31 protein-coding genes and 1 tRNA gene are annotated in these 56,633 nt (G+C 36.6%); 8 read left to right on the top strand and 24 right to left on the bottom strand.

Annotation, left to right across the window (positions count from 1 at the left end):
* The 14 genes from ACYVFA_RS24115 to ACYVFA_RS24050 all read right to left on the bottom strand — a co-directional run.
* Nucleotides 1–7,386, bottom strand: a 7,386-nt coding sequence (locus ACYVFA_RS24115) for an Ig-like domain-containing protein (RefSeq protein WP_460474422.1), incomplete at its 3' end; no start/stop codon positions are given.
* 102 nt (nucleotides 7,387–7,488) lie between these two features.
* Complete coding sequence (locus tag ACYVFA_RS24110) at nucleotides 7,489–7,827, bottom strand: LytR/AlgR family response regulator transcription factor (RefSeq protein WP_460474421.1); 339 nt, start codon at nucleotides 7,825–7,827, stop codon at nucleotides 7,489–7,491.
* A 190-nt stretch (nucleotides 7,828–8,017) separates the two neighbouring features.
* Nucleotides 8,018–10,795 (bottom strand): ATP-binding protein, encoded by a 2,778-nt coding sequence (locus tag ACYVFA_RS24105; RefSeq protein ID WP_460474420.1) that lies wholly within the window; start codon nucleotides 10,793–10,795, stop codon nucleotides 8,018–8,020.
* A 57-nt stretch (nucleotides 10,796–10,852) separates the two neighbouring features.
* On the bottom strand, nucleotides 10,853–11,014 hold the full coding sequence (locus ACYVFA_RS24100; RefSeq protein ID WP_460474688.1) for a DUF4372 domain-containing protein: 162 nt from the start codon (nucleotides 11,012–11,014) through the stop codon (nucleotides 10,853–10,855).
* 348 nt (nucleotides 11,015–11,362) lie between these two features.
* Nucleotides 11,363–11,436 (bottom strand) — tRNA-Asp (locus tag ACYVFA_RS24095).
* A gap of 1,033 nt (nucleotides 11,437–12,469) precedes the next feature.
* The gene (locus ACYVFA_RS24090) at nucleotides 12,470–13,408 is read right to left on the bottom strand and encodes a HipA domain-containing protein (RefSeq protein ID WP_460474419.1); all 939 of its coding nucleotides are present in this window, start codon (nucleotides 13,406–13,408) and stop codon (nucleotides 12,470–12,472) included.
* Nucleotides 13,405–13,737 (bottom strand): HipA N-terminal domain-containing protein, encoded by a 333-nt coding sequence (locus ACYVFA_RS24085; RefSeq protein ID WP_460474418.1) that lies wholly within the window; start codon nucleotides 13,735–13,737, stop codon nucleotides 13,405–13,407. Before ACYVFA_RS24085 ends, ACYVFA_RS24090 begins: the two co-directional genes overlap by 4 nt.
* Nucleotides 13,730–13,939: a helix-turn-helix transcriptional regulator gene (locus ACYVFA_RS24080; RefSeq protein WP_460474417.1), complete on the bottom strand. Its 210-nt coding sequence runs from the start codon at nucleotides 13,937–13,939 to the stop codon at nucleotides 13,730–13,732. The genes ACYVFA_RS24085 and ACYVFA_RS24080 overlap by 8 nt, the downstream gene beginning before the upstream one ends.
* A 474-nt stretch (nucleotides 13,940–14,413) precedes the next feature.
* A complete protein-coding gene (locus tag ACYVFA_RS24075; RefSeq protein ID WP_460474416.1) occupies nucleotides 14,414–15,760 on the bottom strand; it encodes a transposase in 1,347 nt (448 codons plus the stop codon).
* A 200-nt stretch (nucleotides 15,761–15,960) separates the two neighbouring features.
* On the bottom strand, nucleotides 15,961–16,275 hold the full coding sequence (locus tag ACYVFA_RS24070; RefSeq protein ID WP_460474687.1) for a transposase: 315 nt from the start codon (nucleotides 16,273–16,275) through the stop codon (nucleotides 15,961–15,963).
* A gap of 208 nt (nucleotides 16,276–16,483) precedes the next feature.
* Entirely contained in the window at nucleotides 16,484–16,855 is a 372-nt protein-coding gene (locus ACYVFA_RS24065; protein ID WP_460474415.1) for an IS110 family transposase, read from the bottom strand.
* 420 nt (nucleotides 16,856–17,275) lie between these two features.
* The gene (locus ACYVFA_RS24060) at nucleotides 17,276–17,512 is read right to left on the bottom strand and encodes a transposase (RefSeq protein WP_460474686.1); all 237 of its coding nucleotides are present in this window, start codon (nucleotides 17,510–17,512) and stop codon (nucleotides 17,276–17,278) included.
* 82 nt (nucleotides 17,513–17,594) lie between these two features.
* Nucleotides 17,595–17,783 carry a transposase gene (locus ACYVFA_RS24055; protein WP_460474414.1) on the bottom strand — a complete coding sequence of 63 codons (189 nt, stop codon included), beginning with the start codon at nucleotides 17,781–17,783 and terminating at the stop codon, nucleotides 17,595–17,597.
* Nucleotides 17,784–17,809: 26 nt separating this feature from the next.
* Nucleotides 17,810–18,364, bottom strand: coding sequence for an IS110 family transposase (locus ACYVFA_RS24050; RefSeq protein WP_460474413.1), 555 nt, complete (start codon nucleotides 18,362–18,364; stop codon nucleotides 17,810–17,812).
* A gap of 404 nt (nucleotides 18,365–18,768) precedes the next feature.
* Between ACYVFA_RS24050 and ACYVFA_RS24045 the strand changes: the two genes are divergently transcribed.
* From ACYVFA_RS24045 to ACYVFA_RS24025, 5 genes are all read left to right on the top strand, one after another.
* A complete protein-coding gene (locus ACYVFA_RS24045; RefSeq protein ID WP_460474412.1) occupies nucleotides 18,769–25,176 on the top strand; it encodes a SpvB/TcaC N-terminal domain-containing protein in 6,408 nt (2,135 codons plus the stop codon).
* A gap of 5 nt (nucleotides 25,177–25,181) precedes the next feature.
* The gene (locus ACYVFA_RS24040; RefSeq protein ID WP_460474411.1) at nucleotides 25,182–25,997 is read left to right on the top strand and encodes a hypothetical protein; all 816 of its coding nucleotides are present in this window, start codon (nucleotides 25,182–25,184) and stop codon (nucleotides 25,995–25,997) included.
* 9 nt (nucleotides 25,998–26,006) lie between these two features.
* Nucleotides 26,007–27,989 (top strand): hypothetical protein, encoded by a 1,983-nt coding sequence (locus tag ACYVFA_RS24035; protein WP_460474410.1) that lies wholly within the window; start codon nucleotides 26,007–26,009, stop codon nucleotides 27,987–27,989.
* 9 nt (nucleotides 27,990–27,998) lie between these two features.
* The gene (locus ACYVFA_RS24030) at nucleotides 27,999–29,714 is read left to right on the top strand and encodes an autotransporter outer membrane beta-barrel domain-containing protein (RefSeq protein ID WP_460474409.1); all 1,716 of its coding nucleotides are present in this window, start codon (nucleotides 27,999–28,001) and stop codon (nucleotides 29,712–29,714) included.
* 179 nt (nucleotides 29,715–29,893) lie between these two features.
* Complete coding sequence (locus ACYVFA_RS24025; RefSeq protein ID WP_460474408.1) at nucleotides 29,894–30,655, top strand: IS5 family transposase; 762 nt, start codon at nucleotides 29,894–29,896, stop codon at nucleotides 30,653–30,655.
* Nucleotides 30,656–32,188: 1,533 nt separating this feature from the next.
* Here ACYVFA_RS24025 and ACYVFA_RS24020 read toward each other — a convergent pair.
* The 8 genes from ACYVFA_RS24020 to ACYVFA_RS23985 form a co-directional block, all read right to left on the bottom strand.
* Nucleotides 32,189–35,410, bottom strand: coding sequence for an SNF2-related protein (locus tag ACYVFA_RS24020; protein ID WP_460474407.1), 3,222 nt, complete (start codon nucleotides 35,408–35,410; stop codon nucleotides 32,189–32,191).
* Nucleotides 35,411–35,568: 158 nt separating this feature from the next.
* Nucleotides 35,569–37,416 (bottom strand): DEAD/DEAH box helicase, encoded by a 1,848-nt coding sequence (locus ACYVFA_RS24015; RefSeq protein WP_460474406.1) that lies wholly within the window; start codon nucleotides 37,414–37,416, stop codon nucleotides 35,569–35,571.
* The gene (locus tag ACYVFA_RS24010) at nucleotides 37,409–39,415 is read right to left on the bottom strand and encodes an ATP-dependent nuclease (protein ID WP_460474405.1); all 2,007 of its coding nucleotides are present in this window, start codon (nucleotides 39,413–39,415) and stop codon (nucleotides 37,409–37,411) included. Before ACYVFA_RS24010 ends, ACYVFA_RS24015 begins: the two co-directional genes overlap by 8 nt.
* A 14-nt stretch (nucleotides 39,416–39,429) precedes the next feature.
* Nucleotides 39,430–43,164, bottom strand: coding sequence for an AAA family ATPase (locus tag ACYVFA_RS24005; protein ID WP_460474404.1), 3,735 nt, complete (start codon nucleotides 43,162–43,164; stop codon nucleotides 39,430–39,432).
* Between the two features lie 2 nt (nucleotides 43,165–43,166).
* Complete coding sequence (locus ACYVFA_RS24000) at nucleotides 43,167–44,414, bottom strand: exonuclease SbcCD subunit D (RefSeq protein ID WP_460474403.1); 1,248 nt, start codon at nucleotides 44,412–44,414, stop codon at nucleotides 43,167–43,169.
* Between the two features lie 510 nt (nucleotides 44,415–44,924).
* On the bottom strand, nucleotides 44,925–47,051 hold the full coding sequence (locus tag ACYVFA_RS23995) for a DEAD/DEAH box helicase (RefSeq protein ID WP_460474402.1): 2,127 nt from the start codon (nucleotides 47,049–47,051) through the stop codon (nucleotides 44,925–44,927).
* Nucleotides 47,051–48,364: an ATP-binding protein gene (locus ACYVFA_RS23990; RefSeq protein ID WP_460474401.1), complete on the bottom strand. Its 1,314-nt coding sequence runs from the start codon at nucleotides 48,362–48,364 to the stop codon at nucleotides 47,051–47,053. Before ACYVFA_RS23990 ends, ACYVFA_RS23995 begins: the two co-directional genes overlap by 1 nt.
* The gene (locus ACYVFA_RS23985) at nucleotides 48,361–50,340 is read right to left on the bottom strand and encodes a tellurite resistance TerB C-terminal domain-containing protein (protein ID WP_460474400.1); all 1,980 of its coding nucleotides are present in this window, start codon (nucleotides 50,338–50,340) and stop codon (nucleotides 48,361–48,363) included. Before ACYVFA_RS23985 ends, ACYVFA_RS23990 begins: the two co-directional genes overlap by 4 nt.
* 554 nt (nucleotides 50,341–50,894) lie before the next feature.
* On the opposite strand from ACYVFA_RS23985, the gene ACYVFA_RS23980 reads away from it, so the two are divergent.
* Entirely contained in the window at nucleotides 50,895–51,833 is a 939-nt protein-coding gene (locus ACYVFA_RS23980; RefSeq protein WP_460474399.1) for a tyrosine-type recombinase/integrase, read from the top strand.
* Between the two features lie 38 nt (nucleotides 51,834–51,871).
* Nucleotides 51,872–52,900, top strand: coding sequence for a D-alanine--D-alanine ligase family protein (locus tag ACYVFA_RS23975; RefSeq protein ID WP_460474398.1), 1,029 nt, complete (start codon nucleotides 51,872–51,874; stop codon nucleotides 52,898–52,900).
* Here the strand turns inward: ACYVFA_RS23975 and ACYVFA_RS23970 are convergent.
* Nucleotides 52,842–55,289: a hypothetical protein gene (locus ACYVFA_RS23970; RefSeq protein WP_460474397.1), complete on the bottom strand. Its 2,448-nt coding sequence runs from the start codon at nucleotides 55,287–55,289 to the stop codon at nucleotides 52,842–52,844. The two genes, ACYVFA_RS23975 and ACYVFA_RS23970, sit on opposite strands and share 59 nt — an antisense overlap.
* A 373-nt stretch (nucleotides 55,290–55,662) precedes the next feature.
* Here ACYVFA_RS23970 and ACYVFA_RS23965 point away from each other — a divergent pair, with 373 nt between their 5' ends.
* Complete coding sequence (locus tag ACYVFA_RS23965) at nucleotides 55,663–55,803, top strand: hypothetical protein (protein ID WP_460474396.1); 141 nt, start codon at nucleotides 55,663–55,665, stop codon at nucleotides 55,801–55,803.
* A gap of 449 nt (nucleotides 55,804–56,252) precedes the next feature.
* Here ACYVFA_RS23965 and ACYVFA_RS23960 read toward each other — a convergent pair.
* Nucleotides 56,253–56,633: HipA domain-containing protein (locus ACYVFA_RS23960; RefSeq protein WP_460474395.1), on the bottom strand; the 381-nt coding region annotated here is incomplete at its 5' end.

The raw sequence follows: 56,633 nt of genomic DNA, 5'->3' as shown, positions 1-56,633 counted from the left end.
TGAAAGTGTTAAGCTACTTCCTGACGAACCACTAGACCAGTTGATAGTTCCTGCACAACCACTGGCTGTCAGAGTTAAAGTGCCTGGCGCACAAACTATTTTTGGATTCGGTGCAGTGATTGTTGGCGCAGACGGCTGACTAGCAATCTGCAAACCTGTGACAGCAGTACTGGCCACGCTTATACAAGAACCAACCGTACAAGTAGCTGAAATGGAGTAAGTGCCTACAGATGAAAGCGTCAGGCTTGAACCTGATGAACCATTAGACCAGTTGATAGTTCCTGCACAACCGCTGGCTGTTAGAGTTAAAGTGCCAAGCGCACAAACTACTTTTGGATTAGGAGCATTTATAGTCGGTGCAGAAGGATTGTTATTAATTGTCACGCTTGTGGTAGTGGTTACGGCAGCACATCCTCCGCTTGCCGAAATGTTATAAGTAACTGTATAAGTACCTGCCGTACTACTGCCTGGGGTAATCTGCCCAGAAGCAGGGTTAATAGTCAACCCAACCGGAGCAGAGGTAAAGGTTCCTCCATTTATGCCTGTTAAAGTGACATTTGAGGCATTCGCAGATTTGCAATAGGGCGTGCCTGAGTAACTAATAGTCGCACTTGGGTTATTGGTAATAGTCACGCTTGTGGTAGCTATTGCAGCAGCACATCCTCCGCTTGCCGCAATGGTATAGGTAACAGTATAAGTACCTGCTGTACTACTGCCTGGGGTAATTTGTCCTGATGAAGCATTCAGACTCAAACCTGCCGGAGCAGAGGTAAATGTGCCTCCACTAGCGCCTGTTAAAGTGACATTTGAGGCACTCGCAGATTTGCAATAGGGTGTGCCTGAATAACTAATAGTCGCACTTGGGTTATTGGTAATTGTCACGCTCGTGGTAGCGGTTAAGGCAGCACATCCTCCGTTGGCCGCAATGGTATAGGTAACAGTATAAGTACCTGCTGTACTACTGCCTGGGGTAATCTGTCCTGATGAAGCATTCAGACTCAAACCTGCCGGAGCAGAGGTAAATGCGCCACCACTTGTACCTGTTAAGGTTACATTTGAGGCACTCGCTGATTTGCAATAGGGCGTGCCTGAGTAACTAATAGTCGCACTTGGGTTATTGGTAATAGTCACGCTTGTGGTAGCTGTTACGGCAGCACATCCTCCGCTTGCCGCAATGGTATAGGTAACTGTATAAGTACCTGCTGTACTACTGCCTGGGGTAATCTGTCCTGATGAAGCATTTAGACTCAAACCTGCCGGAGCAGAGGTAAATGTGCCTCCACTTGTGCCTGTTAAGGTTACATTTGAGGCACTCGCTGATTTGCAATAGGGCGTGCCTGAGTAATTGATGCTTGCAGTAGTGTTACAATAAGTAAAGGGTACTATATAAGAACAAGCCGCACCACTTGGGGTTATTTTGGCATACAATGTCTGGCTACCATTTGGCAAGCCTGTGGGTATAAAGGTATTAGGCGCAGTAAATGTACCCGCTGAGATGGTGGCAGTAGCATCGGTAAAAATACCATTGACAGTACCACCATAAGTACCCCCATAGGTAAAAATAGGAGTTGACGCATTATTGACAATAATTGAGGTATTAGTAGTATTGTTCAAAGTGCCGGTATTATTTAATGAACCATATTTCAACACACCATTATTAGTAAGAACGGCAGCATTATTGAAAATTCCACCAAACTCTATATAGCCATTATTAGTTATTGTTATCCCACTTTGCGCTGAAAAACCTCCTGTCATTTTTAATGTTGCACAGGCATAGTTATTAATGATTGTACCGGATGAGGAAACTGTCATCTGTCCTGTCATACTAACTAAACCATAATTATTCATTTGTCCGTTATTAAAAGAAATACCGCTACTGATTCCAGAGCCATTAATGACTGCCCCTGTTTCGTTAGTGAATGTGGTACTCTGAGTAGATATACCTGTATTGGCATTTATAGTCAGGGTTGCCCCTGTTTTATTAGTAAAAATTGCGTTTGTATAGGTACGCATACCATTGTTTTTAGGCGCAGTAAGAGAAATTATACCATAATTATTTACAGTAGCGTTTGTCCCTAAAATCAGTGCTCCAACACCAAGTGAGCTTTCGTCGGTATAACTTGCATTTAAGGTGCCATTATTTATAAAAGTAGCACTATTTTCAATTGAGACACAAAAATCCGTATCTGTTGAGACCGTTAGCGTAGCACCGTTATTAATAGTGATACTTGCCCCTGCACCATTAACGGTTACTTTTTTTGCCAGGGCTGTTCCTGAAACTATCACCGGGTCGTTGGTTACATCATTAATTATCACAGGGTTGGTAGCTGTAGGTACTCCATTGGGCGACCAGTTGCAGGCATTCGCCCAATCGGTGCTTGCTGTGCCTGTCCAGGTCATGGTTTCTGTGGCAGTAGCTACCTGGCTGCAAGAGGTGGTATAAGTTACCGAAACTGTTGTACTTGGCGCACTCACACAAGTATTAGTGTCTGTACATCTGGCAAAAAATGTTTTATTTGAAGATATGGCAGGAGTATTGTTAGGTAACGCTACGGTACTATTGGCGGTATCATACCAGGTGATGGTAGACGGAGAATTACATCCACTTGCCGTTAATGTTGTGTTGCCGGAAACTATAATGGTTGCAGGCGTGGCCATTGGGCTTGTGGGGACTCCTGGATTACTATTAATAGTCACGCTTGTGGTAGCGGTTACGGCAGCACATCCTACCCTAGAAGCAATGGTATAGGTAACAGTATAAGAACCTGCTGTACTACTGCCTGGGGTAATCTGTCCTGATGAAGCATTGAGACTCAACCCTGCCGGAGCAGAGGTAAAGGTTCCTCCACTTGTACCTGTTAAGGTTACATTTGAGGCACTCACAGATTTGCAATAGGGTGTGCCTGAATAACTAATAGTCGCACTTGGGTTATTGGTAATAGTCACACTTGTGGTAGCTATTGCAGCAGCACATCCTCCGCTTGCCGCAATGGTATAAGTAACTTTATAAGCACCTGCTGTACTACTGCTTGGGGTAATCTGACCAGATGAAGGATTAATAGCCAACCCTGCCGGAGCAGAGGTAAATGTGCCCCCACTAGCGCCTGTTAAAGTGACATTTGAGGCACTCGCAGATTTGCAATAGGGCGTGCCTGAATAACTGATGCTTGCAGTAGTGTTACAATAAGTAAAGGGCACTATATAAGAACAAGCTGCACCACTTTGGGTTATTTTGGCATACAATGTCTGGCTACCATTTGGCAAGCCTGTGGGTATAAAGGTATTAGGCGCAGTAAATGTACCTGCCGAGGTTGTGGCAGTAGCATCGGTAAAAATACCATTGACAGTACCATCATAAGTACCCCCATAGGTAAAAATAGGTTTTGGCGAATTATTGACAATAATTGAGGCATTAGTAGTATTGTTTAAAGTGCCGGCATTACTTAATGAACCATATTTCAATACACCATTATTAGTAAAATTGGTATAATTTTCCCAACCTCCATCAATTTCCATATACCCATTATTGGTTACTATTGTACCTGTTGAAGAAATAAAAGGCTCTGTAATTTTTACTGTTGCGCAGGCGTAGTTATTAAAGATTGTACCTGTATATGCAATGTCTAATGCCCCTGTTAGACTAATTAAACCATAATTATTCATTTGTCCGCTATAAAATGCAATTGCGGCAATGGTGGCAGAAGCATTAATGATGGCCCCAGGTTCGTTAGTGAATATTCCGGTACTCTCATTAATAATACCCACAATTGCATTTATAGTCAGGGTTGCTCCGGTTTTATTATTGAAAATTGCGTTTGAACGCGTACGCAGACCATAGTTATTAGGCGCAGAAAGAGAAATTGTACCATAATTATGTACAGTAGTGTTATCATCTATAGTCAGTACTGCAAAACTACCTGGATTTAAGTTGGTATAACTTGCATTTAAGATGCCATTATTTGTCAAAGTAGCTCCGTTATCAACTGCGACAGGGTAACCCGTATCTGTTGAAATCGTTAGTGTAGCTCCGTTATTAATAGTGAGACTTGCCCCTGCTCCATTAATACGTACAGTTTTTGCCAGGACAGTTCCTGAAACTATCACCGGGTCGTTGGTTACATCATTAATTATCACAGGGTTGGTAGCTGTAGGCACTCCAATGGGAGACCAGTTGCAGGCATTTGCCCAATCGGTGCTTGCTGTGCCTGTCCAGGTCATGGTTTCGGTGGCGGTGGCTACCTGGCTGCAAGAGGTAGTATAAGTTACCGAAACAGTTGTACTGGGCGCACTCACACAAGTATTAGTGTCTGTACATCTGGCAAAAAATGTTTTATTTGAAGATATGGCAGGAGTATTGTTAGGTAATGCTACGGTACTATTGGCGGTATCAAACCAGGTGATGGTAGACGGAGAATTACATCCACTTGCCGTTAATGTTGTGGTGCCGGAAACTATAATGGTTGCAGGCGTGGCCATTGGGCTTGTGGGGGGCAATGGATTGTTATTGACTGTTACCAAACCAGTACTTACTCTACTACTTTCACAACTCTCACTTTTACAACTCGCATAATAAGTGGTATTGATAGTCGGGCTTTTACTCAAAGGCGAGCCTGTGCCTATCGAAGTTCCTCCCGTCGCCTGATTATACCAGGTGATTGTAAGTCCACTTCCACAAGTATTGGCTGATAAAGAGACAGGATTACCTGAACAAATAGTTGTCAGGCTTGCTGCGACGGAAGTAGGCTTTAGATTATTAAATGTGAATGGTACAATGAAAGTGCATGTACCATCACTTACCTGGGCATATAAGGTTTGTGAACCCGTTGGAATAGAGTTGTTAGCCGTAAATATATTCCCTGCTGAAGTATAATTTCCTGCTGAAATACTGGCTGCATCGTCTGTAAAAATACCACTAACGGTATAATTGTTAGAACTGCCCAAGGTAAATATTGGACAAGCATTGGTAATGACCATTCTATTATTAGTAATGCTTGCAACTATATTTGCTTTCAGCACCCCATTATTAGTAAAGGTACCTGTATTGTTAAAATTATAGGTATGGGGCATTTGAAAGAGCCCTGCATTGGTAGTTGTACCATTATTGAGATAACTACCCGTTGCCATGATAATCTTACCACAGGCATTATTTGTGACGCTTGAATTGATTGGGTTAATCATTCCCTCTCCTGCAGTAATATTGATTGTCCCATCATTTGTTAAGGTGCTTCCATTATTGAAACTAAAAAACTGACCTGAGCCTGAACAAGTAATGGTTCCATGATTCGTTATATATAAGATGCCGGAACTAAATGAAGAAGCAAAGCCCGATGGAGAAGTTAAATTGATAACCCCTGTGCTTTCATTCAGTATTGTAGTTGTACCCCCAGTAAATAATCCCGAACTAGTATTATTCAAATTTATTGTACCTCTATTGGTAATTGAGGTTGATGACGAGCCAGCACAGCTTATTCCTGTTCCTGTTGTATTCGTAGTGATAGAACCCTCATTAATAATTGCACCACCATTCAAAGTAATAGATGAGCCTTCCACTCCTCCTACGGTTAAAACACCACCAGTATTGACCGTAAGTATAGCACCTGCATTGATATACAATCGGCTGCCAATTGTTGATACTACTCCTGAAATGACAGGCTGATTGGATTGTATACCAATATAAACATTGCCACTCGTATTATCAGGCACCCAGGCAGGATTCCAGTTGCAGGCCGTATTCCAATCGGTACTTATGGCCCCTGTCCAGGTAATACTCACATTGCCGGGTGATAAACTTAATGGTGTGCAATAAGTAACGGAAACTGTTGTACTGGGCGTACTCACACAAGTATTAGTGTCTGTACATCTGGCAAAAAATGTTTTATTTGAGGATATAGTTGGGGTATTGTTAGGTAACGCTGTGGCACTATTGGCGGTATCATACCAGGTGATGCTAGACGGTGAATCACAACCACTTGCCGTTAGTGTTGTGATGCCGGAAACTACAATGGTTGCAGGCGTGGCAATTGGGCTTGTGGGTGCTCCCGGATTACTATTTACTGTTACTAAGCCAGTACTTGCTCTACTACTTTCACAACTTCCATCTTTACAACTCGCATAATAAGTAGTATTTACCGTCGGGCTTTGGCTCAAGGGTGAGCCCGTGCCTATGGCTGTCCCGCCTGTTGCCTGATTATACCAGGTGAGCGTACCACTGGCACAAGCATTGGCTGTCAGGCTGACGCTATTGCCTGTACAAATACTGGCATTATTGACAGAAACAGAGGTTGGATCAGCAGGTGCTAAACACTCCAGCACATATTTGGCCACATTACTGCCATTCCGATAGATAATACTTGCTCTATTATTAATAGCTGTCAATGATATACTACTGGTAACATTCTGGTTATCTACGACCACAGAGGTGTTCCATACATCACCATTAGCATCCTGTGCTTTTGCATACATTAAAACTCTGAATGTATTATCTAAAAATGCAATGGCTGGTACATTATCTACTATAGCTAAGGAAGAAAACAAACCAATATTCCTACCAGGCACCGCATAAACTGTTTGGGATGTTCCCCAGCTGCTGCCATTGACATCATTTGCACGGATATACCTTACCTCAAAATCATTAGCAGTATTATTGTCACTTACATAAGTAATTGCCGGACGGTCGTTAACAATTGCAAGTGAGTTGTAAGCTCCTACAATTCCTGAAGATTGGATGGTTTGCACACTCCCCCAGTTAGTACCAGTGGCATTTGTAGCTCTGATATACAATAAATCTTGAACACTCCCATTATAGCATGAAATAGCCGGATTACCATTTATTTCTTTTAAACTAATATAACTAGCTGCCCTTATGGTCACTACTGCTATTGGGATATTAAAAGAACTTCCTTGGGCATCAGTTCCTATTGAAAATTTTAAAGAATCAAGCCCAGAACGATATGCAACTCCAGGCTTACCATTAATTATTGATAAAGTGGGGTACACTCCAGTACTTCTATTGGGGCTAACCCTAACTGCTGTATTCCATGATACACCATTTATATCGATGGCTCTTTTAAACTTAATTACACCACCTACAGAATAAACTACTGCAGGGTTTCCATCAATTATTTCTAATTCAAATGTATCATCCGCATCGGTGTCAGTTTCTAAAGTGACCGGAACACCCCAGGAACTGCCTGCAGCATCATTAGCCCTTACATACATTAAATCAAAATTAGCATTCCGATAAACAAAAGCAGGCTTCCCGTTCACTATCTGATGAGAATTTTTAATACTAAAACCAGCATCAGTTACTACACTAACAGGCGTACTGAAGGTCTGGGCAAAGAGGCTCGGAGAAACGAAGAGTAAGAAGATTAAGAGTTTTTTCATGGTAGCTGTTCTATTATTTTTTCTTGGGTTATTATTTATGATGGTAGTCTGAAAAAGAGGAGGAAATACCTCGTCAGTTATTCCCCCCAGCTTTTTGTCTTTCTACCACGAAAGGTCTTTTGATGTCTTGTTCAGTGTTTTTTGCACCCCTCTTACTCTTCTTCGGGAGGCGGTAAATTCCTGCCCGTCCTGAAGCCGGAAAATCAATTTATTGTTTTCAAGGCGACAAGTGGAGATATAGGAAAGATTGAGGATATGGCTTCGGTTTACCCGGAGAAAAGTTTTGGTGTCCAGTCGTTCGAGGATTGACCCAAGTGTAAGGGTGGCTACTATCCTGACTTGTGCGGTGGTGTAAATACAGGTGTAATTACTTTCGCTTTCAAGATATACTATCTGGTCGGTTGCAATTTGCTGACGGCGGGTAAGGTAAAGTTGATTCATTGGCTTCGTGGTAAATTAAGATTTATACAAAACTCGCTTACGAAACCCTGTTTTATTTAACCTAAAAACGACTTTTCTTGACACTTTTCGGCCAATAAAAAAGCCCCGGAGTACGGGGCTTTTAATCATTTTTTTGTGTATTTTATTAACACTGAATGAACTTTCTTTTGATTTTTTTTGAGAAAGTCAATTATTTCCCATATTCTGAAGGTGCCTGCCCGAACTCTTCCTGAAAGGATCTGGTAAAATAAGATAAGTTTTCAAACCCCACCTGATAAGCTATATTTGAAACCGTATCAGCGCGATTGGTTAATAGATTAGCCGCTTTTTGCAAGCGGTATTTGCGTACAAACTGTGTGGTGGTCTGGTTGGTGAGGGCCTTTATTTTGCGGCGTAATACTACCGGAGTCATAGCCATTTCCTGTGCAAACTGTTCGATGTTAAAAGTACTGTCCGAAAGGTTTTTCTCAATTATCTCTTTAGCTTTCACAATAAATTTTTCGTCGATTGACGCCACTTTTATTTCTGTTGGCTTCATGTCTACAATAGCCTTATCAAACTTTTGTCTCAACAAGGCTCTTTGTGTAACCAGATTTTTTACTCTGGCCTGTAGCTCCTCCTTATTGAATGGCTTAGTCAGGTAATCATCTGCTCCTAAATCAAGCCCCTCAATCCGGTTTTCGATATTAGCTTTAGCTGTGAGCATGACTACTGGAATATGACTGGTTTTTTCGTCAGTTTTCAATAATTTGCAAAGCTCCAAGCCATCCAACCGTGGCATCATCCAGTCAGATACTACAATATCGGGTACAAATGTCAGGGCTTTTTCGATACCTTCTTGTCCGTCGGCGGCCTCAATAATCTGGTAATCATTTTCAAAGACACTCCTGATATACTGGCGTAGGTCTGCATTATCTTCTACTATCAGCAATATATTTTCTTCCTCTGCCAGCAATGTATCTTCTGTATTAAATGATTGGGTAACAGGTACTAAATAAGAGAAATCGGGCATTTCACTTTTGATTTCTCCGGGGATTGTATTTACTATCTCAGTTTGCCATGTATGTTTATCAATAGGCAGTTTTATTGTAAAAGTGGTGCCTTGCCCTTGTGTACTTTCCACATTAATAGTGCCTTTGTGGAGTTCAACCATTTCTTTTACCAGAGCCAGACCTATACCAGTACCCTCATAGCCTCGTTGTTCGGTACCGTCTACCTGAAAAAACCGGTCAAAAATTTGTCCGACTTTTTTAGAAGCAATACCAATACCATTGTCTTTTACCACAATTGTTACGGCACTAAACTCATCTGTATAGTTGACTGATACCATTATTTTGCCTTGATTCTGGGTGAATTTAAATGCATTTGACAAAAGATTAATCAAAATCTTTTCAATTTTATCGGCATCGTAATACGCAATGGCTTGTTTTCGGTTCTGTATAATCTCAAACTGTATTCCCCGGCTCTCGGCCAGAGAGCTAAACGAACTAGCCAACACCTGAATAAACTTTGCCAGGTCATTTTGCCTGATACTGACCTGCATTTGTCCCGAATCGAGCTTACTTAAATCGAGCAACTGATTGATGAGTGTGAGCAACCGAAGGGCATTGCGTTTCATGGGGTCAAACACCGTTTCAGCAGGATACTTCTTAACCAACCCATCAAGCGGACTAAGAATGAGTGTCAATGGTGTACGAAACTCATGTGAAATATTGGTAAAAAAGGTAGTTTTTATGGTATCCAATTCTTTCAGCCGTTCGTTTTGCACCACATTAAACTTGATTCGTTTCTCAGCATTTATAAAAATTTGCCCTAGAAATATGGCAAAAAGAAAAATTTCGGCAACAAAAAGGAAAATAGTAAAGGAAAATATGGGTTTGAATTCAAGTAAACCGAATAATCTTAGATTAATTAGCAGATTACTGAATACCCCTAAAATAACAGGAAGGGAATAATAAACCTTAACCGTGATTCGTGCCAGTAAAGCATAAATGTAGAGCAATAGAATAAAAGCTCCGGAAAAAACGATGCCGTAATGTCCGGCTTTCAGCCAATACCATTTATAATCAAACCAGACAAGTATGTCAATCAGAATAGTAAAACCGATAGTGGCATAAATAATATAAGGAACCCATTTAGGTAGCCTTTTCAAATCAAGCACGGCTAAAATAAGAATACCTGAGCCAATCGGGAAGGAATTATAACCAAGAAAATTGATTCTTTGAGCAATGTCAGGATCAGAGGAAACGATTGGCCCGACTACGCTCATCATACTCAAAAAAGCGATTGTGCGGATAACTATTTGTAAAGAGTACACCCTGAACACAAAATCTTTGATAATAAATAAGCCCAATATGAGTACCAGGAATAAACGAAAGATAATGAGGCCATTGAAAAAGCTATTTCTAGAAAAAGTATCAATTTTGGATTCAGTATACGAATCGGCCGAATGTAGCACTAAAGCGCCATATAACCCACGTTGATTTTTTAGTTTTAAGAAAATAGTTTTGGTAGCATGAGGGGCTAATTCAAATGGAAGGGTAATTTCTTCCTGTACAAATTTATTTTTTTTCTGGCTTGTCAATAATTTCTTTTGCGTATGCTTAAAGTTTCTGCCTGATGTATCTGAAACATAATAATCAAGTTGCTCAGTTAGCGGATTATCCCATTTCAATACCCATTTTCTATTGTCTTTGTCTTTATTTTTAATCTGTATTCTTATCCAGTAAGCATTATCAGAGTAAGGAAAAAGGAAGTATTTCTGTGGGTTTTTAACAAACTTCTTTGAGGCAATTTGCTCAAAAGGAATGGCAGCAGTTGAGTCTCCGAATATCTCCAATTGGCTGGTGATATTCATCGGCACTGTTGACTTTGACGATAATAAAATTTCTTGTGAATAGGCTTGTTTTAATAAAAATAGTAGTAAGATACCAGATATTTTCAGGGTCTTTAGTATAAATTGCATCATGTTAATACGGAACAATCGGGTGTTTGCTAGGCAAAAAGTTATCAATATAAAATTAGGCTAAAAAAATAGCATTGCAAAATTACTCCTTGACACTCCCTTCCCAAATCCTAAATGATAGGATTTGTTTTCATGAGCATCAATAATGGAAATCAAATCACGAAAACTATATCTTGAAGTGATTTGTCCAATAAAAAAGAAATTGAATCTACTACGGAATATACTAGCAAACGTATACTTAACTCAAAAGTAAGAGTGAGTGTAATAGATAAGTTTTTGGCCTTATGAGCTTACCAGATAACATGATAAGAGTTATTCAAAAAAATGCACTGCGCATTTTTGAAACAAGAACATCTTCTAATAAACAACTACTATTTGAGAAACAAAAGGAACCGGAAGCCGAGGATTAAAAATTGTTTGCCATCGAAGAAAAATGAATTACGAATAAAATCTCTTATGGGACCTACGAAAGATGGTTCTAAGATTGGTGCCGAATCGCGCTTCGCGTGTTCGATCATTTACCTCACTATAAAACAAAAAGCGCTGATAATCAGCGCTTTGTATTAATTGCGGTCCGGACGGGACTCGAACCCGCGACCCCCTGCGTGACAGGCAGGTATTCTAACCAACTGAACTACCGAACCGAATGAATAAATTTTGGCTTCTGGTATTCTAACCAAGCGATACATCGCACCGTTGAACTCCCACACCGTATTTTAATTTTTGTTTTCCCTTACTCTGAAACCTTATTTCCTTCATCGTTTGGGACTCCAAATTTATAGACACAAAAAAAACACTCAAACTGAGTGCTTTTTTGCGGGCTAAACGGGGGTATAATCGAACCTTTGATACCTATTCTGGTTTTCCTTGATGGATTTACTCAAATATAAATATTGTTTATTCATAACAAATGCTCATTATTTGTAGGTACTAATCAACAAAATAACGCGATAAAAAAATTGCTTCACGGATTTCAACTGATTATGGAGAGATTCGGAGAAAATATCAAGTTGGCGCATTAGCGCTGGAATCTGACCTTCATTCAGGTCTCTGAAATGACCGGTTTTTAGCATTCTTCCTAGTATCTTATAGAAAAGGGAATCCCAATGTTTCTCTTGGTATTTACTTTAATTTGCTATGAGTATTAGGCTTACAAGATGATTTCTTAAAATTGACCTCAGACGACAAATTTGGCAGAAAATTACAGGATCTAAGACTGATACCAAAGAAAGATAATGGTAGGTAGAACTTTTATATTGGAAAAACATGGATGCACCAAAAGCATTGGAATCTTGTCGGCACAGCAAGCCAAAGGAAGAAAAGCTTTTAGTTTTTCATATGCCGAAAATAGGTTTCAAAGGTGTTAGGGCCGGAGGAAGAAATCCAACACCCTCAGATCACTCTTGATCTTAGTAATCACACCTGGTAGAATGAAGTATACAAAGGATAGCATCAATTCAAAAGACATTAATAAAAGAAATTTTTATCAGCATACACACCTCTCAGAGTAGTGGGCAAAAGTATTCTCTAAAATTATAAGAATGTATAATTGTTCCTAAAACTATACCCTATCGGGTTTAGTAAACAGTGAAAATCAAGTATTTACACCCCTTAGGGTATAGACTTGTAATCACCTCCTTTCCTATTTCTTTAAGAAGCTAAGTATCCCTAACTGTTCTAATGTCTTAATAACTCCATTGTGTTTTTGATGAGATCAATATAGGTTGGCTTTTGCTCATTACTTAGAAAACTTGCTTCAACGGTTTGCAATAGCTCTTCTTCCTTTTTAAACAGATTACTTAAAACCTTGTCAACAGACTTCTCATTCAATTGCAATGTTTTTGCCAGATTTAAGAAATCACTTTTTTTCAACTTATTCTTTTTTCCGTTAACCGTAAGGGCGACTTGTTCAGTGTCTTCCGGCATTGCCAGCTTGGTCGACACCAAATCATAGGCAGGGCTAAAGTATACATCTCCATCACGCTCACGAACCAATGAGAAATTTTTGAGGTGCATATCAGCATTGCCCGTTATAAAGCAAAATAGAGTCAGTTCAAAAAATGAAAGCGAATCCAGACCTGAATTGGTAGAAAACTTGCGAATTGCTTTCCCCACCTTTTCCATTGAACTTCGGTACTTGTGTTCGGTCAATGTTTCTGTTAGCTGACAAAAGTCCTCTACATGTATTTTCTGACCTTTACTTCTATCAAACCGCTTGGTTATATATGCCAATTCACCGGATTGAAGCCTTATTAATGAATGTGCCGCTGTTTTAATACCACAAATGCCTGCCAATTTCATGGTCAGGTCTTCATTCTCTGGTAACGATTCGAAAACATCTGATGGAGGCTTTAAAATATAACTGCCCCATAATCCGACAATGGTTAGCCTGCTATGCTTGGTATCTATTTTTTCAATTTCTAATGATAGCTTAGGTTGCACTCCTGTCACAGTAACACTTTTAGCAATAATTTGCTTTGCTATGGCTTTTAAATCAGCTTTAGCCAAAGACAGAACAGGAGGTTTATCTGATCCAAAAAAGGTTCTGGAACATTTGATATGAAAATCATTGGTTTCCTCTTCAAGCCTCTGATAACAGTATAAGCACTTTTTCATATCGCTTCTATTGTTTGTGGGATGATGCTTACAGCGCCGATGCAATCGCGACAGGTACTTAGCAATAATCCCATACGGTCACGGGGGTTAACTTTCCAATTCTCAACAGCAATTTCCATTAACCATCCTTCTGGAATCAATCCATCGAAAAAAGGAAATAATACTTGTTCATGAAATGCTTTTTCCTGTAAAGGCAAAGTCAGACTGACGGCCTGAGCTTTTTCCTGCTTAAGATAATCACTATCATATTGAAAATGATACCCGTCTTCATCTTCAAAAATAATGCCTGCAAGTTGTTTATAAAAAAGCACGTTTCCAGCTCTATTCATCACTCACCTCCTTTCTGATTACTCCGGCTTCACTGCCAAACATGTCTAGTACCTGATTTACCTTATCGAGCCTGAGGGTGGTTTTCCCTTGTTCTAACTCGCGCAGGAAACGGAGACCCACTCCTGCTTTCTGAGCTAATTCTTCCTGCGTTAATTTTACGCTTTTGCGTTTTTGTTTAACAAATTCACTGATTGGATTCATAATCTTCATACCTTATCGAGTATAAATATAAATATTTCTAAATAAATATACCTGTTAGGGTATAAGTTTTTTTTTAAATGCCCCTATAACCTTGCTCTGATTGTTTTTTTGTAGCTGGGCAAGATAGCAATTAAAGATACTACTATTTTAGACTTTCTTTGATGGTTTAAAAAATTGGCTGACTTACATCGGTTATATCTGGATTCTGGTAAGATTATTTCAATCGGATTCAATACTACAAGAATTCGATATATGAAATCGATTGATAATTTTTGCAAAATTAATTAGGCCATCCTTGATAATTGATTCCAAAAGAGACGACATATAGAAAATCCAGCCTTTTATAGACTGGTTTTTTATTTTAAGGAACCTCAGTCTTTGTTTTGTACAACATTTAGAGCAGAATTGGGGGATTTTGGGGTCATCAGATTTGTATAGACAGTTTTCTCCCATGAAAGCCTTTTATGATAGGTTTCAAGCTGCTAACTTGAGTTCTTTCGGTGTTCTTTTGGTCATTCTGACCGCATTGGCGGTGAAAATTCCGAAGAACAGCCACACATTTTGTGTTTCTGGTGAACGGGCTCTTATCCTTTTTAGCCCATAATGTTCCTTTTCCGTTCCAAATGAGCCTTCTAATCGCGTACTTCTTTCCTTATTTAGCATAGCCTTCATTGTCTTAGTGTTTTTGTCTTTAAAGGCTTTTTCTTTTGATACAAAGTTAGTTTGAAGCTTTTTAGAACTGCAAAAACGGCGGTTAGCATTGGTAGGATAGATTCTATCGGCAGCTATATGTGTGCATTCTCCAAAGATAATCTTATGTTTAAAGAAGGAAGCTTTAAGTCTTGTACTTTCATTAAAAGCATTGTAGCTATGATGTTCAACAATATTAATACCGTCCACTTGCATCATGTGGGCTTTAATACCGAACTCGACCGGTTTATTCTCTTTTCCTCTAACAATAGGTCTTATGTGCGGTTGAGATAAACTTACAATTCTATCCTTGACTTTTGTGGTATTGGTTTCAATCAGATAAAGTTGCTGTAAATAGACTTTCTTTACTGTCTTCAGTTTTTGTGTTATTGGCGCTGAGAGGTGAATACCTTTGGTTTGGTTCAAAAGTTTCTGATAGGCACTTATCCCTTTTCCTAATAGATACAACAGCGCTTTTCTTCTCTTTTTGGTGTCTTTAATACTAACTTTTCGTCTTTTAGAGAAAACAGATTGCTTGTTCTTATGTTCCTTGAATTTTGAACGAGGCATTTTGATTCCTGATAGCTTGCATAAGACTGGTATTTGCTCCTCCCAAAGAAAGCAGCAGGACTCCCACAGCAGTTTGACGTCAGTAGGAAAGCGCATATGCACCTCATAACACGTAGCGTCTATAAGCATAACATTCGTATTGTACATTTTCCCTTTCCAGGCATTAATCAGCGTTTGTTGAACTTTCTGCATATCACAATGTCTGGACAGATAAGTACGAATACGGCTTACAAATGCATTATCTCTGATAACTTCACCCACTTTCAAACGGCATCCGCAGAACATCTGATATGCCCAGTTAGTCTGGAAGGCAGCTAAGAGCTTTTCATCGCTTAAACCTGTGTAGTGCTTTAAAAACATCAAACCGAAATATCCTTGTCGAGGAAGGTAAGAAGGAGCTCCTGCCGGGTTTTTCTTAATAGGAAGCAGGCTCTCCAATTCTTGCCACGGAATTACATCGTAAATCCAGCCAAGTTCTGTAGAATTCTTGAAAAGCGGTACGCCGCCCGAATGATACTCAGGAAATATTGGGTTATCAAAAGAAATTAATGTAGTTTGCATCGTATTTTATGGCGTCAGATACCTTAAAATACACCAAAAACCCCGAAACTCCAAGAAATTGGCAGTTTTCGGGGTTCTTTTATTTCGTAATATATTGACAACTAATCTATTAAGGCTATTGAGTATTCCCTAATCATATACGAATCGCAGCGATTGTTATGGTTCATCCAAGCAATAAGGTATCTATTTTTTATGTCTTTTCAAGCTACTTTTTTTATTGTTTGACTGGACTTTGCAAAGTTATCCACAAAAGGAGCTTGGCTTTTGATTACTGCCACTGCCCTTAAAACTAACTTGTTTTTTATAGCATTTAATACACTTAAGGAGTGTTTGCCTTCTAACGTTTTTCTGTCGTAATATTGTTTCATTTCCGGATTACAATGAATGACAGACATAGCTCCCATGTGCAATATTTTCTTAAGCTCTTTATTGGCCATTTTATGTACTTTTTCTCGTTTCTTAATGCTTATGCCACTTGAGTGTCCAAAGGGGGCTACACCAGCATAAGATGCCAGTTGTTTACCTGAAATATTTCCTGCAAAGTTATTGGTACTGTTTTCTGGTTAATATCTTTTAATTCTTTCAAATACGTTTGATTTGCATTTTTCTGACTTATTAACCTTTTTCTTGAAGTCTGAAGGTCTTTCAATTACATCAGTTTTGGATTCAATGGCTGACTCATTTTAAGTTCATCTGACTCTTTAAAGGCATATTTGCATAGTCTTATGGCATCAATTTCATCCGCATCGGCGGTCCGAATTCTTGCCTCTGGCGATACCAAAACTCCATTTGATGTGAGCAGCATTGCCAATATGTAGTTGCAATCGGACCGCCGACGCGGTTAATCTTGTTACAAAATGCCCAAAGTAAACGATGATAAATACCTGTATTTTCGATGACAAGTACTGTGTTTTTATCAAAACTTACTTTATTACTTTTGAGCCATTTTTGAAAAGACTTTAAGCCAGGTTTGGTATTCTCAAATTGAGCCGATTCTATTGCTTGCTTCTGATGATTAACAACTGTCATCAGAGCCGCATCAAAAAAAGGCTTCGATACATCTATGCCGATAAAATGCCTAACATTGGTTTGCATACTTTTTATGATAAATTTGTGATAAACTAACCAATTTTAACCCATCGACCCAGTCCTTAATAATGAGTAGTTAACTCTAATTGTTATATGGTCACTAAGGGAAAAATATCGGTGGCGGATTGAATCGAAGCATAGGTAATTAACCTTGGTGTTCGGATAATGTGTCGCCACCGAATGGTTAGTTCTTAATGTAAATGTCTTACTTATCCACATTTCAACAAAAGAAAAATCGGACCGCCGAAGCGGTAGCAAAAAGAAAACAATACAGTAATAACAGTTTTATTATAAATAACTAAAGTACAAATCTAAAGGGCGCTCCGATTCTAAACCAATAATATTATTTTGAACCCAGTCGTAGAATACCTTTTTATAAGCATCATCAACGAGTATTTTTCGCTTCGGCGATCCGATTCATTCTTTCTAATAATCTAAACAATGTTCTATCAACAGATGAGCCTTTGTTCCATCATGTATATCAGCTGCCTGCACAACCACTCCCCAAACTAAGCCAAGCGTATCAACAATAAGATGCCTTTTTCGACCATTAACAAGCTTATTGCCATCAATACCCTTATCTTGATTTACAAATGGAGCTGACTTAATTGACTGACTATCAATACATAATAAACTGGGTGTCGCTTCTTTGTTTTGACGTATCCTTTCTTTTGAATTTAGACTACTATTAAGTGTCTCTAAAGTTCCATTTACTTTCCACCTACGAAAGTAATACAGGGCTGGCTTACCAGTAGATAATTTGCCAGCTTAATTTAGAATGATTTAGATTTCTCCATTGAGTCCCTATCCGAAGAATTTCTAATATCCCATTTACTATATCTCTTAAATTATGTTTCCGTTTTCTATTATCCTTTAAAATTTCTTTGATAACTTGCCATTGGGCATCAGTCAATTCTTCGAATTGGGTTTGCATTAAATTTGGGTTTGGTCACTTTAAATTTAAGCAACTGATGCCCTTTCTTCAAAATTTAAACATGCTTTAAATCTCTCTGGTACGGCTATCGAAAACTGATGCAATAAAGATTTGAGCCGAATCTTTTGTCGTGATAATTCTTTCGATAAACGATAACGCTGACGTAGTAAACTCCTGTCTGCTTCTAATGTCCTACTTGGGATGTCTATACCTCTTATTTGGCCTCCTCTTAATGACTTGGCTAATTTATTACTATCTGACTTATCACACTTCTGTTGGCGTTCCTTGTGTGTTGTTAGTACATCAGAGGCATGAATAACCATACAATCTACACCTAAACTACGCAATTGTCGACAGGCTTCAAAGCCGCTAAATCCTGATTCATAGACAGCCTTATAGTTCGCTCTAGGAAACATCCGACTTAAATATGAACTTAGTTGATGGGCATTAGGTGCCTGACTAAAACTCTTATGATATACATCTCCACAGAGTATTGTCACTTGCCAACTCTTTAGATGGCAATCGATCCCTACATAGATCGTTTGCCGTTCAAAACTTTTTATGTTAATTTGTCTTTGCATAAGCCGCTTTTTTTATTTGTTGATTGGTACCTACAAATTTAAAAAATTGGCTTGTGCTTTTCTTAAACAAACATAACACCTCTACGATAACCCCATTGGTCAAATTGTACACCTACACGTGCTGTTGGCACTGCCGTCGGGCGTTGCGAAACAAAATTAACAGCACCACCAACTGCCTCTGGTCCGTAGATAGAAGAAACCGGCCCTTTTACTACTTCAATAGAACTTAGGTAAATATTGGTTTTTAGTCAAAAATCAAAAGTTGTTTTAGGATAAGAGCTGCCTGTTAGGTAGCTCTTTATTTCTAAAAAAGTACCTTATAATAAAAGTTTCTAAAAAAACAGTATATGTAATAAAAGAAGATTTATCTTGTCTTTTCATTAAGCCTAATATCTTATATAGATATGAAAAGACATATACTAGCTCTTCTATTTTATACATTAACAATCAGTAAACTATTTTCCCAGTCATCAGTTCCTGGCGATAATTTTGGTTATACTCAGGGGGCTTTTGCTGTATCAGATGCTGGCTCTGCCACTTATCATATCCCATTCGTTATTCCTGCCGGGACAGCCGGTTTGCAGCCGAAATTAGGACTTAGTTATAATAGTCAGGGAGGCAATAGTTTCGTAGGGTTAGGATGGTCTTTAAGTGGACTTTCAAGTATTACCCGAAGTTCTAAAACGCGTGCACAAGATGAGACAGCGGACATAAATCAGCAAACGAAAGCCGTTTCTGTAGGAATAAATTATAATAAGTCTGACCGTTTTAGTTTAGATGGAGAAAGATTGGTACTGGCTCCGGAATCTATCAATACTGCTATTCCGTTTGATGATAATTACGGTAATGATCAGACAATTTATTATACAGAGCAAAATAGTTTTAGCAAAATAGTTCTTTTTGAAAATGCCACCACGCTAAGCCCACAATATTTTAAAGTTTATACCAAATCAGGTTTAATATTTGAATACGGCAATACAATCGATAGCCGGTTAGTTGATCCAACAAAAAATGCAGCCTATCAATGGCTTGTGAATAGAATAGAAGATAGAAATGGCAATTACATGACCTTTTCTTATACACAAAATGCCAGTACAGGAGAGGTTTACCCTGATAAGATAGAATATACCGGTAATACTGCCGGTAGCCTGATTCCTTACAATAAGGTGCAGTTTATCTGGGAAAACCGTCCGGATAAATCTACCGTTTATGGTATTCGTTATCAACAAAAAAACACTTACCAGAAACGATTAAAGTCAGTTCAGGTCTTATATCAGTCAACTTTAGTACGAGAATACAAGTTATCCTATATTTTCGATCAATATTCTTTACTATCTCAAATACAGGAATGCGACGGAAGTAATTCTCAGGTATGTTTAGAGCCAACCATATTCGATTGGAGTAATCTGCAACAAGGCGTAAGTGCAGCTACAGAAGTAACAGGCGTACCTGCTACAACCCCTGAAAAAAGATTGTTTGGTGATTTCAATGGGGATGGTCTGACTGATATTGCCATCTGGGATGTTCCGGCAAATAGTATTAATTTCTCTCTGCAATTTTATATCAATAATGGTAACGGAGGATTTGCTCATTCGCCCTCAAGCGGTAGCACGACTGCATTAAGTAATGGTGGCGATTTTAGAGTTCAGGTAGGAGAAATCAATGGAGACAATATCAATGATATTATTCTTACCTGGAATCCTTCTCCGGCAGGAGAAAACTATTTATTTTTTATTTCTAATCCCCCTGTTCCTTCTCAGGGGGCCTCTTATACGTATCCCTGTATTTATTATACAAAACGGGGCACGATGGCTGGTACACCCTGGAATGATTATATAGTAGATATTAACCAGGACGGATTATCAGACTTTGTTGATTTAAGTTATGAAGCTGGTACCAATAAACCGGTACTATCCAGAACTCAGATAGCAGTAAAACTACCAACTAATTCGGCAACTGCTATGTCGTTTTATGAATCTGTGCAGGGTAGCCTTGCCGGTAGTGGTTACAACGCCAGTTGGAGCAGCAGTGCAGAACCTGAGGAATTTTTTGAAGACCTCAATAATGATGGTTTAACTGATATTTTTATCGTTGACAAAGCAGATGGTAAAAACGTAGCCATTTTTACAGAATCAAGTCGAACAGTAGCTGATGCTCCTACCCGAAATAATCAATTCAGAGCTCGCATAACTACAGGACAAAGAAGCCTGCTTGACCAATCCTGGCTAGCAGGGTCATCAAATAAAATTAACCTGGTTGACTTAAATGCGGATGATCTTCCTGATATTTTAGTAGTAAAACCTAGCACTAACCAGGTACTCATTATTCCCAACAAAGGTGATAAGGATTTTGAAGTGCAGGCCAATCATATTACTCTGGATGTATCAGGCTCCATCATTTCAACCTATCCGAATGTATTGCCGAATGATTTCAATGCCGATGGGTTAATAGACCTCACTTTTTATGAGACAACTAATGGCAGTAACAGAACTTACCTGAATGCAGGCGGATTTGTTTTCAATTTTTCTGCTCCATTAGCTGATGCTATGCCTGTAGTAAGATTTAAGAATACCGGAGCGAATCCTAAACCTCAGGTCAGCAATTTCTTAAAGGGCTCTCATAGTGATTTGCTATATTTTAATGCTGCCAATAGTAAATGGTTTGTTCAGAAATTACAACAGAATGCAGGATTCACTATTAAGAAAATCACTAATGGCGCGGGGCTTGCCACAGAAATTCGTTATGATAATTTGCTGAATACTTCTTTTTATGAAAAAGCCGGACAGGTAACCTTCCCAAATGTTGATATACAATCGCCCTTATATATAGTTTCCAAAATTAAAACGCAAACATCTACAGGTGATGAAACAGCCAAAAGATACAAGTATTTTGGAGCCACTATCAATGTAGAAGGTCGTGGATTCAGAGGTTTTTCGAGAATTATTGAAACAGATACGATTACAGGTATCTATGATATACGCTATTATAGACAAGGTGACGACCAATGGAAATATACGGGCGAAACACTTATGAAAACCGAGCGTTTTTATTCGAATGATGTTTTCATTGCCAAAACCGAACATACTCCTCTTTTGATCTCTTACCCAAATGATGCCTATGCTAAAAGTTTTCATGCCTATGCAAAGGAAGAGATAACTTATGATTACGTTAATAATAAAATTCAGAAGGTTCGGAAATTACACAATTCATACGGTAATCCTACTTATGTTGTAGTAGATTATGGAAGTGGTTTTAAAGATTCCACTGTTAACGTCTATACTGATAATATATCCTCCTGGTTATTAGGAAGATTAACGCAGGCAACAGTCAATCGTTTTGCTACTGGAAAGCCAACTATTGTCAGACAAGCTACTTTTGTATATGATGGAATTACCGGGTTACTAACTCAGGAAACCTCAGATGCTAATCTTGACCCTCAACTTCGGGTTACTAAAACCTATACTTATGATACTTTCGGTAATATCACTCAAAGCACTACAAATGCCTGGAACGGAACCACCTATCAGGACAGAAGCGTTCAAACCAGTTATGATGCATTAACGAAACGGTTTATTGAAACAACCATAAATCCGTTAGGACATACTTCTACGGCTACTTTTGAGCAAAAATTTGGTCTGCCGCTTTCTCAAACCGATCCTAACGCCCTCACAGTCACTTATGAATATGATGGTTTTTCAAGGCTTATCAAGCAGACAAATCCTGATGGTTCCTGGCTGGCTACAGTTTTTCGGAAAGCCAGTACTACACATTTCCAAAGCCCTGCAGAGGCCGTTTTTTTGACCTATAATCAGGTAAGTACCGGACAAATCTCTATTGCACAATTCGATTCGTATGGGAGAGAAATCCAGAAAAAATCTAAGGGTTTTGATGGCCGCTGGGTCATTACAGACAATATTTATACACGTACCATCTCACCTGATGTAAGAGAAATTATTAAAAACCCATACCCCTATTATGACGGAGAATCATCAACCGGGTATAGCCAGAAAGAACTGGATGAACTGGGGCGATTGGTATCTCTAAAAGAAACTCAGACCGGAGGCGTAAGGTCTGCAACCACTCTGTACGGAGGCTCGCTCACTGAATTCTTTAATTTTAAAAATCAAAAAAAATCTGATGTTGATGATGTAAAAGACCGGATAGTAGAAAGTAGATGGAATGATGGCAATAGTGTCTTTTTTACGTATGATGCCGCAGATAATTTATTGACTATTAAAGATTTCAAAGGAAATACGATTACTAATGAATATGATGCCAGAGGTTTTAAGACAAAAATGATTGACCCTGATATGGGCACCTATTTGTATGAGTATAACGGTTTCGGCGAACTGATTAAACAAACTTATCCTAATGGAAATATTGTCACGATGACATATGATAAATTAGGGCGGGTATTAACCAGAGTAGATAACGATGGCACAACAACAAATACGTATGATGCAGGCAATAAAGCCATCGGTAAATTAAGCAGTATCAGTAGTTATGTTTCAACCCATTCATTTGTTTATGATATTCTTGGTAGAAAGAGCCAGGAAGCCGTTACCGTCAACAGTCAGAGTTTTACTACCACTTATACCTACGATGCAAAAGGCCGGTTAAATACCCTTAGTTATCCTGCCTCCGGACTAGTGCTAAGAAATGTTTATAATACTTATGGCTATTTATATGAGCTGCGAAATAATGCCAATAATGGTCTTTTCTGGCGCCTCAATACCATGGATGCCAAAGGCAATATCTTATTACAGGAGTTTGGTAATGGCGTAAAAACAGAACAGCAGTACGAAGATGCTACCCAATATCTGAAATCCATTCGCTCTTACCTGAATAGCACTACGCTACAGCATTTTAGTTTTGAGTTCAATGAGATGGCTCATCTGACTAAACGCAAAGACGAAAAGCGCAATAAAACCGAAACATTTGAATATGATAATATTAACCGCTTAATTACTACCAGGATTAATGAGGTTGCAGCTACTTCACTTACCTATGATGAACTCGGAAATATTACGTATAAATCAGATGTAGGCTACTATGAGTATGGTGGCGTAAACAATGGCCCACATCGGTTATTAAATGTGCGTACCAATAGCGATAGCGTACAATGCTCTTTTAACCTCAATATTAATACAACTTTTACCTCATTTAATAAAGTAAAAGAAATATCAAACGATACCGCACGGGTAGAAGTATTCTATGGCCCGGATCAGCAACGTATCATGCAGAAGATGTATGTACGAAACGTGCTGACACGTACAAAACTATACATTGGTGGCTTAGTAGAAATAGAAAGTTTTGCTGCGGGCAAAACTAAAACTACCACTTTTGTAGGGGACATCGGGATTCAGATAACTGAAACTCAGGGAGCTACTACCACAACGCAGATGAAATACTATCTCAAAGACCATTTAGGATCAATTACAGGCTTAACTGGAAATGCGGGGGTATTACTAGAAGAATATAGCTATGATGCCTGGGGGAAAAGACGAAATTCAGACTGGACGGTATTGAATAGTGACTTTAATGGTAGCCAGGACAGGGGCTTTACTAATCATGAGCATTACGACATCTTTGCTATGATTGATATGAATGGGCGTGTTTATGACCCAATATTAGGCCGTTTCATACAGGCTGACCCATACATAGAAGATTTCACAGATTTACAGGCACTGAATCGCTATGCGTATGTAGAGAATAATCCATTGAGTTATACTGATCCTAGTGGATATTTTTCCTTTAAAAGGCTATTTAAAAGTATAAAAAAGGCCGTAAGTAGTGTTGTAAAAGCGGTGGTAAGTGTAGTAAAACCAGTGGTTAATTTTGTACAGGAAAACTGGAAGCCATTATTGGCTACTGCCGTTGGTATTGGAGCGGCAGCATTTACAGGAGGCGGGTCGCTTTTACTCTCTGGAGCTGCAGGCGGATTTGCAAGTAGTGTAACAGGTACTTTGTTAAATGGCGGTGGATTAGGTAGTGCCCTAAAATCTGGATTTAAAGGGGCTATTTTAGGTGGACTTTCTGCGGGTCTCACATCTGGTGTTGGTGATTTAGCTGGCACATTCTCATCAAATTCTTTAGCCATAAAAATAGTTGGACACGGTTTGGTTCAAGGAACTATGTCAGAAATATCAGGAGGTAAGTTTATACACGGTCTTATTACAGGAGCAATCTCCGGTGGTACCGAAGATTTTATAGGATCAAACTTTGGTGAAAACAGCTCAAAGATAGTTGCTGCTTCTGTAGTTGGAGGAATATCTTCTGAATTAACAGGAGGTAGTTTTTCAAATGGCGCAATGACTGGGGCTTTTGTAATGATGTTTAATAAATTATCACATGAAGATATTGAAGATTACATAAATAATGAATGCTCATCTTGTAACATTCCGGTATTTGGTGCAGGTGTTAGAGCTGGATTATATTGGGCAAATGGTGATAAAGGTATTGCTTTCGGATGGGGGGCTGCGGGAATATTAGAAGGTTATGGAACAATATATGCACCTCTTGCAAGTATTGAATTTAAAGTTTATCGAGTTTATGGCGGAGAAGCAGTAGCTAATGGTAGATATTGGACAAATGTAAATCCGACAAATATAGCAAATTATCGTAGTGTGGCAGGTCTACCAAATAGCAACTCAGGTAGATTTGTAAGTGAGGGAAGAGCGAGGCTTACAGATATAAATAAAATTACCCGTGCGAAGCCTTTGGATGGTAATCCCGGAGGTGTTCGAGAAATTCAATTAGCCCCAAACAGGGTACGAGTTGACAGGGTATCAGAAATTAATCCAAACTTTTAACATTTATGAAACTATCTTACTTTAAAGTTTCTGTTTTACTATTTTTTTTCTTGTGGACTTACTTTAATGCACTTTCTCAAACCACTACCCTTCTGACCTATGACGCCAATGGCAATCGTACTAAGAAGCAGATAGTTGGTAGTAGTCCGCATCCAAGCATCTCTGCGAGTCTGGAGGCAGTTAACCCCGGGCAAGCCAGTGTACTTACGGCTTCGGGGTGTACAGGTGGTAGTGTGGTTTGGTTACCTGTCAATCAGACTGCTAATCAAATTACTGTAAATCCTACAGTAACTACTCAATATACTGCCCAATGTGTAATAAGTGGATGTACTAACAGGGGTTTTGCCCGCACTACTGTTACAGTAATACAGTGCCCTACGGTAACTTTAACTGCAGGAGTCAATGCAACAACTGTAAAGTACGGGCAAAACGTTTATTTATATGCTTTTGGCTGTGATAATGGGACAGTCAGTTGGTCTACAGGGCAAATCGGTACACCTATCAATATCAAAATTTATGGACCTTCTAATACTTTTATTGCAAGTTGTAGTTTTCCTTATTGTCCTAATGTAAGCACGGCAAGCATAGTAGTGTCAGGAATTACAGGATGTGGTGAAGGAGATGTATTAGTAACCGCACAAAATGGCAATTGGGATGCTCCTACCACTTGGATATGTGGACATATTCCAAAGCTTAGTGATGAAGTGTACTTAAATCACGAGGTACAAGTTAATGTTAACGGCTCTACTAAAGGAATAATTATAGGAAATGGTTTCCTCAATTATCCTAATGCATCCTCCCTTACTTTACCTCAAAACTAATTTGAAATCATGAAAAATTTTTTTTTAATATTCTTTTTTACTTCTAGTGTTTTAACAGCTCAGGATCAGATTAAGATCGGAGCAAATAAATTTCTTCATACCAAGAGTGACGGAAGTGTATTTTTAGGAATTAATTCTGGAATAAATGTTAATGGTGGTATAAGAAATATAGCTTTAGGATATAATTCTGGGCTTAACCTTACTGCAGGTAGTAATAATACTTTTATTGGATATGAAACCGGCAAATCTATAACTACTGGCAATAGTAATACTATTATTGGTTTTCGGGCAGGCCTATTAAGTATATCTGGTATAAATAATTCTTTTTTGGGATATGCAGCTGGTTATAATATTCAAGGTGATCATAATACAGCTATTGGTACGCATGCCGGACGATACGCTTTCGATGTAGATTACAATACCTTTGTAGGAGCTGAGGCAGGGCAGGGAAGTGATGCTGCAAGAAATTCTGGAGGTAACAATTCTTTTTTTGGGTTTTCTGCAGGCAGGCAAAATACTACTGGTAGTGATAATGTGTTTATTGGTAGAAGTGCCGGGCATTATAATACTACAGGAGCCGAAAATGTTTTTATTGGTAGAAATGCCGGTTCTAATAGTATATCAGGCTATGAAAATATATATATCGGCAGAGCCGCAGGGAGTGGAACAAGTTCGGTGCCTAATTTGGGATCAAGAAATACTTTTGTAGGAGATATTGCAGGAGGCTATAATTACACAGGTGAGGATAACGCATATTTTGGATATAATTCGGGCTTATATACTACAACGGGAACTAAGAATACATTTATTGGAACACTGGCTGGTAGCGGTAATAGTGCAGTAAGAAATATTGGAAACAATAATACTTTTCTGGGATATTCTGCCGGTAGAAACAATTCAACTGGCTCAGAGAATATTTTTATTGGCAATAATTCTGGTGGCAATAATTCAACAGGTACTTCTAATATTTACATCGGAGCCATCTCGGGTTTTAAGGCAACAACAGCTAATAATAATGTCTTTCTGGGTTTTTATGCAGGCAGTGAAAGTACAATTGGTGGGAGTAACACATTTCTGGGAAGTTTATCAGGTTCAAATAATGTAGAGGGTACTAGTAATACATTTGTTGGCTACGCTTCAGGCTGGAAAACTACCGCAGGAAGCAATGTGGCCATTGGTAGAAGTGCCGGTGCATTCAATACTACTGGTATCCGAAATACTTTTATTGGGACATTGGCAGGATTAGGAGCCGAAAGTACTAATGTTGGTTACGATAATACCTTTATCGGAGAATCGGCCGGGTTAAAAATCTCTTCTGGTGCGACTAATACTTTTGTTGGCAAATCTGCTGGTTCTGAAAACTTAACAGGAGGCAGCAATGTATTTATAGGTTATCAATCAGGTAATATAAATACTACAGGAGAGTTTAATGTGTATATAGGCAATAATGCCAATGGTTCTGGTGCCAATGCTGCCATTCTTCAACGTTCTGCCGCCATTGGTTATAATGCCAAAGTAGCTATCAGTGATGCGATTGTTTTAGGAGATACAACCAATAATAATATAAAAGTAGGTATAGGTACTGCAAGCCCTCGTTATCGGCTGGACGTAAAAGGCGTAGTAAATATGAGAGTAGGGTTCAATAGTCCTGCTATGAAAGTAAATGATAAAGAATACCTTACTTTGGATGAAAGAGGGAATTTTATTCTACCTGATTATAAAATCCGGTATACGCATTTAAATGAATGGTCTGATAAAGTATTTGAGCCTGATTACAAAATCGAAGCCATTGATGAGGTAGTTAAATATGCCCTGGCCAATAAACATTTACCTGATATGCCTTCTGCAAAAGAACTGGTAGAAAAAGGGACAGATATGAAGCAACTACTAGCAACTATGGTAGCTAAAATTGAAGAGCTGACTATCTACGTAAATCAGGTTCATGAAGAGAACCATAAGTTAAAAAAAGAAATAGAACTATTGAAAAAATAATCCGACGCTATGAAGAAGTTACTTATATTACTTTGCATTTCAACACAGGTTTCCCTTGCTCAGAATCAGATTAAGGTAGGAACAAGTAGATTTATACATACAACTGGTGGATCAAATACATTTGTAGGGATTCTATCAGGTAATAATATTTCAAGTGGAGAGGGTAATACTTTTTTGGGAGCTTCTTCCGGGCTATCTAATACTACCGGAACCTGGAACACATTGATAGGAGCAAATGCAGGTAGAAATACTGCTAGCGGGAGTTATAATACCTTTGTTGGTACCAATGCCGGAAATAAAAACCTGGCGTCCTATAATACTTTTATTGGCGTACAGGCTGGTGCTAACAATACTAATGGTTCTGCTAATACTTTTGTTGGAAGTACTTCCGGATATGAAAATACTACAGGGTTAAGTAATACTTTTTTAGGAAATGCTGCCGGAAGGTATAATACCGCTGGGTCTCAGAACACTTATATTGGTTATGATGCAGGTTGGCAGGCTCAAGGCGACTTTAACGTAATTATTGGTAAGAGTGCAGGAGGATGGGCAACTACTGGCAGTAATAATACAATTATTGGTTGGCTTTCTGGGGTTGGTAGTCAGAATGACAATAATACAGGTTCTGAAAATACTTTTTTGGGCAGCTTATCAGGGCAAAGTAATTCAACTGGCTATAGCAATACGTTTATCGGTAAAAGTGCTGGTCAGGCAAATTCAACAGGGCATTTCAATACATATATGGGTTATTACGCAGGTGCTAGTGGCACTACTGGTGTAGGTAATACTTTTATCGGCTTTTTATCCGGATCAAATAATCTTACAGGAATAAATAATACATTCATAGGGCATGGCTCAGGTTGGAGAAACACCTCAAACAGTAATGTTGCCATTGGTATAAATGCCGGTGCGTTTAATACGACAGGATTCAGCAATACCTATATTGGCACGCAATCAGGTATGGGAGTGGAGAACACAAATACCGGAAATAATAATACTTTCATCGGAGAGTCTGCCGGACTAAAAATCTCTTCCGGTGCTACTAATACCTTTGTGGGCAAATTGGCTGGTTCTGAAAATTTAACAGGGGCTTCTAATGTATTTATAGGCTATCAATCAGGTAATGCAAATACTTCAGGGCAATTCAATGTTTACATTGGCAATAATGCCAATGGGGCCGGTGCCAATGCAGCAACACTCCAACGTTCTGCTGCCATTGGTTACAATGCCAAAGTATCAGTTAATGATGCGATAGTTTTAGGAGACACCACTAATACCAATCTAAAAGTAGGTATAGGTACTGCAAGCCCACGGTATCGTCTGGATGTGAAAGGAGTAGTTAATATGAGAGTAGGTTTCAATAGTCCGGCGATGAAAGTAAATGATAAAGAACTGATAGCTTTAGATGAAAGAGGTAATTTTGTTTTACCCTATTTTAAGATACGCTATAGTAGCGTAAACGAATGGTCGGACAAAGTATTTGAGTCTGATTATCAAATACAATCTATTGAAGAAGTGACAAAATATGCCTTAGAAAATAAACATTTACCCAATATGCCGACAGCAGAAGAGGTTGTTAAGAATGGCATAGAAATGCAAACTATTGTTGCCAAATTGTTAGAAAAAATAGAGGAACAAACACTTTATATTGATAAGATAAATAATGACTATAAAAAACTACAGAAAAAGGTAGAAGAATTGGAAAAAGAGATAAAAATTAAATAATGATAAAACTTGTCTGGTCTTAAAATAAATTGACTAAAATGTCACATTTACAGCAAGTGGAGGCAAGTTATTATATTTCTAAAAATATAGGCATATCTTTAGAGATTGTTTTGGAATTATAGAAATTAGTTAAAAAATGAGAATCGGCGTATCTTGTTATCGACCAAAACAACAAGATATTGCAGACAAGTTTTTCTGAATTAACCGATTCTCAATGGCAAGTTATTAATATAATTATAGATGACCAAAGAAAGCGTAAACACAGTTTGCGGACCATCATCAATGCAATTTTTTCACTCAATAATGGAGGAGTTCAGTGGAGGAGTTTAGATAGTAAATATCCCCCATGGCAAACAGTCTTCTATCATTTCACTCAATTCAAAGAACGAGGGATTTGGGAAAATATTCTCAATACTCTTGTAGAAAATGAGCGAAAAAGACAAGGGAAAGACGACACTCCAAGCTTAGTAGCCATTGATAGTCAGAGTGTTAAGAAAATTCAGTTCACTAATGAAGAAACTGGAATTGACGGTGGTAAAAATGTAAATGGCAGAAAAAGAACCTTAATAGTTGACAGTCTTGGGCTTCCTTGGTCTATAAAAGTTACGGCAGCTAACATTTCAGATAACCAAGCAGGAATTTTAGCGATTGATTTATTGGCTGGTAAAGTTCCAAGATTAAAAAAAATAACAGCCGACTCGGGTTACAAAGTTGCTTTCAAAGAACACGTAGAAACAAATTATGCATGGAAAGTCGAGGTGATGCAAAAACCTGAATCAACCACAGGATTTATTCCTCAAAAAGGACGTTGGCAGGTTGAAAGGTCTTTTGGATGGCTCAATTTTAGACGAAGGTTATTCCGAGACGTTGAAAAAACGATACTTTCATCAGAAGCTATGCTTCAAATTGCTTTTATCTCTTTGATTATCAATAGAATGTGATTCCAAAACAAACTCTTAGATGTGAAAATCAAGACTAAGGTTGAATAATTACTTAAAACTTAAGAAATTAGTAATTATAAACTTGATGTAGTAGGACAGCAAAAGCTCATTCAGATATTCGTAGGAAATTAAGGTTGTGGTACTAAATGTATGATGAGTTGGATAAATAAAACAAGGGAGCGAACTTTGCCATTATTATGTCTCAAATAATAGTAAAGCTAGATTGCCCCCATTGTTTCTCTGCAAAAGTACAATTCCATTGTGGGAAAAGAATGGTTTAAAAAAGAATAAGACTCAAAATTACAAGTGTACAGATTGCAAGAAACAGTCGCGGACGATCCGATTCAGTATGAGTACCTATATTGGGGTGCAGCAATTAGTATTAAACGCCAGATTATCAAAATGTTACTACATGGTAGTGGGATTACAGATATTGCTAGTGTTTTAGGTGTCAGCAAAGGTTGCGTAATACGAATTCTTTTAAAAATACGGAATCAAATAACGTTAAAACCGAGCAAGAAGCTTTATCATAAAGTACAAATTTATGTGTAGGTAAGAAGAAGAAAAAGGTATGAATCATTTATACCTATGATGCTGAAACGGATGAAATTATAGCAGTCACAGCTGTTAAACGCCGTAAAAGACCTTTACAAACGTCTTGAAGGCATCACAATTGATTGGTTTTGTACCCCTCCTCGAACTAATGTCGAACCGCTTCTTGAATGATTTAGAAAAAATATTCCGCCTTGAAATTGCTGTATAGGTTTGTACTTAAATCATAAATATCTACTATGAATCGTTATAATCAAGAAGGTTTTCAGCAAGACAGATCATAGGAGGCTGAATGGGGGTATAATCGAACCTTTGATTCCGATTCTAACTTTTTTGGATACAAACTTTATATAAACAGAAAAATAGGTTCAAGAATTCTATGATTGTTTGAATTCTAGCTGATTTTCAAAAGAAAAAACAAATTCATTAACGTTGTGTAAAAATAAAAAAGCTCTCATCCCTAAATATTCTCTCAGATTCGATTAGGAATTAAAAAGAGCCTAGAATAATAATAAACTTTGGTATCTAGATACAAAATCATGGCTCTAAATTCCCGCAATTATAGGAAGAATGGCTTTGGAAATTTACTACCTCCTAAAATCGAAAAGACATTCTGAAGTTTGAGTCTCACATCAGTTTTAAACTATTATTAGGTAAATTGTAAAAAACTAAATTTAAATCAACACTTTGAAGAAAATTAGATTTTTATTATCTGACAATATATACATTCCAATTTCTCATATTTAAGATTGAAAATAAGGCACTTACAGTCAATTATTACTTATAAGAAATGTGAGATTTATTCTTAGCTAAAGTCAGTTGTCTGTAATATCAAATCTTAATTTTTACAGGTAAATTTTACAGTAAAGTCTAATTTGAAAGAAGTATATCTATTACATATCTTAAGAAATATAGAATAAAGTTTACCTCAGACTCTAATTAATTGCGTAAAAGACTTTTTACTGTTAAAAAATTTCATATTCACTTATTAATTCCAATAATACAAGCAGATATTAGTTCGTCCAATGTATTCGAATATTGACAGTTTTCCAACAACCAAATAAGGTGTTCTCTATTAAGCTTCACATTCAGATAAGTCATATCTTTCAAAGTATATATTTGCCGTCGCCTTGTCTTAAGGGCTTTAAGATTGTCAAGTTCCGGAACAAGAATATCTAACCATAAATCAGCAAATTGATTTAAATCAATATAATTGTCATCTTCAGACTCTGGATTGAATAAAGTTAGTAGCCTTTCAGCGTTTAGTTTATCCTCCCGAGATTTGAAAACCTTTGTTGCATAATACTTTAATATTTTCTCTCCTTGCTCCAATGCTCTTCTTTTCTTCCAGGGCAATAACGCTTTTTCTTGTTTCCTAAGCTTATGAATAATTTGCTTGATGGTAAGTAATGTATCAACCTCTTTCCACCTTCTCTGAATAATATTTGCTTTATTCAGATAGAGTTTCAGTTTTTCAGATATCTCAGAGAAGTCTGTGTATCCTCTGTTTTTCTCATCAATAAACAACCATTTAGGGCTTTTATTAGTACTTCCTCGAAAAGCAAAAAAACACCAGTTCTTATCGGTTTCAATAAAGCTGACAGCTGTTTTAACTGTAGCTTCAACGTCTTTATATAAGTCATATGTTTTATGGTCAATTAATGCCCCTTCCCCCTCAATCAAATTGTATAAGTCCTGAGTACTATCCCGAACCCCGTCCCACTCACGTTCTTCTTCCACATATTCATTGTATGCACGAATAATGTTTTTTGTATTAAGATCATCTTTTAAGTGTTTTTCATAAATAGATTGAGGGATAGAAACATTATTGCCAATTAAATCCTCAGTTAGCAATAATGTATCAATCATTCGTTTATCTCCGTTTAAAGAAAATTGTTCCGAATCATCAGGCCACAGAACTGTTATCTCTTTATGCTCACAATCCATACGCTCCAAACGACCTATCCGTTGTTCAATTATTCTTAAAACACTAGGCATATCTAGTAATAGAATACAACTGGCATCTTGAAGATTAATTCCTTCAGACATGGCATCTGAACAAAGTGCAATAAGCTTATCTTGTGTCTGATTACCTAAAGCAAAAAGTTGGATTACTTGGTTTCTGTCGCGGGCATTGTGTCCTGCTGCTACGATTGTTTTTATGTCAGATCGCTTCTCAATAATCAATTTATGCAAGTAATCTAGGGTAATTACTGTGGAATCAAACGCTAATATCTTTTTATGCTCTTTGATATTATTAATAAGCGTATCAGCTTTGCTTTGTTCTCGTTTGCCACTTAGCTGCTCTGCTAATGCTCCTATTTTTTGATAAATTTCTATTTCAAAGTCACACGCTTTTTTGTATAAAGCTTCATTATATAACCATCGACTTTCTTCACCTAGTAAAGACTCATTGATGTGTTTTTTAGGAAGTGTTGAACAACATTTTTTGATTTTATCTAAAATGTCTCCTGATGGGTTTTTTGTGGAATTAATAGCAAATTTTTGATTAGCTGCCTTCGTACCATATAAATACTCAAAAAGTGCACAGTTGGAAGAGCGTAATTTAACTCTTACCATGTAAGCAGCCAATGCAGAAGCGGATATAAACCTTTGTTTAATGTATAGTCTTTTCTCTTCTTCTACGTGAAGATAATCAGGTATTTTCAGCGTCTGCAAATAATGAATACCCTTTAATTGTAAGGTTAAGGATAATATTTGTTGAGCAATAATTTTGTCTTTTTCGGTTTCTCCAGTGTTATATACTAAAGAATTTGTTCTCGGGTACTTACAGGTATGACCAAATTTGTTTTTATATTGATCCGGTTCCCTATCTATCATTTTATTCAACTCTCTTTTTGTGCGTCGCACAATAAATTGATTCACATATCGCTTTAGTTTCTCAAGATGACTTTTGTCTATACCTTTCTTTCTACTCTTTCTCAACTCCTGATAGGTCATTAAGTCTTCATCGCTTAAATTATCAATATCAAGTAGTTCAATTAACCGCAATAAATCATCTATCTTTTTATTAATAGGAGTAGCAGTAGAAAGTATTACATGACAAGACCCTTTGGGAATGATAGCTTTGCTTCGCTTTGACATTGGATGCAAATAATTGTGGGCTTCATCTATTACCAATATATCTGAACTTTGAATAGCCTTCTGTAACATGCGTTGGCTTTTATCCAATCCAAGACTTAATCTACCCATAGACTCAATTTTATTATAAAGGGAAAAATGCTCTTGTTCTTTTTCCCAATTATCAATTACCTGTTTTGGACATATAATCAAAGCATTAGAACGGTCTTTTCTTCCATTCTCCCATAACCAATGAAATAAGGTATAAGCAAGCGCTGTAGCAAATTTTGTCTTACCACTCCCAGTAGGATCTGCCACTAAAACACGTCCCTGATCCTGAATTATTTTCATGGCTCTGGCAATTCCTATTTTTTGTGAAGGCCAAAGATTGTGAGTAATCAGTGCTTGATACAAGGCAGGATAATCTTGCATCCACTTACTCTCCAGTATCTCTGCTATTGCTCTTGCTAAAGCTTCCTCCCAAGTAGCGTCTTTTAAAAGTTTACTAAACAGTTCAATTAGATCCTTATTATAATCTTGAGCAATACCATAATAGTATTCCGCAACACGTTTAATATCTTTATATTGACTTTCCTTTACTTCTGAAGATGATAATTCAACCCTGATATTTGCTTCAGTCTGATGCACTGTACCAGATTTGCTGAAGTTAGATGAACCTAGTATAGCTGCCTGATCTCCCACATAAATCTTCGCATGCAATCTGTCTTTTGCTTTGAATTGATAAATACCATTGTTTATTTTTTCTATAATATTTAATATAGGACCACATAAACGGATACTTACATTTTGCTTTACCCAATAGTTCTTGATCTCTGTAGGAAGTGAATAATGGGGAAGACGTTTACTTACCCGCTCATCAGGGTCAAATCCAATGACAATACGAACCTGTTGTAATTTGGGATAATCTGTTGTTCCAAAAACATCAATCAAATTAGCTAGCGAGGTGAATCCAGTAAGAATTAAGTAGCTTTCTGATTTTTTTATATCTCTCAATAAAATGTCTCGTACCTCTCGTCCCTGCTCTCTAAGATTCAACGGAAAATCTTCCTGATCGGGTAAGTCAAGCTGGTAGTTAAAGTCGAAAAGGTTAGGAGTTTTCATTATTATGCTTTTTTAAGAAACCATGTACTTGCAAAAATTAATGTTATATAATTTATCAGATAGCAATGATAGATGTAACAGGCCAAAAAAAATTATAGTGGGGAAGATGGTATTCTATTTTATTGACTCGGATTCATCTACATGTATGTGTTGAACTGCTAATTGTAAGTTTTATTGGTAAAAGTGTTTAGGACATTTCCGAACTTATTATGCAGGTTAACCCAAAATCGAGATGCCGTAAATTCTCTACGCCAAGGGCCCTTTTTTGTCTCAATAGTAAAAAAATTAGACCGTAATAGAATACAAGTTTTTTTTGCTCGGCTTACACATACATAACACAGTCTCTGGTCTTCAGCTAACGCTATTGGATTATTAAGACGATAATAATTAGGGAAATGGTTATCTTCCATTCCTAATAATATAACTACTTCAAATTCTAACCCTTTCGAACTGTGTCTTGTTGTAATAGTCACTTCATTTTCAGGGAACCCCAAATTAGCAAACCGCCTTATATCTGCAGTTTTTAGATTTTTCAGTTTAGCTTCCTGTAATAATTTATCTAAATTTCCAATTTCATTAGGATAAATCTCGGAATTGTTAAGAATAGTTTTAATATTAAGTTCATTGATTACATATTCCAGCCACATAAAACAGTTTTTGAATCCTTTACTCGTATAAAGTATTATATAAAATTGACTTTTTATTCGTATATTCTCCCATTCCTTCCTTGGATCATTGTGATCATTAATCAGCTTTTTCCAAAACTTGAACAAATCATCAAAAGATTGTTTTCCTTTCTCACAACACCACCTTGCACAATCCTGTAGCCAAACGGCAACCGCACTGTTTTCAAAATTCCAGTTTACAATAAAGAAAGAAATATATTCTTTCTGTAGAAACTGAGCCATCTCCTGGGCTTGTGCATTAGAACCTACGATGATTCCAATTTCATTCAGAGATACACCTTTAGCAATCAGGTTAGGGATTAATTTATCTGCGACAATCTCATATTGTGGATCCATTTCCTCCTCACATGTAATGAACAGGAAGTCTGCAACGTCATTTTTCAGTTTCTCTGCAACATACGAGGGAGCAGGTGGTTCCAAACTTAATGTCTCTAGTGATGCATCTATAATGGGTTGCGAGCTTCGATAATTGGAGGTAAGCTCAATAGTAGTGATTTCGTCATAGTCGGTAAGTTCTCTTAGAAATTCAGGATATCCACCATTAAATCCATAGATAGATTGGTTTGCATCGCCTACAGCGTATATTTTCATTCCAGCAAACAAAGCCAAATCCAACACCATTTCATGTAGGGCTTTTCCTAAATCCTGATATTCGTCGATTAATAACCATGGAAATTTACATTGTAGAGAACGTCGAACATATGCCTGTTCATTTATGATTTTAGCAGACAGGTTAATAATGTCTATAAAATCAATAAACTCTGTTTGGCGAAGCTTAGTTTCAAATATTATTGCCCCATTAACAACCAAAGGAGACGAAGTAGCATGAATATTACTTCGCCCATTTAAAGAAAGTGAACGATGCTTGTTTATATCAGTCAAAGACAAAGTCCGGCTATCTTTTATATTCAATTCCTTTAAAACACTATTGTAAATGCCATTTTTAATGTCATCGGAAAGAATTTTAATAGGTAAGGGAATGCCATACTGCGGGTACAAATGGGCAAAAGGTTGAATAATATGTAGTAGGCTGAAACTGTGGACAGTACCGATAAAATCCCTATTACCAGGAATATAGCCGTATTGCTTCAACCTTTTTTTGAGCTCTCGTACCGTTTCTCGACTATAGCTGATACAGGCGAGGCCAGAAGGTTTGTGTATTTCGGTTTTGTCTAATGATACCGCCTTTAATGCCAGTACCCGAGTTTTTCCGCTACCAGGCCCAGCAATGACCACCGTATTATTCGTTGATCGATAAGCTTCATATTGCTTCTCATCTTTTCTGATGAGTTCTAAATCTTTATAGAATTCATCATTCATGGGATTCTTTCACTTTGTTTACTATTACCTCAATTCCATCAAGTATATAATCAGGGAGCATTTCTTTTGTGAGCTCGTTTGCCAAACGCTGTGCAAAACGGCCCTTACTGATATTTCCCTCAATTTTATTTAGTGCCGACCAATATTTTTTATTATCCAAGGCATTTTCAAAGTTCTGTTGCATTTCTTCACCACCAGGTTTCAACTCTTCATAAACATTCTTGAGTGTTTCAATCCCTTTCGTATCCAATTCATTCATCATATCCACTTCCAATGTATAACTACCAATAAAGCATCCTCTTTCTTTGAAAAGCTTGTCTTGATCACTATAATCTTTAGGTATTTGTTCATTTGTTAGGAGACCAAGTTCTATTAGTGACTTAGCAATGATTTCATTTCCTCTGTAACCCCCAGGCTGCCCATTATTCATGACATGATAAAGTCTCTCTTCTTTATCTTCTCCTCTATCATTTTTGATTTTCTTTATTTCATAGTAATCACCGTCAGTAAATAATACCCAAGGGATATTAAGTGTATTAAGTAATAAAATATATGGTTTAAAATTGGTTGAATCAACATTGCAGACTACAATACCAAAATCGTCTAATGGAGTACCTGTGAGACTGGCAGCAGACGGAATTATGTATTCTTCAGTAATACCTTCAACCAGTATAATCGCTTTCCCAAAATAGATTTCGCCACGTTTCGCGTCAATATATCGTTCAATATCTTTTTTCTCTTTTTTGGATATGGCTAGATTTACCGTCGAAAATACTTTACTTGAGTTTCCTACGTAACGTATATGAACGATTGAGTTTAGCGGAGTAACAGAAGCTATATGTGTAGAATGGGAAGTAAATATTACAGAGGTATTACTATTATGCAAGACTTCTCTATAAATTAAACGTTGCAAAACAGGATGCAAATGAGCTTCCGGTTCTTCAATAGCAAGAATAGTAAATGCCTGATATCTATAGTTGTTTTCATCCATAAACTGATATAGAGAATCAAGATTCTCACCATCAATATCTTCCTTTAAAACATAATTCCCTTTTTCGGTCTTTTGATATAGATTGGCTAGTAGTTTGTTTGTGTCTTTTTCAGAAAGCGAAGCAAACAATTCCTCTTTTATTACAGGAATGATCGTTTTATCCTTTAATAACAACAGCATTAAGGATATGTAAAGTATATTCGCAAGACCCAAGCTTAGTTCTGAAACAGGCCGCTCTTTAAGCCCCATATAGACTTGCAAAGTATAAAGTAGTCGTTCTGTATCAATATCAAAATTTCGCAATGTGACTTCATTGTCTCTTTGAAGCCCCGATAAAATGGCGAATTGATTTGTCAAAGCGGCTTTGATATGAATAATCTCATCTAATTTTAAAATGCCGTCCGCAGCACCCTTTAATTCGTCTGAAATTTCTTGCAAATGTTCGACAGATATTTCATATTGTTTAACAAGTTTATACAATGGAGAACTTTTATTGGCTTTCAGCTCTCGCTCCACATCTCTTAATGCTTTTATTACATATATGTTTATAAAATTACGATCTTCAGCTCCAAACAATGCATTTTCATCATTCCCTTTGTAAATAAGGAACCGATAGTTAAGTATGTTTCCATATTCATCTTTATTGGGGGAATATTTATAAGTAATTTGTAAGGTAGGTGGTGCATCAGAGACGACCGCATCAGCAAATTGTGCAACTAGTTTTCGATTATGTTCATAACCCATAATCTGTAACCTGATCTCAATCTCAGCGCCCATTATCATGGGATTATCTATACTTTCATGAAAATCTTCGGGCAGTAATTCACGATCAGTATCAGAATAGTTTTTATCCAATATTAATTGGATTGCTCTCAAGAAGTTAGTCTTGCCTACATTGTTTTCGCCGATAATTACCTGTTTATGGTCAAGAGGCACGTCAACATCTAAAAAATTGCGAAAATTCTTTATTTGAACTTTCGATATAAACGGATTTTTCAGTTGAGCCATTAATATGATTGTTTTTATTGAGAAATTATCTCCACCTTACTTCTCCCGCTCTGCTCTTTACTCACTTTAATCTGTACTGGTATCCGTTCAGTCATCTCCTGCACATGAGATATTACACCTACCTTACGACCCTGGTTGTGAAGACGTTCAAGTGCATCCATAGCGATATTTAAGGTAACGGGGTCAAGCGACCCAAAGCCTTCGTCGATAAACAAGGATTCAACTTGCATTCGGCTGCTCGATAATGAGGCCAACCCTAATGCCAGCGCCAGCGATGTCAGGAACGATTCGCCGCCGGAAAGTGAATAAACTGTACGAACTTCATCACCCATATCTTGGTCTATCACCTGGAGACCTAGTGAATTTGGTATTCGTTGTAGCAGATAGCGATTGCTGAGCATGCCCAGGTGTACATTGGCATAGCTGAGTAATACATCCAAGGTATATTCCTGTGCTATGAGGCGGAACTTTTTGCCATCTGCGGAGCCAATAATATCGTTAAGTTTAGCCCAATTGTCTGTAATGAGTCCTTTTGTTTCAATAATACCTAGTAGGTCTCCTATTTTTTGCTTATTGGCAAGATCCTGCTGTAGTTGGAAACCGATTTCATTGTTTCGTTTTCCCTGCTGTTGAAGGTCTGTTCTTACTGTGTTCAGTAATTCGGTTAATACTTCCGCACTTCGTTCAGAAAGCCGTTGTTGCTCATGTTGCTTTAGTTGTGTATTACGTTCCTGTAATACGGAATCTGCTTGCGTAATAGCATCATCTATCGCCCTCAATGCGGTTCGTTCTGTTTCTATCCAGGCGACATCATACGTCAACAATTGCGATAATTGCTCTTCATCCAATGCCTGCGTATTGAGGCTATTAAATGCGGCAAGCCATTCGTGTATCTTTTGAGTAAAGGTTGCAGCATGTTGCCGTAAAGACGCTAAATCTTTTTCGGACTGCTCTCTTTGCGTGCCTGTTCGAGTAAGGCTTGTTTGTAACAGGTCCCGTTCAATCTTAATTTTTTCCAGTGCCTGCTGTGCTGTTATTACAGCCTGCTTTAAACCTTGCTCTATATATACAGCAGTTTCACCGTTAAAGATAGCCTTTCGTTTTTGGGTAATAATATCCTGCTGTTGCGTAACGGCATTAAGTGCGACCTGCTTTTTTTGTACATCCACTGAAGCATTGTGTAGCTGTCCTTTTGTTGCTTCGAGTGTTGCGGTCAATATTCCATGCTGTCGGGTGTCATCTTCCAGCTTTTGAATAGTGGCTTTCCATTTTTCGGCAAAGTCATTCATGTGTTGTTGGAATGTTACTGGATTAGTTTTCCAATGCGTAAACCAATCAGTTGCGACAAAGTAAACAGATAAGCTTTTCTCTATAGCGACAAGAGCATGGTTGTTGTTTTGTTGTTCTTTATGGTATTGAGTTTCTTGTTCATGTAATGATTGCAGTCTTCGCTCAGTATCTTTTACGGCATTACTGTTCTCGTTCTGCCTTCGTTCCAAGTCATTTATGGTGTTTTGTAGTGCATCCAGCTCCTGCTTTTTCTCGGCATACAACTGTATTTGTTGTTGCAGATTTTTTTGTTGTACCCTCGCATCCTGTAATTGCTGTCCCAGCCAGGTTGACTTTTGCTCATTAGGTATTTCAGCAGTTTGGGTGTAAATGGCAAAGCCTTCCCATGTTTTTTGATGCACTGCAAGTGCTGATTCTTTGGTATCTGTTTCGTGTTCCTGCAAAGCAATTGTTTCTTTTAAACTATTAACCACTTCTTTCAAACTGCTTTCTGTTTGCAGGCAGGTGGTATAAGCTTTATCATTTTGCTGATGTGTTGCTTCAAGTTCCGCTAACACATGATTCAGTTGAGTATGTTCGGTAACATACGGATGCGCTGTGCTGCCACAAACTGGACAGGACTCCTCAGGGATTAATTGGAACCGAAGGGCTTCCACATTTTCTGCAGCGGCGAGGCGTGCTTTTTCCAACATACGGAGCGATGAATCCCGCTCAGCGGTGGCAATCCCCAACTGTGCTACTGCCTGTGCGAATGACTGGGATCTATCATTTAATTCACTTTTATTATCAACGAGTTTTTGTTTTAAGGTATCCAGGTCTGCCTGGCCGTGGGATAATATTTTCCAGTGTGCTTCCGCCATAACTATATCTTCTATGCAAGAATCCGTAGATGCCTTTTCTTTTTCTAAAGATGAAATGGGTATAGCCACTAAAGCCCCCGAAGCGTTGGTATGTTTTTCCTTTTCTGCAAGTAATTGTTGGGTAATAACTGACAATTTTGTATCCAGTTCAGTTTTTGCCCGTTTCACTTCGGCTATAGCGGTTTGTGTGTGTTGCAGTTGAGGTAATAATGCTTGTGCAATATCCAGCAACTTCTCAGCATCCCCAAGCTTTGCACTGATTAAGCTATAATTTTCGGCAATCGGTTGCCGTGCGCTATTGTCTTGTTTCCATTGCTGTAATTGCGAAATAGAAGCCAGTAACTGTCGAGATTGCTGCTGCTGCGTCTGTAGTTGTTGCTGCAATTGCTGATTATTAACTTCTGCGGTCTTTACTTCTGTTACTGCCTGATTTACCTGTTCCGCTTTTTCTTTGATCTGTACATCCAATGCCCTTGCCTCCTCCAGTTGTGGTGCCGCTGCTTCCTGTTTCTGTATAGCCTCTACCGATGTTTCATTTGCGGTTTGCAATTGTTTATCCAATTCTTCCTGCTGCTGCTGCAGGATACCAAGCGTTGTCTGTAAATCTTGTAGTGATGCTATTTTTTCTGCCAGTTGCTTTTCAGTCGTCTGCTGTCCATCTACCCATGTCCGGGTAGGCTGCACTCGTTCCACCTGCTTTAATTGTTGTTCACGGCCTGCTACATTTTGTTTTGCTTCGATGGCCTGTGCTTGTGTTGCATGTGCCTCAGTGACGCTGGTTTGTAACACCTCAAGTTGTTTATGCCAAGCAATTTCTTTGGTTAACGCTTCCTCTTCTTTTTGCTGTATTGTTATGTTTTGTGCAAGTATTACTTTTTGTTGCTTTAAATCTTCTACTTCTTCTGATGTCAGCGTGGGAATGCCTTCTCTTTGCAGGTTTAGGTCTTCCAACTCCCTTTTCTCTTTACTGTAATTGACAAATATTTGCTTAGATATTTCTGAGTAAATACTGGTTCCAGTAAGCTTTTCCAAAAGGGCTGATTTTTCATCTTTGGCTGCTTTGAGAAAAGCTGTAAAATCCCCTTGAGCAAGTAATACGGATCTGGTAAATTGTTCAAAATTCAAACCCACCAGCCGTTCTATTTCTTCCAATATTTCATTTTTTTTGCCAGATATATCCGTGTTGGTGTCAATATTTTTTAAAGTGATAGAATATTGTTGGAGACTTCCATCAGCCCTATCTCTGGCTCTCCGTACTCGCCAGGTAGTCCTGTAAGGTTGTCCATCAACACCCACAAAATCCACTTCTGCAAATCCTTCGCCGGTTCCGTCTCTTAATATACCACGCACATCTCCCTGGCTGATGGCGCTTCCCTGTGCATCGGTTATTTCGATGCCGAACTCCCTAGCCTGCAAGTATCTGGGTGTTTTAGCATATAAAGCCAGGCAAAGTGCATCCAGGATAGTAGACTTTCCTGCACCGGTAGAACCTGTAATGGCAAATATCCCTGCGGAACAAAGAGGTTCACTACAGAAATCTATTTCTGTATTTCCTTCGAGAGAAGCAAGATTTTTGATTCGAATGGCTAGTATTTTCATCGTTATGCTTCCATTTCGCTTACTTCCTGAGCCACCTGCTGAAACAGTTTTAGCAGATCCTCGGGAATTGAGTTATTATATTTATTTTGATACACTTTATGTAATACATCCAGTGGTTTTAGATCATAGAGCTGTGTTTGAACTACTGCTGTATTTTTTTCCGGATTTATTGACGCAGTTTTGTAGCGTACATCAATTTTCACCAATCGCATATTTTTACCTGCAAGTGCTGTTTCCACTTTATGACGAATACCTGGTTCAGGACCATCCGCCGTTACCCGCACTTCCAGATAAGGGGCTGTATTGTAGTTTCCTTCCCATTGTGTCAACTGTTGTAGTGAATCAAGAACTTCTACCAGAGAGCTATGAACCGTTGGTACCTGTATTAAGGGTACCGCAACAGGAATCTCAATTGCTTTAAAGTTTTCTATTTTCTCATCTCCTAAATCAAATACAATCACCTGATGCTTGTAACTGGTTTCTGAGAAAGACATAGGTAATGGGCTTCCGCAATAACGAATGTGTTCCTTGCCGCCTATTCTTTGTGCTTTATGGATATGTCCTAACGCAACATAAGAAATTCTTTCGTGAAACGCTGACGCAGAAATGCACTCTACACCACCCATAATCAATCGCTCCATTTTGTCTATATCACTTACAGTTGCTTGTTGGGTATGCAAATGACCCATTACGATTATAGCCTGACCAACTTGCCTTTTTGAATCAACATACTCAAAAGCTTCTTTATAAAACGCGGCTACACCATCAGAATATGGATTGTCACAATCGACGATTACGGGATAATCCCCCAATCTTAAAAAGGGGGCAGCAATGCACCATGCGTTTGCGTTACCATCTTTATCCTTTAACGGTATTGTAAGTTTACTATAATCAATCTTCCCATCTTCTCTTTTTTCTATTAAACCTATAATATGAATATTGGAAGATTCCAATAACGGTTTGGGCGACTCTAATCGAGCTGCCGAATCATGATTGCCCGCTGTAATAATTATTTGTAACTCAGCATTTGCCTTTACAGCCTGGTTTAGGAAGGAATAGAACATTTTAATTGATGCTGCAGAAGGATTAGATAGATCAAATATATCACCACTGATCAGCAAAATATCTACATGCTCTTTTGTAAGAGTAACAAGCAGCCAATTCAAAAATTGCTGATGCTCGTATGTACGGTCATACTCATAAAAAAGTTGGCCAATGTGCCAATCACCAGTATGCAAAATTTTCATCATATTTACTTCATTAGTTCAATTTTATTAATTTCTCTACTAGTAACCATATACGTTTGCTAGTATTAGCATAATCATTACACTGTACATATCTTTGTGCCAACCACTTCTCATCATGCATTGCACCTTTCCGACTATCATGTTCGTTCAAGATGGAGTATGCTTTTGACGTTTTTTTCATAAACATCTCTCCTAAAATGTGACGAGAAGATATCCCAATCAAAGCCCCCCTAAAGCTCATCAATAAGTTATTTGAATTGAGCTCTAATGATTATATTTATTACCCTTTACTATTGCTATTTTTCCACCAACAGACAAAGTATTGCCCTGGATTATACAACTAACAAAAAAGAAGGTAGGTACACATTAGGAAAACCAACAATTTCATTATTAATTTCCGCTTTTTCAGGCATATTGTAATTAAATACACATCCTAGCTTCTAAGTTTTCCTTGAATGTCATTATTAGAGGTGTGATAGAATAGCACTATAGCTATTAAATCATATTGTTAATTTAGTTTGTTCTCAGACTGTATATTCTTGATAAGAATTCTTTCGTTCCTTCGAGATCATAATATTTTTCCTTTATCAGTTTAATCTGATAACTACTTGGTAAATAGCCTCCCCATTTAGAAAAATCCAAGATGGTAGGATTAGTTTGTAAAAGGTCATAAATATGTGCATCTATATTAATAATTGATTGGGATATAGATTGCCATCTGGAAGTTATCTCACGTTCTGAAATTTCAAGTTCGAAAGAACTGCTTTCATCATCAAGATTATTTTTTATTCCTGCAATATTAAGTAATAGTTGGAGGGCTCTATTTATTCGTGTTCCTGTAAAAGTAAAAAGAGTTGAATGTCTTTCTCCTATCAATAAAGGTCTTTCGTCTTGAGAATTTTTTATTGAGAAAATAGAGAAATCTTTACGCATCGCTTCAATTTCATCAGAACCAGATTGATCCAAAAAATTGTAACTGCTGTTAGCCAATAGAATTTCTAACATCTTTTCTCGTATTCTCTCATGAATAACTGAGCCATTGCCAGAGAACCTAGGTTTCTTGCCATCGTTTGCGGGAGCAACTTCTATTTTTTTAGAAGTATGGTCAACAAATTTTATTTTCCAGATTCTTGCAGCAAGTAATATATTCTCATCTTCAATAATCTGTGGTGAAAATGGTATTTCACCAATTTTAATCCCCGCATTTATAACCTTATAGCTTTCTTCCGTTTTAAATACACTATAAAAATCACGGCTATTCACTATTTTTTCTCCCTCTATACCAATAATTACTTCATATTGTAGCTTTTCTAAGAAATCAATTTTAATTAAGTGATTAATAATTTCTTCTATTTCACTAACTTCTATCTGACTGAATGCTGCATTTTTGTGAAGTTGCTTAATTAATTCTGTCAATCTAATTCCTGAGTGTCCTTTGGTTAAGGATAAAGCCTGATGAACTAAAATATCATAAGGCTGTTCATTTTTTAGGGGAGGTTCAATAAAACCTTCTTGATACAATAACCAACAAGCAAGAGATTGTAGTAAACTCCATTTATTAGTAGCATACAAATATAAATTACTGCTTTCCCCTTCTTTTCTGCCACTTCTTCCTACCCTCTGAATTAAAGAAGCGATACTATGGGTCGCATCAATCTGAACAACCTCATCAACTGTTCCAATATCTATTCCTAATTCTAATGTGGATGTGCAGACTATACAAAAATTTTGTCTGGTATTATTCTTAGCAAAATATTCGATAAATTCTCTTACCTCCTTATCAACCGATGAATGGTGAGAAAAATAATTAGGATGCCCTTTTACTGTGTCTGATATTTTTCTAAGCTTTACTGCGATCTCTTCAACTCTTCCTCTGCTATTAGGGAAAATCAGAACTTTATTGTTTCTAGTTTCTAGGTATAAATCTTTTACAAGTTCTAAGGGCAGTTCTTCGGTCTTGTTTTTGAAGTAACGGAATACAATATTAATTTCTTTGGCGGTTCTATCCAGCAGAACTTTAGTTTTCAATTCGTCACCTGTAAACTTCTTTGCGTCAGCATAATCCCCAATGGTGGCAGATAGCCCTATGATGTTAAAATACCTGACATTAAGCCTTTGCAGCCTTGCCAAAATAGACTTTAACTGAATCCCTCTATCTGTCCCAATAAATGAGTGAATTTCATCAATGACGATATACTTTAAATTGGCAAATAAGTGTTTTACATGATGAGGCTTATTGACAAACATAGCCTCCAATGATTCTGGAGTAATTAAAATTATGCCATTTGGTTGTTTAATTATTCGTTCTTTAGCAGTTTTATTGGCCTCTCCATGCCATTTGGTTACACTTACGTCAAGATTTTTACAAAGTTCTTCAATACGATAAAACTGGTCATTGATTAAGGCTATCAAAGGTGAAATGTAAAGTACTTGTACTCCTGAATCATTAAAATTGACTTTTGAAAGTATTGGCAAAAAAGCTGCTTCTGTTTTTCCAGATGCCGTTCTCGATGCTAAAATTAAGTGTTCCTCTGATGTGATAATTTTATTAATAGCGGCCGTTTGAATTGGGCGTAATTGCTCCCAACCCTTATTACGAATATATTTTCGTATTGGCTCAGAAAGTAAATCAAAGGACATTATAATTCTTCAATGCTATCTAATGAAACTTCATTGGGTCTTTCATCTGAAATCTCCAATTCTCCAAATAATTGATTTTTATCTACTGTTGGATTTTGGCGAATGATATTCAGAATATTTAAAAAATCTCTGATTACCTCTCTAGGTGTCAAAAATTCTGATGCACTTGGCTTATTAAATAACTCCTCCATAAACTGATGAATTTCATTATCACTTATAGAAATATCAGTTTTATAATGATAATCAAAAATTGCTTTCAGCTTTTTCAGAAGTACAAATATTTCATTATGGTTGAGTGGCATTAAACGAATAACCGGCTGGGCAAAATCTCTTATTTCAGCTGTCTCAAATTTATTGGTTAAGAGTCTGGATTTTAGAGCATTGTAGCTAAAAAGTCCTCTCCGCTCATTTTCTAAGACTTCTTTTGTTCCTGCAAAGTTAAAAAACAGATTTGCCACTTTCCCTTGGAAGCAGTCATTGTATATAGTAAGAATCTTTTCATAATTCTTTTCGCGCATGACTGACGTTGAGATTTTATAAAGATTGATAGCTTCATCTAGGCTTATCATGAAACCGCTATACCCCATATTTACAAATAGCTTGCAAAAGTTTTTGAGCATGTCATAATAATTCAAATCATTAATGACTTCTCTAACCCCTAAGTCCTGTTTTGCTTCAAGCTTACTTCTATATTCTCCTTTTAGCCATTTTAAGGCACTCCTTCTTAAAAATTCATTGTCTGTGATATATCCTTCATAATATTTCATTACTACCGTTCCAAAATCGAAACTACCCACTTCAGTAATTTCATTAATAGTTTTCATGATATTTGACTGAATGAGATTAAAATACTGTGCGTTTCGGATGTCTACCAACGAAATCGCATTTTCTTCTGCTGTTTTAGTAATGATTAATTCAATCCATTTTTCTAATAAAGTTGGCAAGGCTCCACCTTCTGGTTTAGTCTGAATAGCTATATTATCTATAATTGCCGAGTAAAGGGCAACGGCTTTCCCGTCATTGGAATATAAACGGTTGTCAGGAGTGAAGTCTGCATTACTTACTACAAAACGCTGCTTGAGTGCTACGGTATTGAGTAAGTGAAGCATAAAAGATTTGCCGGAACCAAAGTCTCCAATCCAGAATTTCACCAAACTATGACCATTCTTAACATCTTCCAATGAAGAAATTACAGCATTTATTTCTTCAGAACGACCAACAGTTATATGCTGAACACCAATTTTAGGGACTACACCGCTGATTAATGAATTGATTATGGCGGTTGCTTCTTTAGGTTTAATATTGTCAATCATTTTATCGAAATTCTCTGGAAATAATTGGGGTTAATTGTATAATAATCATCATCTTCTTCAATCAATACATCGTCTAAGAACTCATAACAAGTGTCATTAATACTATCTATTATTTGATTTTTAAAAAGTCCTTTTGATTTAGCAAACACTTCAATTTCAGTTTGAGCAACTGAGAGGTTATTTTTTTGAAAGACTTCTAAGGTAAGAATTTGTATAGGTCTAAAGCCTAAATCTTCCATAAAAGCTGAATGATAGGCTTCGGTATTCTTTTGATATATGTCAATTTTTATTTCTTCTGTATTTATTTCCTGAACCCTTATAGTCGTTGTCTCATCATCAAAATCATCGTTTAAATATTCATTTAGGATTTCAACAGTACCAGAATGTTGCTGCTGAACCTGCTTTATTATAGTAGTATCAAGTTGAATTTTCTTTCTTTTAACTTCATAAATTTTAGAAATATCATTCAGGGCTTTGTCTAAATTTTTATCTCTGATTAATTCACTAACAACTTTTTCGAAAGTATGTAATTGTTCGTTTGTTTTGAATAAGCTTTTTTGAATAGTTTTGGTAAGTTGCCTGTTATCAAAAGTAGCGGATTGTAAGTCATAATATATATAATAAACGTAAAAAGAGAGAGCAATTTCACTGCTATGTTTTGCTATAAATTTAGATGCTTCAAAAAATATATTTTCTATAGAAGGGTTATGTTTATTTAACCTCCCTAGAGCAAGAATTGAGTCAAAAAACTCTCTTGGCTTTCCTTGATATTTTTCTGTTAATTCCTCAAACCTGATTCTCCAACGACTTGTATTTTGATTGTAAAGTTCGATATCTGTTGCTTCATCAGGTAAAGAAACTTTAGTAATTAAGGCAGGTAATAGTTCAGTTACTTTTGAGATTATTTTTGTATCAAATTCAACTTTAGCTTCTGCTATTGCATAATTAGTATCCGTGCTTATTTTACGTTTATGTCCATAATATTCTCGAACTGAATTTTCACAATATTTAAAAATATGAGAATAGAATTCATTAGTTGTGTTTTCAATAATGTATTTATAATTCTGGCTGCCTCTTCTATAATTGAATTGTTTTTTTGCAATAACATCTGCCACATGTAAGAACTGAACATCCAGACTTGTTCCTTCTTCAGCATATTTATCCTTTAATGCAGAAATGGTATATATAAAAAGCTTAAGTACCTCAAGGTAGCAATATTCAATACTACAAAAGTTATTATTAGGGTACCAAAGTTTGTTAAGGAGCTTAACTTCTTCTTCGTTTAGGTTCAGTTTAGTTTTATACTTGCTACCTGTCTTCCAATAATCATAATCTGTGTTATAGTTCTGATAGCTATATACGTTTTCTTCATGTATCCTTGAATTCCTTTCATAATAACCTTTTCTGTCTATTTTTTTTGTAAGAAAAGGTATACCATAAGGTTTTGTTTTGGGGTAGTATTTCCCTAAAATTCGTAGTTGCTTTTCAACTTTAGGTATATCTTTATGATGATCATATTCATTCAGTAAATCAAATAATAAAATAAATGCATAATTGGTATTTCCTTCCAAATCTAAATACTCCTCATGTAAAAAACGGCTTTTAAAAATTTCGTAAAAGTTCTTTTGTTCATTAGTTGCACTAACTATTTCTGAGTAAGAATACACATAATGGTGCTTCCAATATGGCACTTTATCTTCATAAGTTTTTAAATCAAATTCTGAATCGATTTTATATAATAGGTTAGAAATGTCGATAACCGAATCGTCATTAAAAGTTCTTGAAGAGCTTGAAGTAGTTACATTTATATCAAATTTTCTAGTGTGATTTCGTCTTAGTTCACCTTCTACTCCCTTTCCAGATTTACTACTATAGTCAGGATTGGTATAAGACTTATTTCTGAGGGCTGGCTTTTTGTTATTCGAAGCTGAATAAATGATAAATATTACTATTCCAATTATTATTATTGCAGTCATAGATTTATAGGCCGTGTCAAAATATCAGGTTTTGTCAAAGTTTTTTATTAACAGAATTTAACTTTTCTTATGACATTCTCACTAGGGCAGTGAAATTCGTTTAATTTATGCTTTTAACTCTTTGTATAGAGCTGTTTTCTAGGGAAAATAAAAATTAAAGGTTTTATAATTAGACTTCATGTGTAACTCGAATAATGTAATTTAAAATGAATAGTATAGTGCTTGGAAAAATATTACAATTTATAGATTTAAGCAAAAAAATCTATTAAACGGTACTTTTCATAAATAATAAATAACTTCTTAGGATGTCTAACCTATGGTTAGATTTAAAATATGGCGTATTTCTATAATTCAATTGTTTGACCCGTCATGAAATAAGTTGATTAAATTTGACCTATCAGGAAAAGGATGAAAACAAACATTAAAATTGTGGTCAAAGAGATTACAACCTCCTTCTTAATAAACATTGTCTTCGATAAAATCGAAGACATATAGCCTCTCAACAATAATAATTGTAGTTTGGAATTTATTTACTTAATTAATACCAAACACATATGTTAAATCTTTCCGCAGCCATTATTGATTTTCTTGCACATTGTAAAATTGAAAAAAAACTTAGCTCTAAAACACTTAAAGCCTATAAAACAGACCTTTTACAACTAAATACATTCCTCACTAAGAATAAATATTCAGAAAATGTAATAGATATAAATAAAATATATCTGAGGGGTTATATAGATGCGATGTCTGACTTAAAACCTAGATCCATTAAGCGTAAATTGGCTACGTCAAAGGCTTTATTCAATTATCTAGAATATGAAGATCAAATTCAAATTAATCCGTTTAGAAAAATGAGGATCAAAATAAACGAGCCTAAGCAACTTCCTAAAGTGATGAATTTAAATGAAATTACTAAAATCTTCCAGATAGCTTATAGTCGCAAACAATTATTCACGCAACAAAACAAACTTAGCTATGGACCTGTATTAACGAAAGTTGTCGTAATAGAATTATTATTTGCCACCGGAGGACGCGTATCAGAAATAGCAAATTTACAGGCTGAGTCAGTCAATTTAGAATCAGGAACTATAACCATTAAAGGAAAAGGTAACAAAGAAAGAATTATACAGATTTGCAACCCTGACAGTATTAGTATATTAAAGCACTACCTCAAAATTTATGAGGAACAGATAAAAAAAGAAGGTTTCTTTTTAATCAATAGACTCAATAAAAAATTATCTGATCAATCTATAAGAAATATGGTTAAGGATCTGGCTAACACTGCCAATTTATCCGGAAACATTACCCCTCATGTGTTTAGGCATTCTTTTGCAACTTTGCTTCTTGAACAGGATGTAGATATTAAATACATTCAATCAATGCTCGGACATAGCTCAATAACTACAACCCAGATTTATACACATGTAAATAAAGAAAAGCAAAGACAAATTCTTCTAAACAAACATCCTCGAAAAAATATTGAATTGGTTTAGCTGCATTTTTGTGAGTTATAGATAACTACTAATTATCAATGAACTCTTTTAACCTAAGTGAACTTTGCATAGTGCTAATTGCTGATAGAACTTATGAAAGTTACATTCTTTCAGATATTGAAGGGAATAAACTTGAAATGATTTCAAATGAATACTATGATTCGGTTTTCAACGCATTAAAATCAATTTGTAAAGAAGTAATACATTACCAGTCGCCAGAAAAACTAATAGACAATGCTTTTAAGCATAAAAACGATCTAGTTTTAACAATTTTTGGCGGAAGTGATTCTAGAAACAGGATGGCGTTAATTCCGGCGATTTGTGAGTCTTATAATATCAAATATGTCGGTGCAGATGTATATGCAAGAGTCGTTTGCCAAGATAAGTTTCTAGGCAAAGAATTCGCTAAAAGATTCGAATTACAACTTGCATCTGGTGTATTAATTGACAATTTGGAAATGCTGCCTTTTATCAAAGATTTAAAATTACCTTTAGTAGTAAAACCAAATTTTGAGGGAAGTTCAATAGGAATAACGGAAAACTCAAAAGTAAATTCTTATGAAGAGGCGATCGAGTTAGCAAAGCATTTATTTGAACGTTTTAATCAATCTATTTTAGTTGAAGAATTTATTGCGGGAAGAGAGGTATATATTTGCATAGTTGGAAATAAGTCTAAAATCATTTTACTGGAAGCTATGGAAGTTGTTTTTAATGATGACGAAGACTATTTAATTGAAAGGATTTATTCAGCAAAAGATAAACACTTGTCAGAAAAAAGTAACTACTATAGACCTGTTACACACTTATTATCCCAAAAAGAAATACAAAATCTCGAATCACTATTTTTAAGCCTCGGGAAAATGGACTTCATGCGTATTGATGGGAGAATAACTGATAGTGGATTCGTTCTAATAGAATTGACACCTGATGCTTATATCGGAAATGATTCGTCTATCGCTTACGCTGCTAAGATGAATAATTTATCTTATATGGAGTTATTTAAAACTATTATCCATACTGCATTAGAGAGCTATCATACTCCATATTCCAATTACAAAGAAAACTAATTGCTCTATCTCGAAATGACAAATAAAAGTCTTCATCATTTTCAGCAATTGGGGTACCATATAACCAAAATTTCCAAATAGGAGTTTCTCGAAGTTTTAACGTGCTTATTTTATTAAGATACAAAATTGCTTGTTCCTTATCGCCTATCCTCTCAAAATATTTGTATAAGTCGAAGTAAGCGTATCTAAGTATGGATTTACTTGCAAATGATGGAGCTTTCATTACATCTAGCATCGTTTCTATTGCCATTTGTGCATCCTTTCTTCTATCAAGCCAATCCATAAGAACAAGAAAATTCATAGAAATTGTAAGACGCTCAAAATCTCCAGAACAAGTTATCAAAGCTAAACGTAGCAACTCCTCTGCATTACCGTCTATTATTCCCTGCGATAATTGGAGTACAGCAAGGTTATTTCGCAAGGTGTGTTTTTCAGTAATTTCATCGCCAAGTTCTTTTTCACTTAAAAGAAACTGTTCCTCAGCGAGTGAATAATATCCGGATAAACCCAGATGTACTCCATATGTGATTCTGGAAAAGGCAGCTTGTCTAGTAGCCCCAAACTTTTTAAAATGCTCTATGCTTTCTTTAAAGTAAGGCAGACACCCTTTATAGCTAAATACAAATTCTGCATTACGTAATAAAAAACCATATTCGAATAAGTTTGTGTATCCGTTGTTATTATATAGGACGAAGAATTCATTTATTGCAACATCTTTATTTCCAATATCATAATTTGTCACTAACTTTACAAGGCGTAAGGCAAGCTCATAATTTGTTCCATTAGTGGCATTTTCCAATTCTAAATTGCAGTAATTAATCGCTTCCACATGCCTACCTATTTGTTCCATCAAAATAGCTTTAAGAATTTTATAAAGTTTGCTATTATCTTCAAATTCTGAGAGAATATGCCATGCATTTTTGCTGTTGCCTAATTTATACCATATCTCAACTAACCAAAGACTGAGCTTTAAAATCCTATCTCTATATCTATGTAGATCTTTCTGAATAAGGTTTGATTTGACATTTTCTACGTACTTTATCATCTTTTCAGGGTCACGACTTTTTAGTGCTTCTACATTAATCACATCGAGCAAACTTAGAACCTTTGTGTCCAAATTAAGCAGGGAGGAAAAATAAAGAACCTTCATTAGTCTCCAACCCTTTGATGTATAAACATCACTTTCCTGTAGGAGGTTTTCGTAGATATTTAACCAAAAGTTATAACCAATGAAGGAGAAAAGGCTATATCTTCCTGTATTTAAAATCTCTCTATAAATACTATCATGAGCAAGGCTTATACCTTCATTAGATTTATTGATAAGCTTTCTTTCCAATAATGTTTTTATTTGTACATTTATGTCAAAGATATAGTTAATTGCTTCATTAAATCCTATAAGCCTTTTTAGCAAGTTCTCATCAACTGTTTCTTGATGTACAGAGATAATAGTCAGAACAAATAACTCACTATCAGATAATGAATTTAAATGATCTTTAGTTGCACTTTGAATATTAATCTCCGCAGCATTTTTAATCGGAATGCCATATTTTAATTTAGCAAGAACATCAACCAATAACCTCATATTACCTCTCCATTCCACATAAGAATTTTTGATTAATTCCCAAGATGCGTTAGGATGATCCAATATAATATTCTGAACATCAGTTAATGATAAGGGTTGTACAAATAATGGGTTTAATGAAATACTATTTTCTTCAAACGCTGAAGTAATCTCACTAAAACTAAATCCAGTTTCATCATTTTCAGTATATTCTAATAAGTATAAGCAACAAAGGCTTGATTTGATTATGGATGTAAGTAGTTCTAGTGAACGCTGATCTATACTTTGTATGTTTTCAATATTTATTATAATGGATTTTTGACTGCATTGATTTCTTACGTATTCGTATAGGGTAACTAGAATGTCAGAATGTGTCGACTCAAAAAAGCTGTCAGGACTAAAATCACCCGAGGCAAATAAAAGATTAAAAATCCCTTTGGCTGTGTCCGAAAATGGTATTAAATCACTAATGTCTGATTTAATATTTTCTCCTAACTTCTTGACAAGAATACTAGATAGCTTGCCACTCCTTAAAAAATCTTGTATAGTTAGTAATCTAGAATCTTTTAATGCAAATTCATGAAGACATCTTGCCAATTTAATTATATAGTACCCAGATGAATATGCATTTTTCTCTGCCTGAGGTATAGAAACTTTGATTGTAGGAAATTGAGACTTCTTACCTAAAATGAAGTTACCTGTAAGTTCGCTTTTCCCTACACCACTTTTACCACAAATCAGAACAACATCAGTCGCATAGTTTAGCCTATTGCTATGACTTTCTAAAAATCTGAATTCATTTGTACGGTTTACAAACTTAATTTTCATTGATAATTAGTAGTTATCTATTATTGATAAAAAAATCTTTATACTCCATTTGGGGAATATAATTAATGTCTTGAAATTCTCTCTTAGTAAAAGCATAAATAAAGGATTTTTCCATTCAAAATCAAAAAAAACTTATTTATCGGCATATTAAGTTCATTATTATTGTCAAGATTCGAGCTTTCTGGTATTTTGTCTCACATTACAATAAAACAAAAAACACTGGCTATCAGCGCTTTAAATTAGCTACTGACTAAATGGGTTTACAATCGACCCTTGATACCGATTCTGGTTTTCTTTGATGGATATAATCAAAGATAAATGTTGTTTATTTATAACAAATACTCTTTATCTGTAGCTAATAAGCAACAAAATAGTGCATAAAAACAAGTTTTATTTCCCAGGTTTGGCAGATTATGGAAAAATGGGAGAAAATATCAAGCTGGCATCTGACGACGAATTCGCCAGAAAATTACAAGACCTAAAACTGAAAGCAAAGAACGATAATGGCAGATAAATTCGATACATGGGTATATATCCATCGGAAAAACATGGATGCACCTAAAAGCATGGCTATCTTGTCGGCACAGCAAGCCAAAGGAAGAAAAGCTTTTAGTTTTTTATATACCAAAAATAGGTTTCAAAAGTGTTGGGGCCGGAGGAAGAAATCCAACATACCTCAGATCACTCTTAATCGTATAAATCACACCTGGTAGAATGAAGTATACAAATGAGAGCATCAATTCAAAAGACGTTAGTAAAAGAAATTTTTATCAGCATACACACCTCTCAGGGTCTTGAATAAAAATATTCTTCAAATTATAATAATGTATGATCACCTCTCAAAACTATACCTTATCAGGTATAAAGCACAAGTATCACACAATAATTATACCCTTTCGGGTATTCAATCACAACTTTCTTGTTTTCTATCTCCTTCAACACCAAGTATATCTAACTATTATTTTACATTAATACAGCGAGTCTGTTTTTGATGAGTTCTATATAGGTTGTCTTTTGCTCAGTACTCAGAAAACTTGCTCCAACAGTTTGCAATAGCTCTTCTTCCTTTTTAAATAGATTACTTAAAACCATCTCCACAGACTTTTCGTTCAATTGCAATGTTTTTGCCAGATTTATGAAATCACTTTTTTTCAATTTGTTCTTTTTCCCATTAATAGTAAGAGCTGCCTGTTCATCGTCTTCCGGCATTGCCAGCTTGGTCGACACCAAATCATAGGCAGGGCTAAAGTATACCTTTCCATCGCGCTCACGAACCAATGAGAAATTTTTGGTTGTAGATTCAAATGTATGATGAGTTGAATAAATAAAACAAGGGAGCGAACT

The organism is Emticicia fontis, from assembly GCF_054779675.1.
This window is presented reverse-complemented; position numbering and strand designations above follow the sequence as displayed.

Bases quoted from the DNA above. Each gene is read 5' to 3' on its own strand.
- ACYVFA_RS24110 (WP_460474421.1), bottom strand. From the start codon at position 7,827: ATGAATCAACTTTACCTTACCCGCCGTCAGCAAATTGCAACCGACCAG.
- ACYVFA_RS24105 (WP_460474420.1), bottom strand. From the start codon at position 10,795: ATGATGCAATTTATACTAAAGACCCTGAAAATATCTGGTATCTTACTA.
- ACYVFA_RS24090 (WP_460474419.1), bottom strand. From the start codon at position 13,408: ATGAAAAAGTGCTTATACTGTTATCAGAGGCTTGAAGAGGAAACCAAT.
- ACYVFA_RS24085 (WP_460474418.1), bottom strand. From the start codon at position 13,737: ATGAATAGAGCTGGAAACGTGCTTTTTTATAAACAACTTGCAGGCATT.
- ACYVFA_RS24080 (WP_460474417.1), bottom strand. From the start codon at position 13,939: ATGAATCCAATCAGTGAATTTGTTAAACAAAAACGCAAAAGCGTAAAA.
- ACYVFA_RS24075 (WP_460474416.1), bottom strand. From the start codon at position 15,760: ATGCAAACTACATTAATTTCTTTTGATAACCCAATATTTCCTGAGTAT.
- ACYVFA_RS24065 (WP_460474415.1), bottom strand. From the start codon at position 16,855: ATGCAAACCAATGTTAGGCATTTTATCGGCATAGATGTATCGAAGCCT.
- ACYVFA_RS24055 (WP_460474414.1), bottom strand. From the start codon at position 17,783: ATGCAAACCCAATTCGAAGAATTGACTGATGCCCAATGGCAAGTTATC.
- ACYVFA_RS24050 (WP_460474413.1), bottom strand. From the start codon at position 18,364: ATGCAAAGACAAATTAACATAAAAAGTTTTGAACGGCAAACGATCTAT.
- ACYVFA_RS24045 (WP_460474412.1), top strand. From the start codon at position 18,769: ATGAAAAGACATATACTAGCTCTTCTATTTTATACATTAACAATCAGT.
- ACYVFA_RS24040 (WP_460474411.1), top strand. From the start codon at position 25,182: ATGAAACTATCTTACTTTAAAGTTTCTGTTTTACTATTTTTTTTCTTG.
- ACYVFA_RS24035 (WP_460474410.1), top strand. From the start codon at position 26,007: ATGAAAAATTTTTTTTTAATATTCTTTTTTACTTCTAGTGTTTTAACA.
- ACYVFA_RS24030 (WP_460474409.1), top strand. From the start codon at position 27,999: ATGAAGAAGTTACTTATATTACTTTGCATTTCAACACAGGTTTCCCTT.
- ACYVFA_RS24020 (WP_460474407.1), bottom strand. From the start codon at position 35,410: ATGAAAACTCCTAACCTTTTCGACTTTAACTACCAGCTTGACTTACCC.
- ACYVFA_RS24015 (WP_460474406.1), bottom strand. From the start codon at position 37,416: ATGAATGATGAATTCTATAAAGATTTAGAACTCATCAGAAAAGATGAG.
- ACYVFA_RS24010 (WP_460474405.1), bottom strand. From the start codon at position 39,415: ATGGCTCAACTGAAAAATCCGTTTATATCGAAAGTTCAAATAAAGAAT.
- ACYVFA_RS24005 (WP_460474404.1), bottom strand. From the start codon at position 43,164: ATGAAAATACTAGCCATTCGAATCAAAAATCTTGCTTCTCTCGAAGGA.
- ACYVFA_RS24000 (WP_460474403.1), bottom strand. From the start codon at position 44,414: ATGATGAAAATTTTGCATACTGGTGATTGGCACATTGGCCAACTTTTT.
- ACYVFA_RS23995 (WP_460474402.1), bottom strand. From the start codon at position 47,051: ATGTCCTTTGATTTACTTTCTGAGCCAATACGAAAATATATTCGTAAT.
- ACYVFA_RS23990 (WP_460474401.1), bottom strand. From the start codon at position 48,364: ATGATTGACAATATTAAACCTAAAGAAGCAACCGCCATAATCAATTCA.
- ACYVFA_RS23985 (WP_460474400.1), bottom strand. From the start codon at position 50,340: ATGACTGCAATAATAATAATTGGAATAGTAATATTTATCATTTATTCA.
- ACYVFA_RS23980 (WP_460474399.1), top strand. From the start codon at position 50,895: ATGTTAAATCTTTCCGCAGCCATTATTGATTTTCTTGCACATTGTAAA.
- ACYVFA_RS23975 (WP_460474398.1), top strand. From the start codon at position 51,872: ATGAACTCTTTTAACCTAAGTGAACTTTGCATAGTGCTAATTGCTGAT.
- ACYVFA_RS23970 (WP_460474397.1), bottom strand. From the start codon at position 55,289: ATGAAAATTAAGTTTGTAAACCGTACAAATGAATTCAGATTTTTAGAA.